48 protein-coding genes (3 of these 48 running past the window's edge) are annotated in these 57,671 nt (G+C 34.8%); 22 read left to right on the plus strand and 26 right to left on the minus strand.

Features of this window, described 5'->3' with window-relative positions; translation table 11 throughout:
• A protein-coding gene (gene lpxC / locus AC0L5Q_RS18030; protein WP_473612593.1) for a UDP-3-O-acyl-N-acetylglucosamine deacetylase crosses the window boundary here: on the plus strand, nucleotides 1-40 show its end. Its footprint begins 878 nt before the window's first position; the window shows 40 of its 918 coding nt (coding positions 879-918); its start codon lies beyond the left edge, outside the window; it ends in the stop codon at nucleotides 38-40.
• 140 nt (nucleotides 41-180) lie between these two features.
• Here lpxC and AC0L5Q_RS18035 read toward each other — a convergent pair whose 3' ends face one another.
• Nucleotides 181-654: a DUF721 domain-containing protein gene (locus tag AC0L5Q_RS18035; RefSeq protein WP_473612596.1), complete on the minus strand. Its 474-nt coding sequence runs from the start codon at nucleotides 652-654 to the stop codon at nucleotides 181-183.
• 78 nt (nucleotides 655-732) lie between these two features.
• Here AC0L5Q_RS18035 and AC0L5Q_RS18040 point away from each other — a divergent pair, with 78 nt between their 5' ends.
• The 3 genes from AC0L5Q_RS18040 to mutT all read left to right on the plus strand — a co-directional run bounded on the left by AC0L5Q_RS18040 (nucleotide 733) and on the right by mutT (nucleotide 4,853).
• Nucleotides 733-1,590: a M23 family metallopeptidase gene (locus AC0L5Q_RS18040; protein WP_473612601.1), complete on the plus strand. Its 858-nt coding sequence runs from the start codon at nucleotides 733-735 to the stop codon at nucleotides 1,588-1,590.
• Between the two features lie 97 nt (nucleotides 1,591-1,687).
• Complete coding sequence (secA, locus tag AC0L5Q_RS18045) at nucleotides 1,688-4,369, plus strand: preprotein translocase subunit SecA (RefSeq protein WP_473612603.1); 2,682 nt, start codon at nucleotides 1,688-1,690, stop codon at nucleotides 4,367-4,369.
• An 82-nt stretch (nucleotides 4,370-4,451) separates the two neighbouring features.
• Nucleotides 4,452-4,853, plus strand: coding sequence for an 8-oxo-dGTP diphosphatase MutT (mutT, locus tag AC0L5Q_RS18050; RefSeq protein ID WP_473612607.1), 402 nt, complete (start codon nucleotides 4,452-4,454; stop codon nucleotides 4,851-4,853).
• Nucleotides 4,854-4,886: 33 nt separating this feature from the next.
• On the opposite strand, the gene yacG is transcribed toward mutT, so the two are convergent.
• The 9 genes from yacG to AC0L5Q_RS18095 all read right to left on the minus strand — a co-directional run bounded on the left by yacG (nucleotide 4,887) and on the right by AC0L5Q_RS18095 (nucleotide 13,164).
• Nucleotides 4,887-5,123 (minus strand): DNA gyrase inhibitor YacG, encoded by a 237-nt coding sequence (gene yacG / locus AC0L5Q_RS18055; protein ID WP_473612610.1) that lies wholly within the window; start codon nucleotides 5,121-5,123, stop codon nucleotides 4,887-4,889.
• Nucleotides 5,124-5,179: 56 nt separating this feature from the next.
• Nucleotides 5,180-5,926: a cell division protein ZapD gene (zapD, locus tag AC0L5Q_RS18060; protein ID WP_473612615.1), complete on the minus strand. Its 747-nt coding sequence runs from the start codon at nucleotides 5,924-5,926 to the stop codon at nucleotides 5,180-5,182.
• A gap of 152 nt (nucleotides 5,927-6,078) precedes the next feature.
• A complete protein-coding gene (gene coaE / locus AC0L5Q_RS18065) occupies nucleotides 6,079-6,687 on the minus strand; it encodes a dephospho-CoA kinase (RefSeq protein ID WP_473612619.1) in 609 nt (202 codons plus the stop codon).
• Between the two features lie 33 nt (nucleotides 6,688-6,720).
• Nucleotides 6,721-7,626 carry a prepilin peptidase gene (locus tag AC0L5Q_RS18070; RefSeq protein WP_473612623.1) on the minus strand — a complete coding sequence of 302 codons (906 nt, stop codon included), beginning with the start codon at nucleotides 7,624-7,626 and terminating at the stop codon, nucleotides 6,721-6,723.
• Nucleotides 7,627-7,745: 119 nt separating this feature from the next.
• On the minus strand, nucleotides 7,746-8,996 hold the full coding sequence (locus tag AC0L5Q_RS18075; RefSeq protein WP_473612627.1) for a type II secretion system F family protein: 1,251 nt from the start codon (nucleotides 8,994-8,996) through the stop codon (nucleotides 7,746-7,748).
• Nucleotides 8,997-9,062: 66 nt separating this feature from the next.
• Nucleotides 9,063-10,694, minus strand: a complete 1,632-nt coding sequence (gene pilB, locus AC0L5Q_RS18080) for a type IV-A pilus assembly ATPase PilB (protein ID WP_473618334.1) — start codon at nucleotides 10,692-10,694, stop codon at nucleotides 9,063-9,065.
• Between the two features lie 215 nt (nucleotides 10,695-10,909).
• Nucleotides 10,910-11,356: a pilin gene (locus AC0L5Q_RS18085; protein WP_473612630.1), complete on the minus strand. Its 447-nt coding sequence runs from the start codon at nucleotides 11,354-11,356 to the stop codon at nucleotides 10,910-10,912.
• A gap of 308 nt (nucleotides 11,357-11,664) precedes the next feature.
• Complete coding sequence (gene nadC / locus AC0L5Q_RS18090) at nucleotides 11,665-12,642, minus strand: carboxylating nicotinate-nucleotide diphosphorylase (protein WP_473612634.1); 978 nt, start codon at nucleotides 12,640-12,642, stop codon at nucleotides 11,665-11,667.
• On the minus strand, nucleotides 12,643-13,164 hold the full coding sequence (locus AC0L5Q_RS18095) for a retropepsin-like aspartic protease family protein (RefSeq protein ID WP_473612638.1): 522 nt from the start codon (nucleotides 13,162-13,164) through the stop codon (nucleotides 12,643-12,645).
• A gap of 47 nt (nucleotides 13,165-13,211) precedes the next feature.
• On the opposite strand from AC0L5Q_RS18095, the gene ampD reads away from it, so the two are divergent.
• From ampD to AC0L5Q_RS18145, 10 genes are all read left to right on the plus strand, one after another.
• Entirely contained in the window at nucleotides 13,212-13,844 is a 633-nt protein-coding gene (ampD, locus tag AC0L5Q_RS18100; protein WP_473612642.1) for a 1,6-anhydro-N-acetylmuramyl-L-alanine amidase AmpD, read from the plus strand.
• A 54-nt stretch (nucleotides 13,845-13,898) separates the two neighbouring features.
• Entirely contained in the window at nucleotides 13,899-14,735 is an 837-nt protein-coding gene (ampE, locus tag AC0L5Q_RS18105) for a beta-lactamase regulator AmpE (protein ID WP_473612646.1), read from the plus strand.
• Nucleotides 14,736-15,053: 318 nt separating this feature from the next.
• Nucleotides 15,054-15,827, plus strand: a complete 774-nt coding sequence (gene pdhR, locus AC0L5Q_RS18110) for a pyruvate dehydrogenase complex transcriptional repressor PdhR (RefSeq protein ID WP_473612650.1) — start codon at nucleotides 15,054-15,056, stop codon at nucleotides 15,825-15,827.
• A 139-nt stretch (nucleotides 15,828-15,966) separates the two neighbouring features.
• Nucleotides 15,967-18,651, plus strand: coding sequence for a pyruvate dehydrogenase (acetyl-transferring), homodimeric type (gene aceE, locus AC0L5Q_RS18115; protein ID WP_473612654.1), 2,685 nt, complete (start codon nucleotides 15,967-15,969; stop codon nucleotides 18,649-18,651).
• Nucleotides 18,652-18,677: 26 nt separating this feature from the next.
• Nucleotides 18,678-20,606, plus strand: coding sequence for a pyruvate dehydrogenase complex dihydrolipoyllysine-residue acetyltransferase (gene aceF / locus AC0L5Q_RS18120; protein ID WP_473612658.1), 1,929 nt, complete (start codon nucleotides 18,678-18,680; stop codon nucleotides 20,604-20,606).
• A 209-nt stretch (nucleotides 20,607-20,815) separates the two neighbouring features.
• Complete coding sequence (gene lpdA, locus AC0L5Q_RS18125; protein WP_473612662.1) at nucleotides 20,816-22,249, plus strand: dihydrolipoyl dehydrogenase; 1,434 nt, start codon at nucleotides 20,816-20,818, stop codon at nucleotides 22,247-22,249.
• A gap of 107 nt (nucleotides 22,250-22,356) precedes the next feature.
• Nucleotides 22,357-24,615 carry a leucine-rich repeat domain-containing protein gene (locus AC0L5Q_RS18130; protein ID WP_473612665.1) on the plus strand — a complete coding sequence of 753 codons (2,259 nt, stop codon included), beginning with the start codon at nucleotides 22,357-22,359 and terminating at the stop codon, nucleotides 24,613-24,615.
• 117 nt (nucleotides 24,616-24,732) lie between these two features.
• Nucleotides 24,733-25,209 (plus strand): YHS domain-containing (seleno)protein, encoded by a 477-nt coding sequence (locus AC0L5Q_RS18135; protein WP_473612669.1) that lies wholly within the window; start codon nucleotides 24,733-24,735, stop codon nucleotides 25,207-25,209.
• A gap of 401 nt (nucleotides 25,210-25,610) precedes the next feature.
• A complete protein-coding gene (gene pepN / locus AC0L5Q_RS18140) occupies nucleotides 25,611-28,265 on the plus strand; it encodes an aminopeptidase N (protein ID WP_473612674.1) in 2,655 nt (884 codons plus the stop codon).
• Between the two features lie 120 nt (nucleotides 28,266-28,385).
• The gene (locus AC0L5Q_RS18145; RefSeq protein ID WP_473612677.1) at nucleotides 28,386-28,745 is read left to right on the plus strand and encodes a hypothetical protein; all 360 of its coding nucleotides are present in this window, start codon (nucleotides 28,386-28,388) and stop codon (nucleotides 28,743-28,745) included.
• A 191-nt stretch (nucleotides 28,746-28,936) separates the two neighbouring features.
• Here the strand turns inward: AC0L5Q_RS18145 and AC0L5Q_RS18150 are convergent, their stop codons facing one another.
• The gene (locus AC0L5Q_RS18150) at nucleotides 28,937-31,732 is read right to left on the minus strand and encodes a bifunctional aconitate hydratase 2/2-methylisocitrate dehydratase (protein WP_473612680.1); all 2,796 of its coding nucleotides are present in this window, start codon (nucleotides 31,730-31,732) and stop codon (nucleotides 28,937-28,939) included.
• A 368-nt stretch (nucleotides 31,733-32,100) separates the two neighbouring features.
• Between AC0L5Q_RS18150 and AC0L5Q_RS18155 the strand changes: the two genes are divergently transcribed.
• Nucleotides 32,101-32,475: a YacL family protein gene (locus AC0L5Q_RS18155; RefSeq protein WP_473612685.1), complete on the plus strand. Its 375-nt coding sequence runs from the start codon at nucleotides 32,101-32,103 to the stop codon at nucleotides 32,473-32,475.
• 20 nt (nucleotides 32,476-32,495) lie between these two features.
• On the opposite strand, the gene AC0L5Q_RS18160 is transcribed toward AC0L5Q_RS18155, so the two are convergent.
• On the minus strand, nucleotides 32,496-33,338 hold the full coding sequence (locus AC0L5Q_RS18160) for an HDOD domain-containing protein (RefSeq protein ID WP_473612688.1): 843 nt from the start codon (nucleotides 33,336-33,338) through the stop codon (nucleotides 32,496-32,498).
• Nucleotides 33,339-33,518: 180 nt separating this feature from the next.
• Here AC0L5Q_RS18160 and AC0L5Q_RS18165 point away from each other — a divergent pair, with 180 nt between their 5' ends.
• Nucleotides 33,519-34,646 (plus strand): WD40/YVTN/BNR-like repeat-containing protein, encoded by a 1,128-nt coding sequence (locus AC0L5Q_RS18165; RefSeq protein ID WP_473612692.1) that lies wholly within the window; start codon nucleotides 33,519-33,521, stop codon nucleotides 34,644-34,646.
• A gap of 80 nt (nucleotides 34,647-34,726) precedes the next feature.
• Here AC0L5Q_RS18165 and AC0L5Q_RS18170 read toward each other — a convergent pair whose 3' ends face one another.
• The 3 genes from AC0L5Q_RS18170 to lgt form a co-directional block, all read right to left on the minus strand.
• The gene (locus AC0L5Q_RS18170) at nucleotides 34,727-35,839 is read right to left on the minus strand and encodes an NF038122 family metalloprotease (protein WP_473612696.1); all 1,113 of its coding nucleotides are present in this window, start codon (nucleotides 35,837-35,839) and stop codon (nucleotides 34,727-34,729) included.
• Between the two features lie 173 nt (nucleotides 35,840-36,012).
• On the minus strand, nucleotides 36,013-36,798 hold the full coding sequence (locus tag AC0L5Q_RS18175; protein WP_473612700.1) for a ribonuclease H family protein: 786 nt from the start codon (nucleotides 36,796-36,798) through the stop codon (nucleotides 36,013-36,015).
• Nucleotides 36,799-36,804: 6 nt separating this feature from the next.
• Nucleotides 36,805-37,611, minus strand: a complete 807-nt coding sequence (gene lgt, locus AC0L5Q_RS18180; protein ID WP_473612703.1) for a prolipoprotein diacylglyceryl transferase — start codon at nucleotides 37,609-37,611, stop codon at nucleotides 36,805-36,807.
• Nucleotides 37,612-38,157: 546 nt separating this feature from the next.
• On the opposite strand from lgt, the gene AC0L5Q_RS18185 reads away from it, so the two are divergent.
• The gene (locus tag AC0L5Q_RS18185) at nucleotides 38,158-40,482 is read left to right on the plus strand and encodes a putative bifunctional diguanylate cyclase/phosphodiesterase (RefSeq protein WP_473612707.1); all 2,325 of its coding nucleotides are present in this window, start codon (nucleotides 38,158-38,160) and stop codon (nucleotides 40,480-40,482) included.
• Nucleotides 40,483-40,491: 9 nt separating this feature from the next.
• On the opposite strand, the gene AC0L5Q_RS18190 is transcribed toward AC0L5Q_RS18185, so the two are convergent.
• On the minus strand, nucleotides 40,492-40,923 hold the full coding sequence (locus AC0L5Q_RS18190; RefSeq protein ID WP_473612711.1) for a DUF3859 domain-containing protein: 432 nt from the start codon (nucleotides 40,921-40,923) through the stop codon (nucleotides 40,492-40,494).
• 78 nt (nucleotides 40,924-41,001) lie between these two features.
• On the minus strand, nucleotides 41,002-43,194 hold the full coding sequence (malQ, locus tag AC0L5Q_RS18195; protein WP_473612715.1) for a 4-alpha-glucanotransferase: 2,193 nt from the start codon (nucleotides 43,192-43,194) through the stop codon (nucleotides 41,002-41,004).
• Nucleotides 43,195-43,500: 306 nt separating this feature from the next.
• On the opposite strand from malQ, the gene AC0L5Q_RS18200 reads away from it, so the two are divergent.
• Genes AC0L5Q_RS18200 through AC0L5Q_RS18210 form a run of 3 tightly spaced genes read left to right on the plus strand, consistent with a single transcriptional unit; the run spans nucleotide 43,501 to nucleotide 45,376 of the window.
• Nucleotides 43,501-44,166, plus strand: coding sequence for an SDR family NAD(P)-dependent oxidoreductase (locus tag AC0L5Q_RS18200; protein WP_473612719.1), 666 nt, complete (start codon nucleotides 43,501-43,503; stop codon nucleotides 44,164-44,166).
• Nucleotides 44,160-44,546, plus strand: coding sequence for an MGMT family protein (locus AC0L5Q_RS18205; protein WP_473612722.1), 387 nt, complete (start codon nucleotides 44,160-44,162; stop codon nucleotides 44,544-44,546). Before AC0L5Q_RS18200 ends, AC0L5Q_RS18205 begins: the two co-directional genes overlap by 7 nt.
• Before the next feature lie 50 nt (nucleotides 44,547-44,596).
• On the plus strand, nucleotides 44,597-45,376 hold the full coding sequence (locus tag AC0L5Q_RS18210; protein ID WP_473612726.1) for an alpha/beta fold hydrolase: 780 nt from the start codon (nucleotides 44,597-44,599) through the stop codon (nucleotides 45,374-45,376).
• Nucleotides 45,377-45,451: 75 nt separating this feature from the next.
• Here the strand turns inward: AC0L5Q_RS18210 and AC0L5Q_RS18215 are convergent, their stop codons facing one another.
• Both AC0L5Q_RS18215 and tpx read right to left on the minus strand, forming a co-directional pair.
• A complete protein-coding gene (locus AC0L5Q_RS18215; RefSeq protein ID WP_473612730.1) occupies nucleotides 45,452-45,931 on the minus strand; it encodes an Hsp20 family protein in 480 nt (159 codons plus the stop codon).
• Nucleotides 45,932-46,254: 323 nt separating this feature from the next.
• Nucleotides 46,255-46,851, minus strand: coding sequence for a thiol peroxidase (gene tpx, locus AC0L5Q_RS18220; RefSeq protein WP_473612734.1), 597 nt, complete (start codon nucleotides 46,849-46,851; stop codon nucleotides 46,255-46,257).
• Between the two features lie 185 nt (nucleotides 46,852-47,036).
• Between tpx and AC0L5Q_RS18225 the strand changes: the two genes are divergently transcribed.
• Both AC0L5Q_RS18225 and AC0L5Q_RS18230 read left to right on the plus strand, forming a co-directional pair.
• Nucleotides 47,037-48,131, plus strand: coding sequence for a response regulator (locus tag AC0L5Q_RS18225; protein WP_473612738.1), 1,095 nt, complete (start codon nucleotides 47,037-47,039; stop codon nucleotides 48,129-48,131).
• Nucleotides 48,132-48,133: 2 nt separating this feature from the next.
• Complete coding sequence (locus tag AC0L5Q_RS18230; protein WP_473612741.1) at nucleotides 48,134-49,099, plus strand: sensor domain-containing diguanylate cyclase; 966 nt, start codon at nucleotides 48,134-48,136, stop codon at nucleotides 49,097-49,099.
• Nucleotides 49,100-49,153: 54 nt separating this feature from the next.
• Here AC0L5Q_RS18230 and lnt read toward each other — a convergent pair whose 3' ends face one another.
• Nucleotides 49,154-50,710, minus strand: a complete 1,557-nt coding sequence (gene lnt, locus AC0L5Q_RS18235; RefSeq protein ID WP_473612746.1) for an apolipoprotein N-acyltransferase — start codon at nucleotides 50,708-50,710, stop codon at nucleotides 49,154-49,156.
• 20 nt (nucleotides 50,711-50,730) lie between these two features.
• The gene (locus tag AC0L5Q_RS18240) at nucleotides 50,731-51,609 is read right to left on the minus strand and encodes an HlyC/CorC family transporter (RefSeq protein ID WP_473612750.1); all 879 of its coding nucleotides are present in this window, start codon (nucleotides 51,607-51,609) and stop codon (nucleotides 50,731-50,733) included.
• A 41-nt stretch (nucleotides 51,610-51,650) separates the two neighbouring features.
• Nucleotides 51,651-52,106, minus strand: a complete 456-nt coding sequence (gene ybeY / locus AC0L5Q_RS18245) for an rRNA maturation RNase YbeY (RefSeq protein WP_473612754.1) — start codon at nucleotides 52,104-52,106, stop codon at nucleotides 51,651-51,653.
• Nucleotides 52,106-53,161: a PhoH family protein gene (locus AC0L5Q_RS18250; protein WP_473612757.1), complete on the minus strand. Its 1,056-nt coding sequence runs from the start codon at nucleotides 53,159-53,161 to the stop codon at nucleotides 52,106-52,108. Before AC0L5Q_RS18250 ends, ybeY begins: the two co-directional genes overlap by 1 nt.
• A gap of 57 nt (nucleotides 53,162-53,218) precedes the next feature.
• Complete coding sequence (miaB, locus tag AC0L5Q_RS18255) at nucleotides 53,219-54,661, minus strand: tRNA (N6-isopentenyl adenosine(37)-C2)-methylthiotransferase MiaB (RefSeq protein ID WP_473612761.1); 1,443 nt, start codon at nucleotides 54,659-54,661, stop codon at nucleotides 53,219-53,221.
• 202 nt (nucleotides 54,662-54,863) lie between these two features.
• On the minus strand, nucleotides 54,864-57,671 hold the 3' portion of the coding sequence (locus AC0L5Q_RS18260) for a ligand-binding sensor domain-containing protein (protein WP_473612766.1). The gene runs 51 nt beyond the window's last position; the window shows 2,808 of its 2,859 coding nt (coding positions 52-2,859); its start codon lies beyond the right edge, outside the window; it ends in the stop codon at nucleotides 54,864-54,866.
• Nucleotides 57,643-57,671, minus strand: partial view of a hypothetical protein gene (locus AC0L5Q_RS18265; RefSeq protein WP_473612770.1) — the end only. It continues 418 nt past the right edge of the window; 29 of the gene's 447 nt are visible here — the last part of the coding sequence; the start codon falls outside the window, past its right edge — the gene reads right to left on this strand; it ends in the stop codon at nucleotides 57,643-57,645. The genes AC0L5Q_RS18260 and AC0L5Q_RS18265 overlap by 80 nt, the downstream gene beginning before the upstream one ends.

Genomic DNA, 57,671 nt, shown 5'->3' on the forward strand with positions numbered 1-57,671 from the left:
GCCTATTGAATATCAAGAACTGAATACTTCAATTTTTTAATACTTATGTATTAGTTAATATTTAAAACCAGCCTTTAGCTGGTTTTTTGTTTTAGAAAGATCACTCAAATTTGTACATAGATTGATTATTTATTCTTCGTATTAAATAGGTCAATTCATTATTGCGTTTGTTATAAAGTGTTACTTTTTTACGTGTTGGGCGAGTTTTTCTAGTTTTTCTTTTAGTCCTTTAGGTGCATTTTGGGCAATGCTACGCAATTCAGAGGCTGTTTTTTCTGAGATTGTAGATGATGTTATAACTGTTTTTTTATTCGCTTGAGGATGTGTTGGCCTTAAAATATTACGATTGGGTGATACTTTAATTTCAATTTGAGAATACTTACCTTGGGTTGCTTCAACGAGCTTTTGGTTTATTTTCATTCGTTCAAATTGAAGTCTTTGACCCCAAACGGAAGAATTAACGTTAATAACAACACTTTTATTACTAAAATTTGCGATATGCCACACCTCTTGTGGAAGGTCAGGGCAAGTTTGTCGTACAATATCTGTTAATATAGTTAAAGAGTTGGTTTTTTCAGTGATGTATGCCAAAGTGCCTCTGTTTGAATTAATCAGCGACGACATATCAGATGGGCTTTTTGATTTTCGAGCCATTTGAAAAACCTAAATAGAGATAAACCAAGAACAATGAGTTTAACACTACTATACCGTGGAAAAAATGTAAGTTTTCTAATGAAGCTAAAAAAGCTTCATTGGGTATCATTGCTTATTGTGTTTTTTTTAATATCAGGGGGAATAATTCACCTTATTTTTTCGGGTAATGCTATTCCAGAACAACCACTTTATAGTATGGCAAGTGAGCTAGAAACTCCTCACAACATACAACACACTAACCCACAGCAGCTTACTGCTTTAACTATGAAGTTAGCCGAGCTACAAAGCCAAGTATTACGTATTAATGCATTAGGTGAACGCTTAGCTGAAGCGTCAAATATTCCTGAAAAAGAGTTTAACTTTAATGAGCTTCCACCCAGCGGTGGTCCGTCTATCGAATATGAAGATATCACAGCAAAGTCTATAGCAGAATTATCAAAAGACATTTCATCTTTAGAAGATTTAATGCTTTATGAAGAAAAACAACTTAATATGCTTGAATCTTTAATGTTGGGTCACCATATTGAAAGTATGAGCTATTTATCTGGTCGGCCAATTAGAAAAGGGTGGCTTTCATCTTATTTCGGCACCAGAAAAGATCCATTTAATGGGCGACCTGCAATGCATAAAGGTGTAGACTTTGCGGGTAAAGAAAATGCAGATATTATAGCTACTGCCGCAGGCGTAGTTAGCTGGGCTGGAGAGCGCAGTGGATATGGTCATTTGATCGAATTAGATCATGGACAAGGTATGAAGACACGTTATGGTCATAATAAAGTGTTATTAGTGTCAGCAGGGGATGTAGTAACGAAAGGACAAGTGATAGCTCGAATGGGAAGTACGGGTCGTTCAACAGGGCCACATGTGCATTACGAAATATTACGTAATAACCAGCAAATAAATCCAATCAAGTTTATTTACAGAAAAGCTAAATAATAGCTCTAAGTTCTACATATTATTGAGTATATAGTTAGTAGTTTACTAATTATATTAATTTTAGGCGGAAGATTTCTTCCATAAGTGGTTTAACAAGATGTTTGTAAAGTTAATAACAAAGCTGTTTGGTAGTCGTAATGATCGATTATTAAAACAAATGAGAAAAGAAGTAGCGAAAATTAATGCATTAGAGCCGGCAATTGAAGCATTAACCGATGAAGAATTAAAAAATAAAACAGCTGAGTTTAAAGAACGTCTTGCTAATGAAGAAACCTTAGATAGCCTTTTACCAGAAGCTTTTGCTGTTGTTCGTGAAGCCAGTAAACGTGTTTTTGGTATGCGCCATTTTGACGTTCAAATGATCGGTGGTATGGTGCTTAATCAAGGTAAGATTGCCGAGATGAGAACAGGTGAGGGTAAAACCTTAACTGCAACACTACCTACTTATTTAAATGCGCTTACAGGAAAAGGCGTTCACGTAATTACTGTAAACGACTATCTTGCAAGTCGTGATGCTGATTGGAGTCGACCTTTATTTGAATTTTTAGGGATGACAGTTGGTTGTAACATTCCAGGTTTAATGCCTCAAGAAAAACAAGCGGCATACCAATCAGATGTTACTTACGGTACAAACAACGAATTTGGTTTTGATTATCTTCGCGATAACATGGCTTTTTCACCAGAAGAACGTGCTCAAAAGCCGTTACATTTTGCTATTATCGATGAAGTTGATTCCATCCTTATTGATGAAGCACGAACTCCCCTTATTATTTCTGGTCAAGCGGAAGATAATGCCGAGTTATATAAAATTATCAATACTGTAGTGCCTACCCTAGAGCAACAAGCAGAAGAAGATAAAGAAAACGAAGCAAGTACTGGCGATTTCACTATTGATGAAAAAGCTAAGCAAATTTATTTAACAGAACGTGGTCAAATACGTATTGAAGAAATTATGCAAGAAAAAGGGTTGATCCAAGAAGGTGACTCTTTATTCTCTGCAAGTAATATTACTTTGTTGCATCATGTAATGGCTGCACTTCGTGCTCATAAACTTTTCCAAAAAGATGTAGATTACATTGTTAAAGAAGGCGAAATTGTTATTGTTGACGAACATACAGGTCGTACAATGGAAGGTCGTCGTTGGTCAGAAGGTTTACATCAAGCGGTAGAAGCTAAAGAAGGTGTAGACATTCAAAATGAAAACCAAACATTAGCATCAATTACTTTCCAAAATTTCTTTAGATTATATGACAAGCTATCGGGTATGACAGGTACAGCTGATACCGAAGCTTTTGAATTTAATCATATCTATGGTCTTGAAACCGTTATTATTCCAACGAATCAGCCAATGATACGTGATGATCGTTCAGATTTAATTTATCTAACAGCAGAAGAAAAATTTGAAGCTATTTTAGAAGATATTAAAGGTTGTGTAGAACGAGGACAACCTGTACTTGTTGGTACTATTAGTATCGAAACCTCAGAGTTTTTATCAAATTTTCTTAAAAAAGCAAAAATAAAACACAAAGTTCTAAATGCTAAATTTCACGAACAAGAAGCAGAAATTGTTGCGGATGCAGGCAAAATTGGCGCAGTAACTATTGCAACTAACATGGCTGGTCGCGGTACTGATATTGTTTTAGGTGGTAACTTAAATGCCATTATTGCAAAACTAAATAATCCATCAGAAGAAGCTATTGCTAAAGCTAAAGCTGAGTGGCAAGAACAACACGAAAAAGTGTTAGCTATAGGTGGTTTACATATTATAGCAACAGAACGTCATGAATCTCGTCGTATTGATAATCAATTACGTGGTCGTGCAGGTCGTCAGGGTGATGCTGGTTCAACGCGCTTCTATCTATCAATGGAAGATGGCTTAATGCGTATTTTTGCCTCTGAGCGAATTGGTAACATGATGCGTAAGTTAGGTATGGAACATGGCGAAGCCATAGAACATCCTTGGGTTACAAAAAGTATTGAAAATGCTCAACGTAAAGTTGAAGGCAGAAACTTTGATATGCGTAAGCAGCTGTTAGAGTTTGATGATGTCGCTAACGATCAACGTAAAGTTATTTACGAACAACGTAATGAACTGATGGACGAAGCTGAAATTTCTGACGTTATTAGCGCTATTCGTGCCGATGTTGTTAATGGATTAATTGATCAGCATATACCACCACAATCCTTAGAAGAAATGTGGGATGTGGAAGGCTTAGAAGAACGTTTGAAAGGTGACTTAGCACTTGAATTGCCTATTGCACAATGGCTTAAAGAGGATAGTAAATTACACGAAGAAACCTTACGTGAAAAAATACTAGAAACTGCAAATACCGTTTATGCAGAAAAAGAAGCGGTTGTTGGCAGCGATGTTATTCGTCAATTTGAAAAAGCCGTTATGCTGCAAAGCTTAGATTCACATTGGAAAGAGCATTTAGCTGCAATGGATCATTTACGTCAAGGCATTCATTTACGTGGTTATGCACAAAAGAACCCTAAACAAGAATATAAGCGTGAATCGTTTGAGCTATTTTCAGAGCTTTTAGAGAACTTAAAATATGATGTAATAGGTATTTTAAGTAAAGTTAAAATTCAAGCTGAATCTGATGTTGAAGCGGTAGAAGAACAACACCGTAAAGCAGAAGAAACACCTAAAGAATTTACTCACGAATCTTCTAGTTCAGCTACTGAACCTCAAGAAACAAGACGAGTAGGTAGAAATGAAGCTTGTCCTTGTGGATCCGGTAAAAAATATAAACAATGTCACGGTAAATTAACTTAAGCATTGTATATAACATAAACTTAAAGCCAGTCAATAGACTGGCTTTTTTATAATATTTTTTAATTCCAAAAGAAGAATAAAAATGAAGAAAATTGTAGAAGTTGCTGTTGGTGTTATCAAACGTAATGAGCTTTATTTTATGACAAAACGTTTAGAGCACGTACACCAAGGTGGTAAATGGGAATTCCCTGGTGGGAAAGTTGAAACCAATGAATTACCAGAATATGCATTAAATCGAGAGCTTAAAGAAGAGGTCAATATTGATGTGCTCAGTAGTTGCCCATTAATCACCATCAATCATGATTATGGCGATAAGGCTGTGTCGTTAATTGTTTATCTTGTTGAAGACTTTTCAAATGAGCCTAAAGCATTAGAAGGGCAACAAGAGGGATGGTTTACTTTTGAAGAATTACTTAGTTTAGATTTACCTGAAGCAAATAAAGGGATTTTAGATGCGTTAAAAAGTATAGATCAATCTAAATAATGATAATTCTATAAGTGGTTAATTAACTTAGTATTACTCAGGTTCGACAAAAAATTTGTTATGTTGTAAAAACTCATCTTCTAAAGCATCTAACATTTCTTCAGTGATTTCTTGGTTAGGATCAATGTTTTGAGCTATTTTATGGCCTTCATCAGCCCATTCACCTAAATCAATGAGTTGACAACGTTTACTACAAAATGGTCTGTATGTGCTTTCTGGCTGCCAAATTACATCATCTTTACAGGTAGGGCATGAAACTTTAAGGGGCATAAGGAAACTCTTTAAATAAATAACTTGAGTATTATAAAATTAAATAACGCTAAGTGCTAACACTTTGCTAACTCAAAGTTCGTTGGTTGATTTAAATAGCGTCTGCCCATTTCATTACAGGGCACCACAAAACGAATGGAATACCTGAATTTGTTACCGCTTACCGTGGGATAAAAATTGGCGTTATTAGGTGTTTTTATTCTAAGAAGAAGTATATTTTCACCATTGTCTTGATAAAAACCATTATCTGTTTTTATGCATTCAAATTCACCTCTTAATCGGATGAATTTTAAAATAAGACACAAACTGTGAGTTATTGACGAAAATAAGTTGATCCACGAATTCATTTCTTCAAAAAGTAGCGATTCGTCACGACTAAGCCAAAAGTGTAATTGAGGCAAATCAAAAACACAGGTTCCGCCTTGCATAGCAAATCTTTGTTTAAGTCCCGTCAGAAATTTAATTTCTCTATAATCTAACCATTGTTGTTTAGTTTTTTTTAATTCACACAGTAAAGCAATTGTTTGTTTTAGATTATCTTCTAAAAGAGAGGTATCAATATCAGGTGCTTGCGACCAAACAACTAAATTTTGCTCAAGCTTTTCCAGTTCTTTAATGAGATCACCACGTATATCATTTCTTTCAAGCGTATCTATTATTGAAAATAGTGCATTGAAATAAGTAATATGTGAAGAACTTATATTACTAGATGAGCTCATATTTAAATGCTTGAACAATTGCTCAAGTTTTAAATAATTGCGAATACGCTCGTTTAATGGGTGTTCAAATAATACAAATGACATAACAATTAACTAGGCCTTAGAATGTCACCATCTTAGCGCTGCAAAGTTAAAATGGCTAATGTATTTCATAAAATCTTACACTTTACTGTGTTAATTGGTGCTTACGATGAAGAAAGTTATTATTTCGAGTTTAATCTATTAATACTATTGCTTTACTGTAACTTTGCTAAGTTTAAATAAGAGTTATGCAGGTGTTTAACTTGTAGGTGAACTGAGTTTAAATCAGTATTGGAATTATCAATTATATCGTCAGCCAGCTCTAGTCTTTCATTACGAGAAATTTGGCTGGCTATAATTTTTTCAATTGTAATTTTATTGCTATTATCGCGTTTTATGGTTCTTTCTATTTGTGTTGATTCATTCACATCAATAACCAAAGTACGATTTACGTATTGAGTGAGTTTGTTCTCTAATAATAAGGGAGCTACTAAAATACAGTATTCACCTTTAGTTTCTGTAATCTTAGTTAATATAGATTCACGAATAAGAGGGTGTAATAAACTATTAAGCCATTGTTTATCATTTTCAGAGCTAAAGATCTTATGGCGTAATTTTGTTCTGTCTAAAGAGCCGTCAGGTAATATGAAGTCGACACCAAAATACTCCTTTATTTTTGCTAACGCAGGTGTATTAGGTTCTACTACTTCACGTGCTATTATGTCTGCATCAATTAGTTCAACACCTAACTCATTAAACATATTAGCGATAGTGGTTTTTCCGCTACCTATACCGCCCGTTAAGCCAACAACAAATTTTTTCATAGTTTAAATCTTTATATATTGGAAAATATTTACCTATACAAGCCTACTTAAATACCAGCCCCAAATACTATTTCCCCATATCATGGTAATCCAGCCTGCAATGGCTAAATAGGGGCCAAACGGGATAGCTTGTTCGCGTTGATGGTTTTTAAATACCATTAAACTAATGCCGATAATAGCGCCAACAGCTGAAGCCATTAATATCAATAAAGGAAGTAATTGCCAGCCGAGCCAAGCACCAAATAAAGCCACTAGTTTAAAATCGCCATAACCCATACCTTCCTTACCTGTTAATAGTTTAAACAGCCAAAATACACAGTATAGACTCATATAACCGGCAACAGCACCAAGCACAGCATCCTGTAATGGCACAATTGCACCATTGATATTTACGAGTATACCTAACCAGAGAAAAGGTAGGGTAATTTGATCAGGTAGTAACATGTGATCAAAATCTATCATGGTTAAACAAATTAACGCATAAGTTAATAAAATAATGAATAATGCGGTACTGGTAACGCCATAATGAACAGCGATAACCGTACCTAAAAATGCAGTTACCAACTCAATAATGGGATATCGAGCAGATATTTTATTTTTACATTGGCTACACTTTCCCTTTAAAAGTAACCAACTTATTACGGGAATATTCTCGTAAAAACGAATTAAATGACCACAGTTAGGGCAGGTTGAATTGGGCTTAGACAGCGTTATTTCTTCTATCGCTGTTTCTTTTGTATCTGACTTATTTTCTTTTGTTTTAGGTAACTCATCTGCTAAAAATTCTCGACACTCTTTATACCATCCTTGCTCCATGATTTTAGGCAAACGATAGATAACCACATTGAGGAAGCTACCAATTAACAATGAAAATAAAGCAACAACCGCATAAAAAATCATTAAGTTATTTTCAAAAGCAAAAATTAAATCCGTAAACATTAATAACCTCAAATTAAAAATATTGTTCTAAAGTATTCTTCTAAAAAATTAAGCCATTCAAAAGAATGGCTTAAAATAAAAATTATGGGTATATGTAAGTTATTGCTAATAATTTAAAATTAAACAACCATACCTATTTGGAAAATAGGCAAGTACATCGCAATAATTAAGCCACCAATAACCACACCTAATACAGCCATAATCATAGGCTCTAATAATGCGGTTAAGTTATCTACTGCATCATCCACTTCACGTTCATATACAGTGGCTACTTTCGATAGCATATCATCAACAGCGCCAGACTCTTCGCCAATCGCCACCATTTGAATAACTAAATCAGGGAATATACTACAGTTACGCATGGCTAAATTCATTTGCATACCTGAAGTAACTTCAGAACGAATATCTAAAATTGCATCACGAAACACTGCATTACCTGAAGCTCCAGCTGCTGATTGAAGCGCGTCTGGTAAAGGCACACCTGCAGCAAAAGTAGTCGATAAAGTACGTGCATAACGGGCAACAGCGGCTTTTTTTAACATGTCACCTATTACAGGTAGTTTAAGTATTTTTTTATCAACACTATCTCTTAACTTTTGACTGTTTCTATGGGCACGTTTAAATAAGAAACCCGCTAAAAATAAAGCCCCCAAGCCAATGTACCAATAGGCTTGCATAAATTCTGATATACCAACAACAAATAAGGTAAAGGCAGGTAACTCAGCCCCGAAACTTGCAAAAATTTCCTGAAACACTGGTACAACAAAAATAAGTAAAATTGATGTAACAACTGCCGCTATTACTAAAACAGCAATAGGATAGGTCATGGCCTTTTTAATTTTAGCTTTTAAAATTTCAGCTTTTTCTTTGTAAGTTGCTATGCGATCGTAAATAGCTTCTAACGCACCTGATTGTTCACCTGAATTAACTAAATCACAATATAAACCATCAAAATATAATGGGTGTTCGCGTAAACAATCAGATAAGGGTAAACCTGATTGTAATTTGTTGCCAATATCCGCTAAAAGTTTTTGCATTTTTGCATTGCTATGGCCAGTACCGATCATTTCAATGGTTTGAACTAAAGGTACGCCTGCACCTAACATAGTGGCAATTTGTCGGGTTATAGCAGCAATATCTCCTTGCGTAATAGCTTTTTCACCACTCATGCCAAACAAAGGCTTAGGTTTTTTCTTAACTCTACCAGGAGTAATACCTTGTTTGCGTAATTGAGCTTTTAATGCCATTAAACTGGGGGCGGATAATTCGCCAGATATTTTTTTCCCTTTGCGATTAACTCCTTGCCAAATAAATACATCTAAGGCTTTTGGGGTAACCATTTTAGCTTGTTTGGTGTTTGATACTGCCATGTAAAATTACCTAATTATTTTTATGTTAAAACTGTTTTTATATTTGTTATTTATTCTATTGCTTTTTTAAGAGCTTGTGACTCGATTTATTTCTTCTAAACTGGTTATGCCATTCATGGCTTTTACTAAGCCTGACTGCCGTAGGTTATTAAAGCCTTCTTTTTGACATTGCTCTGCCACTTCTAAAGAGTTGCCACCTTCCATAATAATAGTTGCAATACTTTCTGTGATTTTAATGACTTCATATATGCCAACTCGGCCTTTATAACCACCTGTACAATGCTCACACCCTACAGCTTTGTATATTTTTACCTTAGGGAGTTGATCGGGTAAAAAACCTTGTTGTAGTAGTTCATTTTCTGGTATACGTTCTTCTACTTTACATTGTGTACATAATCGTCGAGCTAATCGTTGGGCAATAATAATACTGACAGAACTGGCAACGTTATAGGCAGGAACGCCCATGTTTAATAAACGGTTTAATGTTTCTGCAGCTGAGTTGGTATGTAATGTTGATAATACCAAATGCCCTGTTTGTGCTGCTTTTATTGCAATTTCAGCCGTCTCTAAATCACGGATCTCGCCCACCATAACAATATCGGGATCTTGACGTAAAAAAGATCGTAAAGCTCCAGGAAAGGTTAAGCCCGCTCTAACGTTAATTTGTACTTGGTTAATACCTTCTAAATTTATCTCTACTGGATCTTCTGCTGTGGAAATATTACGCTCTGGGGTATTCAATATATTTAAGCCGGTATAAAGAGAAACTGTTTTACCTGAACCGGTAGGCCCTGTAACTAAAATCATACCTTGTGGTTGGCCCAGCGCATCCATATATATTTTCTTTTGCTCATCTTCATAGCCGAGCATTTCAATGCCTAACATAGCGCTTGAAGAGTCTAAAATACGCATTACTATTTTTTCTCCCCACATAGTAGGAAGAGTACTTACACGGAAATCGATAGACTTTTTCTTAGATAAGGCTATTTTGATACGGCCATCTTGTGGTACTCGACGCTCAGCAATATCTAATTTCGACATAACTTTTAAGCGTGCAGCCATACGAGACGCGAGTTTAATACTAGGGCGAGAAACTTCTGACAAAATACCATCAATACGAAAACGAATTCTGTAAGACTTTTCGTAAGGTTCAAAATGTAAATCTGAAGCGCCTTTTTTAATCGCATCTAATAATATTTTATTAATATAAACAACGATAGGCGCATCTTCTTTATCGTTGGTTACAGGTGCATCTTCGGCATCATCTTGCACGTCCATATTAGCTAGTTCTTCAGCATCAATGTCTGATATATCTAAGCTGTCGCTTTCATCTTCTAAAACTTTATCTATACATTCATGTAAGGTGATTTCGTCTGTTAAAACAAGCTCTGTGGTATAACCCGTATTAAATTGAATTTCTTCTAAAGCATCTAAGTTAGTGGGGTCAGACATCGCAATAAATAATACTTTACCACGTAAAAATAAAGGCAAAGCATTGTGTTTTTTGATGAGGTTTTCATTACGTACACCTTCTGGAACTAAAGTAGTGTCAAAGGTTTTAAGGTCTATTAAAGGGTAACCAAAGGTACGAGAAAGTATACTGGCTATACTTTTAGCGTCGTATTGCTTATCTTCAACTAGAAAACGAATAAAAGGTTTATTTTGTTTTTCAAAATCAGTGTTAATACTTTCAACCATATTAGGAGGAACAATATCGAATTTTGATAATGCGGAAAGTAAACTGGATTGTTTATGACTACCTTTCATATGCCTTTATGTACATCAATGAGTAATATACTGAGTGTACTTATTTTTGATGTAGAAAACAAAGGATAGGTTTGAATTTAATAGTGAAATATATTAAAGATATAAAAAAAGCTCCGGAGAGGAGCTTTAAGTTTATAAATTATATATTAGCAAAGACCCTGTGCTAAACAAGTAGATGTTGATTTAACTGCCCAAGTAGTACCGCCAGCTGCTGTTATAGTAGCTTCTAATTGATAATCTGCAGTAGTACCTAAGTTTGTAGTAATAGTTATTACACCATCAGTCATGGTAGCAGCAGTAACATATTGTCCTGAAAGTGCTCCAGGATCATCAGCTGCAGGAATACCATTAGTGCCTGCATCTAAGTCAGCTACAGCAGTAATTCCTTTTGTTTGAACCGCCAAGTCAGCAGCACCTTTATAGATAGATGTTGCTAATACCGCCTCAGAGAACTTAGCCCTATCTGAGTAAGTTTTATAAGCAGGCAATGCAACTGCTGCCAAAATACCGATAATCGCTACAACGATCATCAATTCAATAAGAGTAAAACCCTTTGCTTTGTTTACGTTATTAATTTTATTTAAAGTTTTCATAGTAAAAGTTTCCATTTATTTTACGGGGTTGTTGAGCATATACTGCGACAAATTTTTACAGATGTAAAACATTCTTATTCATTTTTTTGCATTTTTTTTGTTTTTTGTTTTAATTTAGCAATTTTTTTACATTTTTTTAAAAAAGCTACTTTAATTTAACAACTTATCTCGGTAATTTATGCTAAATACAATTATATTGTATACAAGAATTCTTGTTTTTTGTTTAATAATTAAACAAAACTGTATCTGAATGTTACTTTTGTTTGTTTTTATCTCTTACTTAATTCAATAATAGTCAGTGAATACAATTATGAAAATCGCATTGATAAATCTATTGCATTAACTTGTTTAGTGAGTGCTCCTACCGAGATGAAGTCGATTCCTGATTTTGCGTAATCAGTCAGTGTGCTAAGTGTCATGTTGCCTGATACTTCTAATAGTGTTCTTTTTGCTTCCCTTTTAGTTTTCGGCGTTTCTATTCCTGAAGTGTTTAATACTGAGTTTTTCGCTGCTTGGTTACGTAATACAACAGCTTCTTCAATCATGGCATGGCTGAAGTTGTCTAACATAATAATATCGGCTTGTGCGGCTAGTGCTTGATTTAACTCGTTTATTGATTCTACTTCTACTTCTACCTTTTTATCAGGGTGGTTTTGCTGTGCTCTATTAATTGCTTGAGTGATCCCGCCACAAGCCGCTACGTGGTTTTCTTTTATTAAGAAGGCATCGAATAAACCAATACGATGGTTGTAGCCACCACCACAAGTAACCGCATATTTTTGAGCATTACGTAATCCAGGTATAGTTTTACGTGTATCTAATAATTTAGTACTGGTATTTTTTAATGCTTTTACGTATTCACTTGTGATAGTTGCTGTACCTGATAGGGTTTGTACAAAGTTTAAAGCGGTACGTTCACCTGTTAATAATGTACGAGCATAACCTGATAACTCAAATAAGGTGGTATTGGCTGATACGTGTTGTCCGTCATTTACAAACCATGTAATTGTCGTAGGTATAAATGTTAGGTTTGACTGGCTTTTAGCTAATTGTTGAGAAACAAGAGCATCTAATTGTTTAAAGACTTCGTTTACCCATGCAACACCACAAAATATACATTCTTCTCGTGTGATCACAGTCGCATGTGCTGTATCAGTTTCTGGAATTAATTCAGCGGTAATGTCTGTGCCATTATTTAAGTCTTCTTTAAGAGCAAAGGCGATCGTTTCTTTAATGTCGTTTAGAAGTTGTGGGGTTATGTTTGTTGATAATTGAGATGCTTGCATTTATTTTTGTTCTCGTAATATTAGTGTTTTGCCACTTTGATGAAGTTCTAGCTGTTTTAATGCGCTCATGCCTAAAAGGATTTCATCACTGTTAAATGAAGGGTTAATATTAGCTTCTACATTATATAAGCTAATATCACCAATATTTAACTCGTTAATTTTTGAACGGTACACTTGCGTATTACCATTAGCCGTAGATACTTGATAGCTATTATAACGTGGTAAGTTTAATTTTTCTGCTATATGTTCAGGAATAGAGACGTCAGTTGCTCCCGTATCAAGTAAAAAAATAACAGATTGTTGATTTATTTTACCTACTGTTAAGTAATGTCCTTGTTTATTTCTTTTAAGATGAACTTCGTTTAAGCCATTATCTAATAAATAACTGTCGGGTGAACTATTCGGATTTTGTTGCTTTTCGAGTATTTCTTGAAATAAAAACACAAGTAAACCAATGGCTATTACCCATGCAATCCAACCAAAATATTTTCCTATTTTGTTTGTTGTATCTTCTTCAGTCATAATACTCAATATTGTTTTAGTATATTTTACATAGAGACAGATATTGTATGACTAATGATTCGGTTAGCCAATTAAATGAAGGATCTTTTCTTAATAAAAGAGATAAAAAGATTATTATAGATAATGGATGGTTTAACCGTGAGGTTAATGGTATCAATCATTTTCCTTCTCCACACTTTACTCCGAGAGAAGATAACTGTGCTGTAAGCTTGTTGGTAGTGCATAATATTTCTTTACCGCCTAATCAGTTTGGTGGAGATTACATAACGGATTTTTTTCTTGGTAAATTAGATAAAAATGCTCATCCTTATTTTGAAACTATTTATGAAATGAAAGTTTCTGCTCATTGTTTAATTAAAAGAGACGGGAGTTTAGTACAATACGTTTCTTTTTTAGATAAGGCATGGCATGCAGGAATTTCTTCTTATAAAGGAAGAGAAAAGTGTAATGACTATTCTATTGGAATTGAGCTAGAAGGTGCAGATGATATTATTTATACTGAGCAACAATATCAAACACTAGCATTAGCGTGTTTTTCAATTCAACAAGAATACCCTGAAATTAATGATAATATAGCTGGGCACAATCAAATAGCACCAGACAGAAAAACAGATCCAGGCGAAGCATTTAATTGGAAGCATTTTTTTCGTTGTTTAAAAGTGTATAGTGATGCCAATTAATCCCCATTCTATTTAAATTATAAAAATAGTTAATTAACAAAAAAGGTTGATTGTATGAGTTTAATCAGTTTATTAATTGCGTTGTTGTCTGAACGCTACTTATCAAACAAGTGGTGGCAATTTAATACCTATTATAAGCGCTACAGCAAACTTGCTTTAAATGAAACAGGGGCTGATTCAAAAGATAAGTCTCCCATTGCTTTATTGTTGTTTTTATTGGTACCTACTGTGCTTTGTTATATAGCATTAGATCAATTGAATAATGATTTTTTATATTTAATCGCTTCAACCGCTATTTTAATTATTTGTTTTGGTTGTTTAGATACTCGTTCTATATATAAGCGTTATTTGGTGGCTGCTTTTCGTGGTGAAACAACAACGTGTGATCTTATTCATAAAGAGTTACTACAAAATAAACAGTTACCAGAAATGGGCTTTGGACAAGCTTTGGTTTGGCTAAATTATCGATACTTTATAGCCATAATGCTCTTTTTTGTTATTTTTGGAGCACCAGGCGCTTTGTTCTATCGACTATTAACGAGCATAAATGAGCGTTGCGTTACCGTAAATGATGAGCAAGAAGAACCCAACGTGTGTGTATCTAATCAATTACTTTTTATTATTGATTGGCTACCCGTAAGAATAATCGCCTTAGGTTATATGTTAGTAGGGCACTTTTCTAAAGCGATACCTATATGGTTAGGAAATTTGTTTGATCTTAAAATGCCATCGTATGAAGTATTAGTTTCAGTAGCTCAAAAATCTGAAGACTTTATGGTTGATTCTCAAGATTGTACAGCTGAGCCTTGTACTTTAGTGAGGCTAGCCAAAAGAACCTTGTTATTATGTTTAGCTTTTATTTCTATTTTAATATTAACGGGAGTGCTTTAGTGGTTGTTGTTTTATTACATTTGCTATCCATCCTTGATAATTAAAGCAGAATAAAATATCTATTAAGTTTATAAAGCTTATAGATACTTATGCTTCATAAGTTGTTGTTATATTTATTTTTGTTTAATAAAGTTGATTGATTTTAAACAAGCGTTTTAAGTTTTGACTCTAAAGTTTTCCTTGGAAAATGAGATAAATTAAACTATGTTACGTTTACAAAACTTCAAGGTTTTGTTATTTTTACAACAAAATTCTATTGGTAATACCAATTTACCAAGCTTGATTTGAAGTTTGTTTAGGTTGTAGGGGTAATGAAAAATGTCGTTTGGCAGCGTAAAAAAAGCAGTTAAGCAGCCGAAGTTATCAGATGTTATTCAAGAGCAATTGGAAACAATGATCCTTGAAGGAAGTTTACAGCCTGGTGAGAAGTTGTTACCTGAACGTGAACTCGCTAAGCAATTTGATGTATCGCGTCCTTCATTAAGAGAGGCGATACAAAAGCTAGAGGCAAAAAAATTAGTTACAAGAAAACAAGGGGGCGGAACCTTTGTTAGTCATACTATTTTGTCTGGCTTGTCAGACCCATTGTTTGAGCTAATGTCACAAAGTAATGAGTCGCAATTTGATTTGTTAGAGTTTAGGCATGGTATAGAGGGAATGGCTGCATATTATGCTGCAATGCGTGGAACACAAGCTGATTTTGATGAAATTCAAAGAAAGCATGACAATATTGGCAATATTCAGCTAGAAGATAGTTACTATCTTGAAGCTAACGCAGTATTTGATTTTTATATGGCAATTTGTGCAGCTTCTCATAATGCAATTATTTTGCATTTAGCTAGAAGCATGAGAGCTTTGCTGGTTGATAATATAGAACAGAATTTAACAATGATGGCTAAGCGGCCAGATGTTTTTTCTCAGATAACGGATTACCGAAAAAACTTGTTAGAGGCTATTATGAGTGGAAAGCCCCAACGTGCTTGGGGAGCTAGTCATAGCCATTTAGCGTTTATTGAAGAAGTTTTATTGAAACTGACACAGGAAAATAGTCGGGTTGAACGTTCAATGAGACGAATGCAACGCAAAATATAGATGTAACATCTATACATTATTATTAAAGGTTAACTACCTTTAATTGTTTAGGTAATTTTTAAGTAAATTTTAATATTTAACTTTAATCCCAAAGCCACATTATAAAGTGGCTTTAATAACATTTGGAGACAAAGTAATTATGTCTGAGCTCCCGAAAATTGATATTGATTCGTCAGAAACGCAAGAATGGTTAGAATCAATGGAGTCTGTTTTAGAAAATGAAGGGCCAGAGCGTGCTCATTTTCTATTAGAAAAATTAATTGATAGTGCACGCCGTAGCGGTACACATTTACCATTTGATGCTAAAACAGCATACGTAAACACTATTCCTCCAGGCCAAGAGCCTCATATGCCTGCAGACCAAACCATTGAGTCGCGTATTCGTGCAGCAATTCGTTGGAATGCTTTAGTACTGGTATTACGTGCTTCAAAGAAAGATTTAGACTTAGGTGGTCATATCGGTAGTTTTGCTTCTTCAGCAACACTTTACGATGTAGGTTTTAACCACTTTTTTAAAGCCGCTTCAGAAAAAGACGGTGGCGATTTTATTTTTGCTCAAGGTCATATTTCTCCAGGTATATACAGCCGTGCATTTTTAGAAGGTCGTTTAACTGAGAAACAAATGAATAACTTCCGTCAAGAATGTGATGGCGAAGGTTTATCATCTTACCCTCATCCTCATTTGATGAAAGATTTCTGGCAGTTCCCTACAGTTTCTATGGGCTTAGGTCCATTACAAGCTATCTATACTGCACGTTTCTTAAAATATCTTACTGATCGTGGAATTAAAGATTGTTCAGGCCAACGTGTTTATTGTTACTTAGGTGACGGTGAAACTGATGAGCCAGAATCATTAGGTGCTATTGGTTTAGCGTCTCGTGAAGGTTTAGATAACTTATGTTTCGTTATCAACTGTAATTTACAGCGTTTAGACGGACCAGTACGCGGTAACGGAAAAATCATTCAAGAACTTGAAGGTACATTCCGTGGCGCAGGTTGGGAAGTTGTTAAAGTTATTTGGGGTTCATACTGGGATGCATTAATCGCCCGTGATACTTCAGGTAAACTTTTACAATTGATGAGTGAAACAGTAGATGGTGAATACCAAAACTGTAAAGCGAAAGGTGGTAAGTACACTCGCGAAAACTTCTTCAATAAATACCCAGAAACAGCAGCATTAGTAGCTAATATGTCTGATGCTGATATTTACCGCTTAAACCGTGGTGGACATGATCCTGTTAAAGTTTACGCAGCTTACAAAAAAGCAATGGAAACTAAAGGTCGTCCCACTGTTATTCTTGCTAAAACTGTTAAAGGTTTTGGTTTAGGTGCATCAGGTGAAGCGCAAAACGTTGCACATAACGTTAAGAAAATGGATGTTGAATCTATTAAGAGATATCGCGATCGTTTCAATATGCCTATCGCTGATGATCAAATTGAAGATTTACCATTCTACAAATTCCCAGAAGATAGCCCTGAATACTTGTACATGAAAGCGCGTCGTGAAGCCTTAGGTGGTTCATTACCTGCACGTCGTGAACAAGCTGAAGAACAATTAGAAATGCCTGGATTGAAAATATTCGACGCTATTTTAAAAGGTTCTGGTGAACGTGAAGTTTCATCAACAATGACGTTTGTTCGCGTATTAAATGCTGTTTTAAAAGATAAGAAGATTGGTAAGCGCGTTGTTCCAATTATACCTGATGAAGCACGTACTTTCGGTATGGAAGGTTTATTCCGCCAAGTGGGTATTTACGCAAATGAAGGACAAAAATATGTTCCTCAAGATGCTGATCAAGTTGCTTATTACCGTGAAGACAAGAAAGGCCAAGTATTACAAGAAGGTATCAACGAACTAGGTGCTATGGCATCTTGGGTTGCTTCTGGTACGTCTTACTCTACTTGTAACGCGACAACTATTCCGTTTTATATCTACTACTCAATGTTTGGTTTCCAACGTGTTGGTGATTTAGCATGGGCAGCTGGCGATAGCCAAGCACGTGGTTTCTTATTAGGTGCTACTGCTGGTCGTACAACCCTTAACGGTGAAGGTCTACAGCATCAAGATGGACATTCACATGTTCAAGCTAACTTGATTCCTAACTGTGTTACTTACGATCCAACATACGGTTATGAAGTTGCTGTTATTGTTCAAGACGGTTTACGTCGCATGTATGGTGAAAACGAGAATGTTTTCTACTACATGACATTAATGAATGAAAACTATCAACATCCAGCAATGCCTGAAGGTGCTGAGGGCGAGCAAGTTGCAAAAGATATCATTAAAGGTATTTATAAATTAGAAACCGTTGCTGCTAAAAAATCTGCCGCAAACGTTCAATTATTAGGTTCGGGTACTATTTTATTACAAGTGCGTGAAGCTGCTCAAATTCTTGCTAAAGACTATAACGTTTCGAGTGATGTGTATTCAGTGACATCTTTCAACGAATTAGCTCGTGAAGGTCAAGAAGTTACACGTTGGAATATGCTTAACCCTGAAGCAGTACAAAAAACTGCTCACATTGGTACTGTAATCACTAAAGCCGCAGGTCCTGCTATTGCTGCAACCGATTATGTTAAATCATATTCAGATCAAATTCGTGCCTTTATCGATACAGATTACCGCTGTTTAGGTACTGATGGTTTTGGTCGTTCAGACAGCCGTGCTAACTTACGTACTCACTTTGAAGTGAATGCTGGTTATGTTGTTGTTGCTTCATTATATGAATTAGCTAACCGTGGTGAAGTTGAGAAGAGTGTTGTTACTGAAGCGATTAAACGCTTTAACATTAACACAGATAAACTTAACCCACTTTACGCTTAATTTAGACTAGAGAAGGAATCAAAGATATGTCTGATATTCAAAAAATTCTAGTCCCTGATGTTGGTGGCGAAGAAGTTGAAATTATCGAGATTTGTGTTGCTGTTGGCGACACATTAGAAGCTGATGAAGGTATTGTAACGGTTGAAACTGATAAAGCTTCAATGGATATTCCAGCACCTTTTGCTGGAGTACTATCAAGTCTTTCAGTATCAGTTGGCGACAAAATTAAAGAAGGCGATGTAATTGGTGAATTAAAAGCGTCAGGTGCAGAGGCTTCGGCTGAAGCTCCTGTTGCTTCAAGCGCAAGTGAAGTTATTGATGTAGCCGTACCTGATATTGGTGAAGATGGTGAAGTTGATGTTATTGACGTACTTGTCGCTGTTGGCGATGTAATTGAAGCTGAAGATGGTTTAATTACTTTAGAAACTGATAAAGCAACAATGGACGTACCGTCAACACATGCGGGTACAGTTAAAGAAGTTTACATTTCCAATGGCGACAAAGTTAAACAAGGTACGCTTGTTATTAAACTAGAAACTTCTGGTGGTTCTGTTGTTGCTGAAACTGCACCTGTAGCTGAAGCAGCGCCTGTTGCATCGGCTCCAGTAGCACAAGCTGCTGCACCGGTTGCCACTGAAAGCGCAATTATTGATATTGTTGTGCCAGATATTGGTGAAGATGGTGAAGTAGACATTATTGATGTACTTGTTGCTGTTGGGGATGAAATCAATGAAGAAGATGGCTTAATTACATTAGAAACAGATAAAGCAACAATGGACGTACCTTCATCACATGCAGGTACGGTTAAAGAAGTTTTAGTTGCTGTTGGCGGTAAGGTTAAAAAAGGCTCTTTAGTTATCAAGCTAGAAACTAGCAGTGGAGCACCAATTGCTTCAGCTGAAGCCTCACCAGCTGAAGCTCCTGCAGTAACAAGTGCTGTAGTTCAAGCGCCTGTTGAAGCTCCTGCTGCTACTAAGTCAGCACCTGTTCCACATCATCCTCAAGCTGGCACATATAAAGCGACAGGGGCAATTTATACGTCACCTTCAATTCGCCGTGTTGCTCGTGAATTTGGTGTTGATTTAACATTAGTTAAAGGGACTGGTCGTAAAGGGCGCATTCTTAAAGAAGATGTTCAATCGTATGTTAAATATGAATTGTCTCGTCCTAAAGCGAATGCTGGTAGCTCTGTTGCAAGTGGTGAAGGTGGTTTACAAGTTGTTAGTGCTAAAACTATTGATTTCTCTAAATTTGGTGAAATTGAAACAAAAGCCTTAACACGTATTCAGAAAATTTCTGGACCATTCTTACATCGTAACTGGGTAACCATTCCGCATGTTACTCAATTTGATGAAGCTGATATTACAAATGTTGAAGCATTCCGCAAAGAACAAAATGTTGTTTGTGAAAAGCAAAAGCTTGGTTTTAAAATTACACCACTTGTGTTTATTTTAAAAGCGGCAGCAGATGCTTTACGTGCCTACCCAACATTTAACTCTAGCTTAAGTGAAGATGGCGAAAGCTTAATTCTTAAGAAATACATCCACATTGGTGTTGCTGTAGATACGCCAAACGGATTGGTAGTTCCTGTTGTTCGTGATGTTGATAAAAAAGGTATTTACGAATTATCTCGTGAGCTTTTAGAAATCAGTGTTAAAGCACGTGAAGGTAAACTTAAAGCAGCAGACATGCAGGGCGGTTGTTTTACTATTTCTAGTTTAGGTGGTATTGGCGGTACAGCATTTACTCCAATTGTTAATGCACCAGAAGTCGCTATTTTAGGTGTTTCTAAATCAGAAATGAAACCTAAGTGGAACGGAAAAGACTTTGAGCCTAAGTTAATGTTGCCATTGTCTATGTCTTATGACCATCGCGTAATTGACGGTGCTCTTGCTGCAAGATTCACTGTGCATTTAGCAGGTGTAATGTCAGACATTAGAAAGCTTGTTTTATAAGTAATACACTCTATTGTTGATTTGGTTCGGCAACATAACTTAACAGTAATACCCACTGAAAGTTTTTATGTTGCCGACATTATCAGTATAAAAGATAGAGATTTTGGTCAAGTTTAAGTAGACTTCTTGCCAGAATAATAAAAAACATTCTTGATTGTGCTTGTTTATTAATTAGCACAATGAATATTCATACGTAAATTGAGGTTAGCATGAGCAACGAAATTAAAACTCAAGTAGTAGTTTTAGGAGCAGGCCCTGGTGGTTATTCAGCAGCATTCCGCGCTGCCGATTTAGGTTTAGATGTAGTATTAGTTGAAAGTCGTGAAACACTTGGCGGTGTTTGTTTGAATGTTGGTTGTATTCCATCAAAAGCATTATTACACGTAGCTAAAGTTATTGATGATGCTGCAGCAATGGCATCTCACGGTGTAACTTTTGGCAAACCAGAAATTGATTTAGATAAAATTCGCGGTTGGAAAGAAAGCGTAATCGGCCAATTAACAGGTGGTTTAGGCGGAATGGCTAAAGCACGTAAAGTAAATACTGTTTACGGTTACGGTAAATTTACAAGTGATAAAACTATCGCTGTTGAAGGCTCTGACGGCAAAGTAACAACAATTACATTCGACAATGCAATTATTGCTGCGGGTTCTTCAGTGGTTGACTTACCTTTTATACCGACAGAAGATCCTCGTGTTATCGATTCTACAGGCGCTTTAGAACTTAAAGATGTGCCAGAAGAGTTGTTAGTATTAGGTGGTGGTATTATCGGTTTAGAAATGGGTACAGTATATAAAGCGTTAGGTTCTAACGTTTCTGTAGTTGAATTTGCAGACCAACTTGTACCTGCTGCTGATAAAGACATCGTTAAAATTTACACTAACTACAACAAAGCTAAATTCAACATTATGTTGTCTACTAAAGTTGTTGCAGTTGATGCGAAAGACGATGGCTTATATGTAACATTTGAAGGTAAGAACGCTCCTGAAGGTCAGGTTCGTTACGACAAAATTTTAGTTGCTGTTGGCCGTAAGCCAAATGGCCACTTAGTTGATGCTGATAAAGCTGGTGTAAATGTTGATGAGCGTGGTTTTATCAATGTAACTAACGAATTACGTACTAACGTAAATCACATCTTCGCAATTGGTGACGTAGTTGGTCAACCTATGCTTGCTCACAAAGCTGTTCATGAAGCACATTGTGCAGCTGAAGTTATATCAGGTAAAAAACACACGTTCGAACCTCGTTGTATCCCTTCAATCGCTTATACTGACCCAGAAATGGCTTGGGTTGGCGTTACTGAGCGTGAAGCTAAAGAACAAGGTTTAAACATTGAAGTGGCTAACTTTCCTTGGGCCGCTTCTGGTCGTGCAATAGCTTCTGCACGTACTGAAGGTAAAACTAAGATGATCTTTGAAAAAGAAACAGGTCGTGTTCTTGGTGGTGCTATTGTAGGTATTAACGCTGGCGAAATGCTAGGTGAAGTTTGTTTAGCGGTTGAAATGGGCGCTGATGCTGAAGATGTTGGTTTAACTATTCATGCTCACCCAACGTTAAACGAATCAATTGGTTTAGCGGCTGAAATCTTTGAAGGTTCAATCACAGATTTACCTAATGCAAAAGCTGTAAAGAAAAAGAAATAATTACTCTTAATTAATAACTTTTTTAAATTAAAGCCCACTATTATGTGGGCTTTATTATTATCTAACCCCCTACTATTTATAAATCACTTTAAAAGGAATTTAAACAAATGCTGCTGATAGAAAAGTTTCCTCGTCTATATTTTATTTTTTTGTTCTCAATATTTATCACTGCATGTGGTGGTGGTTCAACGCCAGTATCAACGGCTCCTCCAATATCACCTATTACGCCAGAGCTTTCAGTAGATCCCATACCTGTACTGGCAGACGAGCGTTTGAATACCTGTATTACTGAAACAGCTAAGAATGAAGGATGGACATCTGTTGATCAAGTAAAGCATTTAAATTGTTCTGGCAGGCAGATCGCTTCGTTAATGGGTATTGGAAATTTGTATAATTTAGAAACTTTTATTATTGGTTCTGGTTATAATCAGCTGAATGGCTATAAAGAAAAATGGAGTGTTGATTTAACTGAGCGCCCACAAAGATTACCAAATATTAATGATACAAATAGTAAGTACATAATCGATTTATCGCCATTAACCTCACTACCTAAACTCAGTCACTTTGAGTTACTGTACAATGGTGATGATAATAAAGTTTATGATTATTCACCTATAAGTCAATTAACCAAGTTAAATACTTTAGTTTTAGATGGTGTTTTGGTCTATATAGATAATGATGATTATAGTGACGTGGTGAATGTAGATTTAAGCAAACTAGTAAACCTCAAAAATCTAGTATTTAAGCCGAGTAATATATACTCCTTCGACACTCCTACCACATATAGTAATTTACCTGATTCACTTGAGTTTTTTAAGACTAGGGGCTTGTCTGAACGTTTTCAGCCACCTGATACATTAAAACACTTAGTATTAACAGAAGGAAATAATGACGCGGGATATAATCTATCTACTATCATAGATTATTCTTTAAAATCCTTTGAAATAAACTTATGGGATATTCCACAAACCAATGTAGATGATATTAGAGCTTTTATATCTAAGCAAACGGGATTACAGCGATTAATCTTGCAAGGTGTTTATTGGAATTTAGGGGATGATTTAGAAGAGCTGACTAACCTTGAATCACTTGATCTAAGAGATGTATCCAGTGATACACTAGATTTTAGTGCATTAAATACGTTAACTTCATTATATATTGAGCCAATTTCTTCATCAGAGCAGGAAAGAGTAGTAAAGTTACCTAAACAATCAATGAATATTATTCATTTGGTGATAAGTGGATTTGACCATGAGATGGGATTTGATAGCTATGATTTTTCACTTTATTCAAGTATTGAAGAACTTAGGATTGATTCAACCCCTGCTTTAGTTGAAGAACTCGTATTACCCCAATCAAATAAATTAAAATCTTTAAAAATAACCAACATAAAAATTAAAAGTGGGGTTATTCCTAACTACCCTGTACTAGAACATTTAAGCTTGAATTTAAATTCATTTATCTATCCAGATGAAGAAATAACTTTACCTCAGGCTAATAATTTAATTTCGTTGTTTATCAATGGTGCAAAGATTAAAGATGGTTATGTACCGAATTACCCAAAACTTGAGTCTTTATCGCTTTATAGTGATTCGGATACATTGTCTTTTGAAAACTTAGCTTTTCTAGAAAATATGCACAATTTAAAAGGGCTAGGAATTTCAGTAAATGGCGACATTGATGAACAATACTTTTCTCCAATCGCTAATTTAGGCGAATTAAAAGAGCTTAGCCTTGAATACATAGATAACGCACCAGTAGATACTTTTAATTTTTTGAGTGAATTAACTCGTTTAGAATACTTAAACTTTAACGCTGTAGACATTAACTCTTTAACACCGCTTGCAAATTTAACATCTTTAACAAACCTGACCATTAATGATGGTTCAAAAATGCTAGCATATGCACGATATATTCGTTCTGGTAGCCCTCAAGGAAATGTTAGTGATTTATCACCGCTGGCAGGGTTAATCAATTTAAAAGTTTTAAATTTAATAAATAATCAAATTAGTGATTTAACACCGCTAGTTGGTTTAACTAACTTAGTTCATCTTGGTTTATCACAAAATGAAATTAGTGATTTAACCCCGTTAACAGAATTAACTAACTTATCTCTACTTTGGTTAGCAAGTAATTCGATTTCCGATTTTTCAGTACTGGCTGATTTGGATTCTTTAGAAATACTTTATTTGCCAGATAATCAAATTAGTCAACTAGGAGGAATTATAAAAAACTTTACCGCTAATCCAAAAGTTTATCTGGAAAATAACCCTATTGAAGGTTGCTCTGAAAAATCTCTTGTAATGCTTTTACCGTACTTAGGCTGGAATATTGATAGGTTACAAAGAGACTGTCCGATAGAATAATTACATAGTTACCTTTATATTTTATATCGACCGTCTTTAATAATTAAATTATTGCGAAATAAAAGCTATCTATAGCCTATCCTATTAAGTAGTTGTTTATTTATTAGGAAACAAAATATGTTTTTAGGTAAAAAGTTAATTAAAGCGGTTACTTTTGTTTTGATGTTTTTTAGTTTGCCTGCTTTTGCCGTTGATGATGCGGTTAACACCGGGCGCTTTAATAATATTGCGATTGATGGTTACGATACCGTTGCTTACTTTACTCAAAATAAAGCTATTGAAGGTGATAAAGCTTTTCAGGTTAAATGGCATAATGCTTACTGGTATTTTGATAATAAAGAAAATAAAGCTTTGTTTGAAGCTAATCCAGAAAAATATGCGCCGCAATATGGTGGTTGGTGTGCTTATGCAATGGCAAACGAAGGCGATACGGTACGTATAGATCCGGAAGCTTTTCATATTCATGATAATAAGCTTTATTTGAATTACAGTGAAGGTGTTCAAAAAAGGTGGCTTGAAGATAAGCTGATGAAAATTGAAGATGCAGATCATTACTACCCACTAGAAACTAATGTAAACAGTTTTATTAAATAACCTGAGTTCGGTTTAAGAAGTAGTTAACTAATTGAAAAATAAGTATTTAAATACTACCTCGCTTCTAGCTTGATACTTTTACTTAATTCAAGGCAAATTTACGCGTCAATAGCTGGCCTATTGCAAGTGGATTTAACGCCGAAGTGAGTAAAAATAGCTGCTAGAATAACATTTATTAAGCCGATCTTAGGTTAATAATTTTTTAGCATTTCTGTATTAAAGCACTTTTTAGGGGCTTTTTTGTTAGTGCTATACCAAGCTAGGCTCGATAATAAATTGTTATTCGATAAAACTTCCTATCTTATTTGCTCGTTTGTTTATCGATAGTCTCTTTTAACTCATCCCCGTCTCTTTTATAGTGAGCGTTACATAATATAAATATATTTTATAAGGACTTATAAATGAATTTGTTTCGACCTGTAGCTTATTCTTTTTTTGTTTTATTGTTATCGGCTTGTCAATCAAGTTATAACTCCAAAAGTGAAAAAACAACGACTGTTCCACCAAGAGCTGAAAATGCGTATTTATCGCAAGAACAAGCTTATTTACGTTCGTCGCGCGTGTCAGATGTTCATTACAACCTGCAATTTACTTTGTCTGAAAGTAGTCAGTTTTCAGCAACTTCTGTTATCGATTTTTCATTAAAAGATAATTCAACACCTTTAACGGTCGATTTAAACGATGCAGAAATTAATGCATTAATGGTAAACGGAAAGTCAGTTAAACCAACATATAATAAATGGTTTATTACTTTACCAGCAAAGTCATTAAATAAAGGTAAGAACGTAGTAAGTATTAGCTTTACACGTGAGCATAGTACTGATGGGGAAGGGCTACACCGCTTTAAAGATCCTGTTGATGGCAAAGTTTATTTATACTCGCATTTTGAACCAGCGGCGGCACAGCAAATGTTTGCTTTGTTTGATCAGCCTGACTTAAAAGCTACTTATACTATGTCGGTTTCTGCTCCTGCTGATTGGTCTGTTATTACCGCAATGAAGGAAAGCCGAGTTGAAGAAAAAGGTCAACTTAAGGTATGGCACTTTGATGAAACGCCAAAGCTGAGCCCGTATAATTTTTCTCTTCATGCTGGGCCATATAAAGTATGGGAAGACAATAATGCTAAATACCCATTACGCTTATTTGTACGTCAATCAGTCGCTAAGCAAATTAAACCCAGCGATTGGTTTAAATATACGACACAAGGCTTAACTTTTTTCGAAAATTATTACGGTGTTGATTACCCATTTACTAAATATGATCAAGTACTCGTGCCTGACTTTTTGTACGGTGCGATGGAAAATGCGGCTGCAATCACTTTTGCTGAAGGTAGCTTTTTAACAAATGGTGAAATGAGCAAAAGCAAACGTGAAAGATTAGCTAACGTTATTATGCATGAAATGGCTCACCAGTGGTTTGGTAACTTAGTTACCATGAAATGGTGGAACGGACTTTGGTTAAATGAAAGTTTTGCTGCTTTCATGGCAACTTTAGCTACAGCAGAAGCTACAGAATTTACCGCAGCATGGCGCTCATTTTATACGGGTGGTAAACAGGCGGCTTATCGTGCAGATCAAAGTGTAACAACGCATCCTATAGAAGTTGCTATTCCATCAACAGCTAATGCTTTCGATAATATTGACGCGATCACTTATTCAAAAGGGGCTTCAGCTTTAAATCAATTACGTCACTTATTAGGTAAAGATACTTTTAGAAAGGGGATTCATCAATACCTTAGTGAAAATGCTTATAAAAATGCTGTTTTAGATGACTTCATTGCAAGCTTAGCTAAAGCGAGTAACCGTAGTTTAGATACATGGAAAGATCAGTGGTTATACAAAGCAGGTGTTAATACCATTAATGTGAATTTTGAATGTGTAAATAATGTGATTAGCTCGTTTGAAATACAACAATCTGCAGATATTAAGTTTCCAACTTTACGTGAGCAAAAAATTCAACTTGCGCTATTTAATATTAAAGGTGACAAACTTAAGCAAACAAAAGCACTACCTTATATTTATAAGGGAAAAACTACTCAAGTTAATGAATTAAAAGGTGTTCAATGTCCTGATCTTGTTTACCCAAATTATGAAGATTGGGGATTTGTTAAAGTTCAATTAGACAAAGCTTCTTTTAAAACAGCTAAACAACATGTGAATAAAGTAGAAGATCCACTTTTACGTTCAATGTTATGGCAAAGTTTGTGGGACAGTGTTCGTGACGGACAGTTACCACTTAATGAATATTTAGATGTTGCCATTAACAACATCTCTGCCGAAAACGATTATACCATTTTGGGGCAAGTGATTAGCCAGCTTGAAACAAGTAAAACTTATTTAAATAAAATGTATGGTTTAAATAACGCTTATGCGAAAGAGATGACACAAAAGTTAGAAGAGCTTGCATGGGCTAATACTATAAAGAGTTCTGGCAGTAATATGCGTAGATGGTTTGAAGCTTACAGAACCATAACCAGTTCAGCATCAAGTTTAAGTAACTTATACGCTGTATTGAAAGGTGATGAGGTTATTGACGGGCTTGTTGTTAATCAAGATTTACGTTGGGATATTATTGCGCAGCTAAATCGCTATCAATACCCTAATGCAGATAAGTTAATAACAGCCGAGTTAGAAAAGGATAGTTCTGATACGGGATTGAAGTCAGCTATTTATGCTGAAGTTATTACACCAGATGAATCAACTAAAACGCGTTGGTTAGCTAAAATACAGCAGAATGATTCAGAGCTACCGTTTTCAAAATTACGCTCAGCTATGACCGCTTTATATACATCTGATCAAAACAGTTTAGATGAAAAAACGGCAGATCAGCGTATAAACAGTTTAGCAAGTATCGATGCGGCTAATGATCACACCTTTATGAGAAGTTATGGTCGTTATCTTATTCCTGCAAACTGTTCGTCACAAAGTGTTAAGCGTTTACAAAAAGCCGCAGATACGTTAACTGATTTATCTTCAGGAACTAAACGCTCATTGTTGGTTGCTTTACAAAATGATGAACGTTGTTTAATGATCAAGAATAAAATGGCTATTAAATAGCTAGATAAGCGCTAAACAATACATATTCAGTATTGATAGTGTGTTAAAACTCGTTGTGTTGTATTCTTACGTATATCGTGATTATCCAATACCACGAGTTTTTTATTTTTAGGAGATTAAATGAAATCGATACTTATTGTTTTTATGTTATGTATGACAGGGTGTGCTCATATTTTAGAGGGAGAGTCAGAAGTATCGGAAGGTAAAGCTTGGGATTTTGATCATCAAGTTCAGTTTGAGCAACATAAAATAAGTGATAACAACTATAGCTTAATTGTTCGTTCTACCAATAGAACGCGATTTTCAACACTTTCGGCTTTTTTAGTTCGTCAATCTTTTCAGATTTGTAAAGCCTATGGTTTTAAAATTGAAATTGTTGATGGTATTGAAACCTACAATGATGAAAAATATATCAAGAGTTTTATTCCTGCTTCGTTACAAGCGAATATTGAATGTAAGCCAAGTTTGAACAAAGGTTAAATCTTTATCATACAGCTTAGTTAATATTCATTTTTGTTGTCTGTTCTTCCTTTACAGAAATAAAAAAGGGTGATTATTTTAGTTATTCGCAAGTGTTAACTCGCTCAACTAAAATGGTCACCCTTTTTTTGTTTTATTTCTAATTAAGTACCTTACCTATCTTCCAAATAAAGTACTTAGCTTAGTAATATTTATACCATTTTAATAGGTACGTATTTAGTGCTCATCTCTTCTGTAGGAGGAGCAAATCGAGTTAAGTCGATACCTTCTACCGCAGCTTTGTATTCTTCGATTGAAGGGAAACGACCCAGTACAGATGAAAGTACAACTAGCGGTGTAGAACCTAGTAATGATTCACCTTTTTTCTCAGCACTATCCGCAACAACTCGGCCTTGGAATAAACGAGTTGAAGTAGCAATAACTGTATCACCAGGTTCAGCTTTCTCTTGGTTACCCATACATAAGTTACAGCCAGGACGTTCTAAATACATGATGTTTTCGTATTTAGTACGTGCTGCACCTTTCGGGTTTGCATCATCAAATTCAAAACCAGAGTACTTACGTAAGATGTCCCAATCGCCTTCCGCTTTAAGTTCATCAACAATGTTGTAAGTTGGTGGAGCTACAACTAATGGCGCTTTAAATTCTACTTTGCCGTTTTGTTTTTCAATATTACGTAACATTTGAGCGATGATTTGCATGTCACCTTTGTGAACCATACAAGAGCCAACAAACGCTAAATCTACAGGCTTGCCATCGTAGTATGAAACAGGGCGAATAACATCATGGGTGTAGCGCTTAGATGCATCTTCGTTGTTCACATCAGGGTCAGCAATCATTGGTTGATCGATAACATCTAAATCAATAACAACTTCTGCGTAGTATTTGGCGTTGTCGTCTGGTGATAATGCTGGAGTAGTTCCTGATTTAACTTCTTCAATGCGTTTGTCAGCTAAAGCAATTAAACCGTTAAGTGTACCCGCTTCGTTTTCCATACCTTTATCAATCATGATTTGGATACGGCTCTTAGCAAGCTCAATTGATTGAATTAAAGTTTCATCATTTGAAATACAGATTGAAGCTTTTGCTTTCATTTCTGCAGACCAATCGGTGAAAGTGAACGCTTGGTCAGCTAATAAAGTACCAATGTGTACTTCGATTATACGACCTTGGAATACGTTTTCACCGCCAAACTGTTTAAGCATTTGTGCTTGAGTAGCATGTACAACATCACGGAAATCCATGTGACCTTGCATTTTGCCTTTAAATGTTACTTTTACAGACTCTGGAATTGGCATAGCCGCTTCACCTGTCGCAAGAGCTATTGCAACAGTACCTGAATCGGCACCAAATGCTACGCCTTTAGACATACGAGTATGCGAGTCACCACCAATAATGATAGCGCGATCATCGACGGTAATATCATTTAGTACTTTATGAATTACGTCAGTCATTGCGTGGTAAACGCCTTTAGGATCACGCGCTGTAATTAAACCGAACTTGTTCATAAAGCTCATTAATTTAGGGATGTTTGCTTTAGCTTTGCTGTCCCATACTGATGCTGTGTGACAACCAGACTGATATGCGCCATCAACTAATGGAGAAATAGTTGATGCGGCCATCGCTTCTAGCTCTTGGCATGTCATAGGGCCAGTAGTATCTTGTGAACCTACAATGTTAACTCTAACGCGAACATCAGATCCTGCGTGAAGATCAGTTTCAGAAGCAACGCCTACAGCATTTCTGTTAAATATTTTTTCAACGGCTGTTAAGCCTTGACCTGCATGAGAGATTTCTTTAGAAGGTGCATAAACTTGAGGTATTTCAATTCCTAGTACTTCAGCTGCAATAGTTTGTAGCTTCTTACCAAAGGTAACCGCGTAAGAACCACCCGCTTTCATGAATTCCATTTTTTGTGGAGTGAAAGCAGAAGAGATATCAACTAGTTCTTTATCACCGTTTAATAATTTTTTAGCTTTAGTATCAATAGTTAATACAGTACCAGTAGCAACTGAGTAAGCTTCTTCTAAAACAACATCGCCATTTTCATCAACAACATTATTGCCGTTCGCATCTACTTTCTTAACCCAGTTTTTAAGATCAAGACCAATACCACCAGTTACATCAACAGTCGTTAAGAATATTGGAGAAATACCATTTGTACCAGCAACAACAGGAGCTATGTTAATAAATGGAACGTATGGACTTGCTTGTTTACCAGCCCAAAGTGCAACGTTATTCACACCCGACATACGTGAAGAACCAACACCCATAGTACCTTTTTCAGCGATAAGCATTACTTTTGCGTTAGGGTGCTTAGCTTGTAAAGCTTGGATCTCGTCTTGAGCTTCTGGAGATATCATACATTTACCGTGTAATTCACGGTCAGCACGTGAGTGTGCTTGGTTACCAGGAGAAAGTAAATCAGTTGAGATATCACCTTCACCAGCGATATAAGTTACTACTTCAATTTTTTCTTCAATGTCTGGTAGCTTGGTAAAGAATTCAGCGTTAGCGTAGCTTTCTAAGATGTCTTTAGCAACGGCATTGCCTGCTTTGTAAGCCGCTTCAAGACGCGCTGTATCTGCATCGTATAAAAATACTTGTGTTTTTAATACCGCGGTTGCTGGCGTTGATAAGGCAACATCATCGCTTAATGCTAGGTCGAGTAGCACGCCAATAGATGCGCCACCTTTCATGTGTGATAGTAATTCGTAAGCAAATTCAGGTGTAATTTCTGCTACTGTTTCTTCACCTAAAATAATTTGTTTTAAGAATTTTGCTTTTTCACTAGCTGCACTTGTAGTACCAGGCAGAGTATTGTAAATGAAAAAGTTAAGAGAATCTGCGCGATATTCATTCCCTTGATCTTTGATTTGTTCGATGATTTCAGCTAATAATTCAGCGCTATCAATAGGCTTTGGCGCTAAACCAAGCTCCTTTTTACGACTTTCAATTTCTGCTATATACTCTAAATACAGACTCATTTGATACTCTCTCTAGCTATAAAATGCTAATAACAGGGTCATTAGCCAGGACAAAATTTGTCCCTATTTTACCTGATTTTTTATCTACTATGAATCATTTGATAAAATAAAGACTATTCATGAAAAATATACCTGATAGAAGCGTTAGTTATTTTGAATTATGTGACTGTTGAAAATCAAGATGTATTTTTTAATCTTCTAGCTAATAATGACGGTATGAACCAGTATAGATATGATGAATTCTTTTTTATTATATTACTTATATTAAAAATACGTTTTATTTAATGTGTTTTTTTAAGGTTAAATAATTTATCAAAAGAGAGGTGGGGAAGTTTGATATAATCGGTATATTTAATTATGAGGAATTTATGGAATACGAATTTATTCATGATTCATTTACGGGATCAGCTAGCGCTAGATTTTCTATGGAACATGAAATTATGGGGCCTTGGCTAGAAGTTGAGGTTGGTAAAAATATTGAAAAAATAAGCATCCTATTAGATGCGATCGCCAATGTTAAGGATCGAAAACAAAGCGACATTACAATAATAGGCATGGAATACACACTTATTTTTAGTGAAGATTCTGTAAAAATTATTGCCAATAGTCAGTTTGAACATTTTGATAAAGATAATGGTGCTGAGTTTGAAGAAGACTTAAATACTGACTACGATAGCTCTGCTGAATGCGGTATTGAAGACTTCAAAGCGTTTTTAGATAACTGGTCAAATTTTATTAAATAACAGCTGAAGATAAGTTAGCGCTAGATTGTTATTTCTTCAAAACTATTGAATAACGTTAGATATTCATCTTCATTTAATACGAGTATTTTTAAGACTCTTTCTTTTAGAAAAGTCCAATCAGGCGTGTCAGTGTTATATCTTTTTTGATGGACAATATTTTCAGCCATTTTTAAAATAGAAAAATAAAATTTTTGAAGGCGGCTGAATGGGTTATCTAAAAAATCTCTTTCATGATGAGCTAAAATCAATTGGCAAATATCTTTAGGTAATCGCCACGAGGTGGCAACATAATAGCCTATAGTTGCGTGATTTGCTTTGTAAGTAGTATCTTCAATTGATGTTATTGAAACGTCAGGAGTTTCCAAGGCATGTTGAAATGTTTGATGATATTCAGAGTATTTCATTGCCATAATAGGAATACCACAATCATGGAAAAGTCCTAAAGAAAATAAAATATCTTTAGAGATAGCTTGTTTTAGTGAGTTACCTATATGTACACAAACATTCGCTATATTGGTTGAATTTATCCAAAAATCTTCTAATGCGATTGAGCAGTCTTCCTGTTTAAAGACTTGTTTTAGTAAACTGCTTGTGACTAAGATTATTATGCCTTCTAAACCAATATAACGAACTGATTTGGGTATGTCAGAAACTGTTCTAGATAAACCATAAACAGGCGAATTGATGGTTTTTAATATAGTGGAAGATACAGCTGCATCTTGCGCTATAGTACGAGCGATAAGATTTAACTCAGGCTCTTTTTGCGCAATTAATCCTTGAAGTTTTTTAAGTAATTTGGGTTGGGCGGGAATGGAAAAGCCACGCTCTATATCTTCAATTACTTTTTGATCAATATGTAACATAAGTTTTAATTATAATTTATTGCTAAGTTACAGCTCATATATAAATATGACATTATTAGTCCTTTACTATGCTATAACTATCACTCAATTTTAATTAATTTACAACAGCTTATTAAATTTTAACTTCTGTTAATCTTAGTTTATTTTTATCTAAATTGTTATTTTTTAAAGGTTAATGTTATGGATGTTAATTCAAATATATTTTTTCTAAAGGAATCAAAGGATAACTTAAAAATATCCTGTGCGATTTGTATTATCTTTTTATTACTCTCTTTGGGCGCTAAAGCTACTCAAATGACCATTGACTTACCTCAATGGAAAATGAGCACAATAGATAATACACCCTCTTTAAGAGCAAGTGGTATATATAAAAATTCGTTATGGGTTGCCGGTACAAATAACTCTATTTTTGTTAGCCATAATGGCGGAACTTCTTGGCAAAATCGTTCGATATCTAGTGAAATATTATATGACTTTAGAGACATTGAAGTCTTTGATGAAAATACAGCAATAGTTATGGGAGCGGGAAGTGGAAAAAAATCAGTGTTGTTTATTACACAAGATGGGGGGAATCATTGGAAATTATTAAATCAAAACCAAGAAGAGAAGGGGTTTTATAATTCGATAGGGTTTTGGAACAAAAAAAATGGTTTGCTTTTAGGAGATCCTCTTGATGGCTATTATGTAATAAAACGTACTGTAGACGGTGGGAAAACATGGAGTCGTGTTGAAAAAAATAACTTACCTGCAATATTAGATAACGAATCTGCTTTTGCTGCAAGCGGTAACACTTTAATTGTTGGTGAAAATGGTAAGGCTTGGTTTACCACGGGAGGTAAGCAGGCATCATTATATATAAGTTCTAATTATGGCGAGAATTGGCAAAGGATTAAACTTCCTTTGTTTGATGAAACATTAACAGCTGGGGGGTATGGTTTATACCAATATCAAGGTAATGCTTTTGTGCTTGGGGGGGATTATAAAAATAGAAGTGGGAAGTATAAAAATTTATCTTTGGTTAAAGGAGATGAAGTTTTTTCACTTAGGAGTGGTAATAGGGGGTTACGTACAGCAATGTCTTGTATTAAAAGTATTTGTATTATTACGGGTAAGTTATCGAGCGACGTATCATTTAATTATGGAATGACGTGGCAACCATTAAAAAACAATAAAAATGATATTGGTTTTTATACTATAGCAAGTAATAACGAATTGTTTTTAGGTGCGGGTAGCGATGGTAAAGTGGGAGTGTTTTCTCTCAAACGCAAAGAAAACTCTCCTGTTGGTAATTCTCGGTTAAGAATGTAATTAACCGCTTTAGCTAAAGAAGAAAAAAGCGCAAGATGCGCTTTTTTGTATGAAAATAGATCCAAGTAATCAAACTAATATTATTTAGCTTTTCTGTTACGACGGAAAAACATCCCAAATGAAGTTAAACCAAATAAAGCTAGCGTAGTTGGCTCAGGCACTCCAGTTACAGATTTAAGATCCCAGCCTATAACATCAAATGCTAATAAATCGAAAGGGGTTACATCTACAAATTCACCCGGTGCTGCAGTAGGATCAAGAGCTCCTATATTTAAGTTGTCTTTCCAATGACTTGCTTGTTGACCATCACCATTGGTTCTACCTGTTGAAAAAGGTGCTATGTTAGTTTTACCACCATCTATTGAAAAGTAGCTGTCTCCACCTGGCCTAAAATCTTTGAGGCCTAGTGCTGCACTTTCAGTAGAAAAACGAAATAGATCCATTGTGGCGGCAACTCCACCTACATTATCTAAATCAAGGGTGTTATCATCATAAAAATCATAAAAATCTACACCACTTACAAAACCTAATGAATGGCCTATTTCATGAATAGCCACGCCAATAAAGTCCCATTTATCGATATCAACACCATCACTTGAATCAAAATCAAATGCAAAATCACTACTAAATGTTAGTGCCGCATCCGAAGCTGAAAAAGCATTACCGTAAACATCTGATGAGAACCCTAAAGCTTTTGCGTTAGCTTGTGTCATGTAAACCATATGGTTATCATCTTGACCATTAGCTGATCCATCATTGTCTATTTCTGTATAGTCAAATCCGTTAATGTCTTGTTCAGTATCTAAAAAGCTCATACCACAATAAGCTTGACCTAAATTACTACACTCTAAATTATTTACTGAAACAACATCTGCTGCTGAAGTTGCATCTGTGAATAAAGCGTTGGCTACATTGTGATATAAAAGATCAACCCTAGTGGAACCTGCTTGCGCTAGAACACCTGCACCAAGAGAGCCAAAGCCTATATTTAGGTTAATTTGAACATTATCGGTAAACTGGTTTTCCCAAAAGTTAGCTGCTTTTTTAAAACCTTCTAATGCCAACGCGCCTTTTGCTGTTGCAAAATCACTAGAATTATAACTGAGGTTTATTGTTGTTGCTGATGCGCTTGATAGAATAGCGGTAGATAATAGAAAAGCTGATGATAATTGAACTAAATTTTTTTTAAGCATAACATTTCCTTATTGAAATTATTTATTTTCCATAGAAACTTAAGCACAGATCATACCTGTGAAATTTAGTTCATTATTTTCAAGTGATTAGACATTATTTATTTCTTTGATACTTACTAACTGTAAAAAAAACTGACAAAAATTCCGGTGTACTTTATTTGAAAATCAACTATTTAACCTGACGCCATAGCTAATATTTCTTTAATATCAATAGACTGTGTATATTTAACAAAGTCCTTTTCAGCATTAATACGTGCAAAAACAGCCATTCTATCAGAGAGTTCGTTACCTTCTATATTGGCATGTCCTTTTACGTGAGTGATGGTTAAATGACTTTTAAGTGTTTCATAAAGAGAAAAACAGCCTTGTATTATTTCCAAGTTTTTTATTTCTTCTCCTTTGCCTCTTGTCCAACCTTTATTTTTCCATCCTTTCGCCCACTTTGTTATACAGTCAATTGAGTATTTTGAATCTGATAAGATTTGAACGTTTTGACTTTTTTTAATATGAACTGCAGCAATCTTTAAAGCTTCATGAAGCGCATTTAATTCGGCTGTATTGTTTGTGCCGTTTTTATCATATAGACCATACCAAAGTTGTATGAGTTGCTCTTTTTGATAAATTGCTATACCTGAACCTGATTTCCCTGGATTAGGTGAACACGCACCATCACAGTATATGTTAATATCTGCAAAGTTTAGCGTTGAACTTTTGTTTTGTAGTGGGACTTTTTTAGCTGATGTAGTTGTTTTTGAAGGCGTACTTTTACCAGTTGATAAAGAACGTTTCATTAAGGCTTTAGTATATGATTCTTTAAAAGCTTCTTCTGCTTCGGCTTTAGAAGGAAAGCCCATATATTGAGCATTGTTCATGCCTGCAACTAGCGATTGTACGGTACTCCAAGTATCAAAAACTCCAGTTTTTTGACCTTTCCAAATGACATAATGCTTCTTACTCATGCTAGTCTACTTCTTATTTGTATTGGTTGATGGAGTCTTTAGTTGTTTGCACGCAAACATAACTAGCATAATCCCAGCAATAAAGAATGGAATACTAAGCATTTGCCCTGTATTTAAAATAAACTCTGAAGAGTAGGCCGCTTGTTTTTGTTTTACAGATTCAATTAAAAATCTAGCGGTAAAGGTAAGAATTAAAAAGGTACCTAGTAATAATCCTTTTGGTGAATGACTTTTAAACTTTTTATATAAGCCAAGTAAAATGATGAATATAAATAAGTAGGAAATAGCTTCGTAAAGCTGTGCAGGATGTCTTGGTAAATTATCGATTCTTGCAAAAACAACAGCCCATGGCACATTACTTGTAACACCAAGTATCTCAGAGTTAATAAAATTTGCACAACGTACAAAAACACCAAATAAAGCAGTAGCAATTGCAAGTCTATCTAAAATCCATAAATAACTGACTTTATATTTTTTAACGTACAAACCGATAGCTAATATAACACCTAAGCCGCCACCATGGCTGGCTAATCCACCTTCCCATATTGCTAATATTTTCATTGGGTTTGCGAAGTAATAACTAGGATCATAGAAAAAACAATGGCCTAATCGTGCGCCTATAATAATTCCAAAAACAACATAACCTAATAAGGTGTCTAAAGATTCTTGGTTAATATTTTCTGTTTTATAAATCCATTTCATTACCTGCAAACCAGAGAGTATGGCAGAGGCAAATAAAACACCGTACCAATGGATTTTTACAGCGCCAAAAGAGATTAATACGGGGTCAATATTCCAAATTAAATGTTCCAAGGAGAATACCTGTAAAGAGAATAAGTAACGATAAAGTAAAATTTACTTCATCAGAGAAAGGATTTACAGCCATCATAAATTTGAAGGACGATACTTTCAAGCTGAAGTTACCTATTCACTCATTTTTTATGTAACAAAAATTAGGGGCTGTTGATCTTTGCGATATATTTTTTAGCCTACAATAGCTCGTTTGGCCTTTATGCAAGGATTTGTTTTGATATGTAATTATTCTACTAAGAAAATAATAACGCAGCAGACATGCAACTAGCATTGCTTTACAGTTTCATTCAAACGAAATTTATACCCAAAAGGTAAACATGCTCTAGTTTTTAATGTGTTATTCCAACTGTTGAATAAAGTTGATTTAATCGTAATTACTTGGCTAAATTAACGTTTAGGACTATTATGTATACATTGTGAACGTTTTATAGACTATCTTTGCTTACGTTTTTAATAAGGTGTAAGCGTTGTTGTTGAGGAAGTAAATTTCTTACTATACAAATAAAAAAGGATTTTATGTTTTGAAAGCGCAACAGGTATTCGATAATGAGTAAACGTTCAATTAAAGAGTATCTACTCCTTTCTAGTTCCTCTTCTGGGATTATAGTTATTACCCTCTTTATGTTGATTCGTATTTACCAGCAAGAATGGGTACATGCTTTGCTGGATGCTGTGATTGTTCTCGCATTATCGAGTACTTTTTATTACGTTTATAAAACCAGAAATACAGAAAAAGTCAGTGTTTTTTTAGGCATATCTTCTATGTTAGGAGTAGTGTTAATTATTTGGCTGAAGGGGGTTAGTCAAATTTACTGGGAATATCCAGTAATTATTGCTTCTTATTATCTATTCCGAATTAATTTAGCACTGGTTCTTAGTGCTGTACTCATGATTGTTGTGAGTATTTTAACCTTTAATCAAACCTCTTTAATCAGTTTTAGTACCATCATCGTTACCTTACTTATGGCAAATATTTTTGCTTACTTTTCGGCTCGTAATATAAGCCAGCAACATATGTCCTTAATTAAAAGTGAGCGACTAGAGCGTCTTCGTAATAAAACATTAGAGCTTATTGTGGGGTCTCATAAACTGCCTGTTGTTTTAGAGTTTATTACTAAAAGTGTCGAACAAGAAAGTTCCGATGTTATATGTAGTATATCCCTCCTCGATAAATCTAAAAAATTCCTTATAACGGGTGCTGCGCCTAGTTTACCTAAAGCTATGTTAGAAAAAACTCATATGATGGAAATTGGCCCTGAAGGAGGGCCTTGCGGAGCTGCAGCTTTTTATGAAAAAAGAATTGTTGTTGCAAACATTAGTACAGACCATCGTTGGACTTTACTTGCTGAATTGGCTGAAAAATCAGGCTTAAATGCATGCTGGGCTGAACCTATTGTAAGTTCGGAAGGAGAGGTTATTGGTGTATTTAGTCTTTACCATAGTGCTCAATATATACCTACCTCGCAGGATTTTTTACTCATAGAACAGTTTGCACATTTAGCGAGTATATCTATTGAGAGGGAGAAAAATCACTTATTAATATGGCAACAAGCAAACTTTGATAATCTGACTGGATTACCCAATAGAAATATGATGCGTAGCCATTTAACACAATTGATTGCCAGAGCTGAACGAGATAATGAAAAAATAGCATTAGCTTTTTTAGATTTAGATCATTTTAAGGATGTAAATGATACTTTAGGTCATCATATTGGCGATGCTTTATTAAAAGAAACCGCTAAACGTATAAAGCAAAGTATTCGTAAAAACGATATTGTAGCAAGGTTGGGGGGGGATGAGTTTGTTATTATTATGTCTAACCTTAAAGACTTTAAAGGCGTAGAAGTTGTTGCAGAACAACTAAGAAAATCTATCTCTTTACCTTATTATCTTTTTAGTGAAGTGGTACATAGTGCTGTGAGCATTGGTCTTACTATTTATCCAGATGATGCCGTAGATATAGATGATTTACTAAAAAATGCAGACCAAGCAATGTACGGAGCTAAAAGTTTAGGACGAAATAACTATCATTATTTTACTCAGTCAATGAGAGAGCAAGCCGTAGAAAGAATGCAACTAATTCAGGATTTACGTCACGCGATAAATAATAAGGAGTTTTTTGTTGTTTACCAGCCTATTGTTAACTTACAAACTAATATTATTTATAAAGCTGAAGCGTTGGTTAGGTGGCAGCACCCTAAACGTGGAACGGTAAACCCATTAGATTTTATTCCGCTTGCAGAAGAAACCGGGTTAATTATTGAAATTAGTGATTTTGTTTTTCATCAGGTGCTATTAGACGTAAAAGAATGGCGTGAAAGTATTAATGCTAATTTTCAAATCAGTATTAATACCTCTCCAATTCAGTATAAAAAGAACTCAGGAAATATAATTTCTTGGATGGATTTATTAAAAAAGGAAAAAGAAAGCTTAGGCTCAATTGCTTTTGAAATAACAGAAAACCTTTTAATGGAAAATAAAAAAGGTGTTACTGATATGTTAACTCTAGTGAAAGAATCAGGGATCCCCATTTCTATTGATGATTTCGGTACAGGATACTCTTCACTTTCTTATTTAAAAAATTATGAAACAGATTACTTAAAAATAGATAAAAGTTTTGTTCAAAAAATGACTGACGATAGTAAAGATTTAGCGTTATGCGAAGCTATGGTGGTTATGGCTAAAAAACTGAATATTAAAGTGATAGCTGAAGGCATAGAAACAAAAGAACAAAGAGATATATTAAGGGATATAGGCTGTGATTACGGACAAGGCTATTATTTTTCTAAACCGGTTAAAAAGAGCGACTTTGAACAGTTTTTAATAGATAACGCCGCAGCAGATGAATTATTCACTTTATCCGAGAGCTAAAGCGTAGTGTTAGTATCCTGCTCTTTTCCAGAATGATGCTTCTAAAAGCTCATTGGGCTCGTCAACTATAAATGTTTTATCAGCAATAATTTTATTGTCACACGTAATAGTCATACGCCAATCGCCTAGTTTATTATCAATAGGAGCCCATATTGTATCACCTAAATAAAAATTCCAGTTATTATCCCTAATATACATGTCACCTGTAAAAGGTGGCATTACAGTGCCATCGTCATCAGGAATGTTGGGATGATAAATACAATAAGTTATTTTTTTACCTTTTCCTTTTTTTATGTTGATAATAAAACCAAATTCGATATCTATTTTAGCGGGTACACTAACGGTAAATTCTTTAATTTTAGGAAGTGATTTACTGGTGTCTTCCCATTTGTCGTATATACCAAAACTAGTAATAGAATGTTGGATGATTGATTTGGCCATAGATTTTAGTGTGAGGATTAATTATTTATTTGTATTTTAAACGGGAATTTTAACTAATCCCTGTTTAAAATACTTCCTTTATTTAGGTCGAATCTCATTCATAAGTGACGCGATATTTAAGATTGAAGGTATACTCCATAGTTCGTCTAATATGATCGGAAGTTTTTGACGCCAGTTAGGGTGCTCATCAATCGTGCCAGGAATATTAACTTGTTCTAATAACTCTAGAGCGTCTTCTAAAGGAATTAACTGTATATGGCTTTTTGATAACCCAATATATTTTTGAACAGCTATATTAAGATGTGAGTTGGTTATTTCTAATGTTTCACTATTAACATCATCAGCAGATAAGGTACCAACGTCTTTTAATGCATCGATTAGGCAATGACGATCTTTAATACGGTCAATTTGTTCTTGATCTTTTAGTTCATCATTTGGATATAAATTTAGCTTTCTTCGCCATGTTAAATCGCGGCTAGCCCACCAACCCACCAATGTAGGAACATCGTGAGTAGAAACAGTCGCAATTGACTGACTTGGGTATAATTCAGGGCGTTTAAATAAACCTGTTTCCCACCAACGTTCAAAATAAAGCACTTTATAAGACAATAAACCCGACTTAGCTATTATTTCACCAAAACCTTCAGGAACGGTTCCTAAATCTTCACCAATAACAACACAGCGAGAACGACGTGATTCTAAAGCAATAATACTTAAAATATCATCTAGCGGGAAAGTGATATAAATACCTTCATGTGCACCCATTTCAGGAGCAATCCAATATTGACGCATTAATCCTAATATGTGGTCTATTCGTAAGGCTCCGGCGTATTGCATATTGCAGCGTAAAGCTTTAATTAATGGTTGGTAGCCTTGTTCTTTTAAAGCAACAGGGTTCATTGGTGTTAAGCCCCAATTTTGACCTAGTGTATTCATAGCATCAGGCGGAGCACCTATAGCAGCACCAGATACATAAACCTCTTGGTTTGACCAAACATCAACGCCTGAACCATCACAACCAACAGCTAAGTCTAAATATAATCCAATTGGCATATCATGAGTCTGTGTTAGGTTTGCCGCATTCGTTAATTGTTCGTGGGCTAACCACTGCAAATACATAAAGTATTGAATACGTGTTGCATGTAACTCTTGAAATATTTTTACCGCTTGAGTGTTAGGCGACTGGTATTCTTTTGGCCATGCTTTCCAGTCATAAATTGAAGGATCCAATTCTCTAAAGTGTTCATAAAGTGCTTCAAAAGTGGCTAGTGTAAATAAATCTTCCCCTTGCTCTTGAGTAAAACAAATAAAATCTTGTCTTATAGAATCATTTATTTCTTGCGGAGAAATAATAAAGTCATCAAATAGAATTTCTAATAATTCAAACTTTAACTCTGCAACCGCAGGGTAGTCTATTAACTGACTTGATCGTGCTGAGGCTAGTTTTGTTTGGAAGTCTTCGTTATTAAATTTTTCTTGGGCAAGTTGACATGTTGAAAAATTAGGAACATTTTGTACATTAATATATAAAGTATTTATAAAACAGCGGCTCGTTGGTGAATAAGGGCTGATGTGTGCTGGATTATTTTGATATAAAGGGTGTAATGGATTAAGCCCCACAGTTGAGGCTCCTTGTTTAGAAGCGCCTATAATTAATTTATTTAAATCTTCGAAGTCTCCCATACCAAAATTTTGTTCGCTTCGTATAGAGTATAGTTGAGCTGTATATCCCCATACTTTATTTTTATGAGCTTCTTCCGCACTAAAACATGTTTCGGGTACTACAATTAAATGACAATTGGATTGTTGTTCTCCACACTTTATTGATAATTTGTGATAACCCTCTTCTATCTGAGGAATAGGTAACTGATATTTGGAAAAAGTGCTTTCGTTTAACTTTGTTGTGTCTATTAATTCTAAGTTTGAAGTATCAAGGTGTTGATTAAATAAATCGCCATTTTCAGTTGTTATTGTCCAGCTTATTGTTTGCTGAACTCCCGAATTATGTATGCTAATAGGAATAAAAGGCGTTTTATTCGTACTTTTTATGATATGAGTAGTTGGTAAAATATTCCGCCATTGCTTTTCTTGTAATGTCTGTATTTGTTCAGCGAGTACTTGTTCACTGGTTAAGTTAAACCCCATTGCATTTAATAATGATGCTAGTGCTTCTTTTTTTGGTGTTTGTTTGATCCCAAAACTATTAACGTAATTTTTATGGAATCCAACAAGCTCTGCCAATTTTTCTACAGATGGGGAGGCTTTATTCATACTTACTCTCTATATTCAGGAAAATACTTTGAATTTTTACGGAAATAACACAAGTTGAAGTTTATTTAGTAAGTTGCGCCTTAGTCGAGCGAAAAAGATAAGTACATTATTTATAGCATACTCTTACTAAGTTTTTGTACTGTAAAATACAAAAGTTTTAAATTTTCGTTATTTATTAAAATAAATATTTATTTTTATTATTTGCTTATAAATTTGTTTGTTTGCAATAAAGGTTACTTATATTATGGCGCTCATAGTGTAATAAAGTTTTTAATGTACTGCTTATAAATAGGCTAAGGAAATATTATGAAGAAAACGATTGTAATAACTGGCGCTAATCGTGGTATTGGTTTAGCAATGACTGAGGTTTTTAAATCACAGGGCCATCTTGTATATGCTTTGTGTAGAAACTCTTCAGAAGAGCTAAATAATTTAGGTGTGCATGTTATTACAGATATTGATGTAGCTACCACTCAAGGTATTAAGAATATGAAGAAAGCTTTGAGTGGTATAGGCATTGATATACTGGTTTGTAATGCTGGAATTCTTAGGGATGAAAGTTTAGCAGATATAAATCTCGACACGATTAGAGAGCAATTTGAAGTGAACGCTTTAGCACCATTAAATATTGTTGATACGTTACAGTGTAATTTAAATTTAGATGGTAAAGTGGCGATGATCACCTCACGCATGGGCTCTATTGCCGATAATGAATCTGGCGGGCGTTATGGTTACCGTATGTCTAAAGCCGCGTTAAATGCTGCAGCTATGTCGTTAAGTAAAGATTTATATTCTCAAGATGTTGCGGTAGGTATTTATCACCCAGGTTATGTTCAAACCGAGATGGTAAATAATAATGGTGATATTTCAGCAAATGAAGCTGCGGTAAAAATTGTTGATTTAATTCATGGACTCACTTTAAAAGAAACCGGTGTTTTTAAACATTCTACTGGTCAAGTATTACCATGGTAATTACATCGCAAGATGTGAATAAACAGCCTGTTAACAAACAATATGTAAAAATATGGAAAACGGTACAGGCTATTCCTTTTGGTTGTGTAGCTAGTTACGGGCAGGTTGCTGATTTATCAGGATTACCGGGCCGCGCACGATTAGTTGGAAAAGCCTTAGGTGAGGTGCCCAATAATGGCTGGAATAATCAAAAGGTTCCTTGGTTTCGAGTGATAAACTCACAAGGGAAAATTTCTTTTCCTACGGGAAGTGAGTTATTTATTAAACAGAAAAATTTATTACAAGATGAACAAGTTGTTGTTCTTGGAAATAAAATAAAGATGACTGAGTATCAATGGTCTCCTGATCTAGGAGAACTACTATTTAAATTAGAGTTTTAATGAAAACTTTGTTTAGTTTTTCATTTCAGTTATATAAAAGTAGGTATTAAATGATTGATTTACCCCGAGGAATACATGTTTCAGGGCAGGGGCCGGCCGTTATTTTATTGCATAGTTCTTTGAGTAGTTCAAAGCAGTGGTTGGCTTTAGTGGAATGTTTAAAAAATAGTTTTCAAGTGATTAATATAGATATTTTGGGATATGGATCTGCTGAAGGTGTTAAAGATCCAAAGGTTTATAATTTTTCTATTGAGATACAACGTATCCAACAAGCTTTACAACAAATTATTCCAAATGAGGCTTATCATATTGTAGGGCATTCTTGTGGTGGTGCGCTTGGTTTAAAGTTAGCGGTTGAAAATCCTAGCAAGGTATTATCACTATCTTTATACGAGCCTGTCGCTTTTCATTTATTGCCTCAAGGAAGTGAAGCAAGAATAGCGGCTAATAAGTTTGCTCAAGAAGTTAATATTGATGATCTTTATTTAGCGGCTGAAAAATTTACTGACTTTTGGAATGCAAAAGGCTTTTTCAGAAGCCTACCAGAACGAATGCAGCAATTAATGGCTAAAGATATGGAAAAAGTGAATTTAGATTTTATCGGTTTAACTGTTGAAACATACGGGCCTGACGATATAAGTAAAATTAAATCTCCTGTTATGATGATGACAGGAAATCAAAGCCCACAATTAAGTAAAACATTAGCAAAACTGATTGTTGCTAGCTTAGATAACGTTAAAGAAGTGAGTTTTGAAGCTGGACATATGGGACCAATAAGTCATGCCAGTATAATACAGCCGAAAATAGCTGAGTTTATTAGAGATTGTTAAATAATTTTTAGGCGTAAAAAAACCCAGCTAAAAGCTGGGCAAAAATAAATAAGGGGAAACACTTGTCATATCATATTAAGAAGCGGCAGCCTCCTGAATATTAGATACTGTTTTTTGTAATGGATTTTTACCATTAATGGCTATTTTTCTTGGTTTAAGTGCTTCTGGTATTTCTCTTTCTAAATCAATATGTAAAAGACCATGCTCCATAGAAGCGCCTGTTACTTTTACATGATCGCCGAGTTGAAATTTTCTTTCAAAGTTACGCTCAGCAATACCTTGATGTAAGAATTTTTGTTCGCCTTTGTTATTACTGCCTGTTTTTATGCCAGTAACAATTAATGTGTTTTGTTTTGATTCAATTTCTAACTCATCTTCGGCAAATCCCGCGATTGCCATAGTCACTCTGTATTGATCTTCTGCAAGCAGTTCAACATTATATGGAGGGTAAGATGATTGTTTATCAGCTCTAGAGGCTTTATCTATCAAACCCGCTAAGTGGTCAAAACCAATAAATGAACGGTAAAGTGGGCTAAAATCTGTAGATGTACGCATAATATTCATATCCTATATTTAGTTAGCAATATGCTATATCCGTTAAATATCATTATTTTTGTTAAAATCAATAGAAGTAAAATCTATATAGTTAAAGCCAATTAAATTGCGAATTAACGATTTTTAAATAATTTATTATCAGGATAAATGTGCCTTTCAATTTGAACAGGCGGTTAATGTAGACCCTATCGGCGACTACACTATAATAGATGGTATTGAAGTGATTTTTTTCAAGAATAAAAACCAAATAAATTTCTATTTTATTTGGTTTTTATTTTAAGTTGTTGATTAGTAACTATAAATGTTTTATTCTTTTTGCTGTTTTATAATGGTTTATTTAATAAAGAGATTTTTTCAAAAGCTTTTTCATAATTTGGGTGATCTGAAATATTGGAAACCAACTCTTTATAAACAATTTTCTGTTCAGAATTAATAATAAAAATAGACCGCGTTAATAATCCCATATCTTTTATTAAAAGACCGTATTTTTTACCGAAGTCTCTCCAAACAGAGTCAGATAAAACTTGAATACCGTTAATGCTTTCAGTTGTGCAAAAACGTTTTTGTGCAAAGGGTAAATCATTACTTATAGTTAGAAATATTGTGTTTGCAGGCAGAGATGCAACTTTTTCGTTAAATTTTTTCGTTTGAATTGAACACACACCTGTGTCTAAACTAGGGACTACAGATATTAAAATATTTTTACCTTTAAAAGATTTAAGCGTTACTGGAGAAAAGCTTTCGTTTACCACTTTAAAATTAGGTGCGCTATCACCCACGTTAATTTGTTGGCCTATTAGCGTTACAAATTTTCCTCCAGCTTTTACTAATGAGCTGTTTTCAGGAAGTGTATTATCATGCGCTGATGAAAAAGGAGGTAAAGTGATAAAAATAAAGGTAATTAATGTAAAAAATTTCATTGTATAATAAGGTCAATCAGATTTGGTTGAAGACAGTTTACCGTATTTTATTTAATTTTTTTAAAAAATTATCTGCAGTCTTCGTTATTATTATCTATTGTTAACAAGTAACCTTGTTATTAGTAATATTGTTTTTTATATTCTTCTTTTTATCAGTTTTGAGTCAATTAGGGAAATAAGCGTGTATGTCAACTCCGTTATTAATTTGTGATGATTCAAATATGGCGCGTAAACAAGTAGCGCGTTCTTTGCCAGACGGCTGGGATGTCGATATAAGTTTTGCAACCAATGGATTTGAAGGTATTGAAGCCATTAAAGCAGGAAAAGGTGATGTTCTTCTTTTAGATTTAAACATGCCAGGAATGGATGGATACGAAGTTCTTCAAGCTATTGTTGAACAAGATCTCCCTACACTTGTTATCGTTATTTCGGGAGATATTCAGCCAGAAGCGCATCAAAGAGTTACTAGTTTAGGTGCTTTAGACTTTATTCAAAAACCAGTAAGTAAAGAAAAACTCACTGAAATCCTTTCTGCTTATGGTGTTTATACTGCTTCAGCTGAGTCAGTAGACACACAAGATCCACTTGTTATTGCAGAAGAATCAACATCTAAAATTAATTTACCACCGGTAACTACAGCTAAGATTGAAGATACCCCTACAGTTAACAAGCCTGAAATTGATTTTTTAGAATCTGATTTAAGAGATTGCTATCAAGAAATTGCGAACGTTGCTATGGGGCGTGCAGGTGACTTATTAGCACGATTATTAGATGTATTTGTTGTTTTGCCTATTCCTAATGTTAATTTGATTGAAGTCAGCGAATTGAGTATGGCTTTATCAGCAGTTGAAGTGAATGAAAGTACTTCAGGTATTTGCCAAGGCTTCATAGGTGCAGGTGTGTCAGGAGAAGCCCTATTAATACTTAATGACTCCAGTTTTAAAGATATTGCTACCTTGATGAACTATCAGCAAATATTAGATGAAAATTCAGAGTTAGAACTACTCATGGACATGGCAAATGTTTTAATTGGTGCTTGTTTAAGTGGTGTTTCAGAGCAACTTGATATGAACTTTAGTCAAGGGCACCCTGTTGTTCTAGGGCAGCACAGAAAAATTTCTGAACTTATCGCAACTAACTCAACTCGCTGGAGGCGAACCCTAGCAATTGAAATAAGCTATAGCATTGAAAATTACCCGATAAAATGTGACTTGTTATTATTATTCACAGAAGAATCGATGAAAACACTTAACAATAAAATTTCTTACTTATTGGATTAACTATGTCGCATGAAACTGAAGAAATGAATGAATTACATTGGCTGATGGAAATGCTCCACACTATTGATGTGGGTTTAGTTGTTCTTGATCGCCAATATAAAATTCAAATATGGAATGGTTTTATGGAAAACCATAGTGGTTTGTTACCACGAGAAGTAAAAGGCAAAGAGATTTTTTCTTTATTCGATGAAATTCCCCAAGATTGGTTTAAACGTAAAGCTGAATCTGTTTTTTTACTTAAAAACAAAGCGTTTACCATTTGGGAACAAAGGCCTTATTTGTTTAAGTTTCAAAATTATCGTCCAATTACAGGTTCTGCAGAATATATGTATCAGAATACGACGTTTATTCCTTTGATGTCGTCTACGGGTTTGGTAACCCATTTATGTTTACTTATTTATGATGTAACTGATAACGCAATAAATAAAAATGACCTTGAAAGAGTTAATACTGAACTAGCTGTTTTAAGCCAAACAGACGGTTTAACAAAGCTGTTTAATAGAAGTCACTGGGAAAGTTGTTTGAATGCTGAATTTAAACGCTGGTGTCGAAGTAGAAGTGCAAGCAGTTTAGTTATATTAGATATAGATCACTTTAAGCATGTAAATGACACATACGGCCATACTGTTGGGGATGATGTTATCCGCCATTTATCTGGATTAATTAGACAACACGTACGCGAAACTGATATTTCAGGGCGCTATGGTGGTGAAGAATTTGTTATTTTGTTGGCCGATACTCCTTTAGAAAACGCTCAAATATTTGCTGAAAGATTACGTAAGGAAGTTGCTCAGTCTATTGTTAAGCATAATGATATTGATCTCTCTTATACTATAAGTTTAGGGATTGCTGAAGTGGAGCCTAGTATTAAAACTTATGAAGCATGGATTGAACATGCTGATGAAGCCTTATATCGTTCAAAAGAAAGTGGCCGAAACAAAGTGAGTTTACACCCTAAAAGCTCGTAAATTTATTGAGTAAATGATGAAAAAAGCTTTATATTTAGTAAATATAAAGCTTTTTTATTTTGTTTTACGTTGAAATAACAACGCGTTAAATAGATAAGTTAGTAAGGTAAGTAATGGAATTAACCACTGAATGAACTGCCCCCACTTAGCATAAGGTGTTGTTCCCTTGACTAAGTTGATTTCTGCTCTGAGTACACTTTCAGTAAATTGTGGAACAGTGCCTATGATACTACCTGTATGATCTATTGCGGCTGTTACACCATTGTTAGTCGAGCGAAGCAAGGGACGTCCAAACTCTGCGGCTCGCATTCTTGCAATGTCTAAATGCTGGTGAGGACCATGGGAGTTACCGAACCAAGAGTCATTACTAACCGTTAATAATAGATCGGTTGTTGGTTGGAAATTTGCTCTTAATTGCGCCGGAAAAGCTATTTCAAAGCATATAAGTGGTAATATGTTAATGTCTTTGGCAACAAGGTTTGGCTGTTTATATTCACCAGAAGAAAAGGACGACTGCGGTAAATTAAATAATGGAGCAATAGGTCTTAACCATTCTTGAAAAGGAACAAATTCACCTATAGGTAATAAATGATATTTTGAATACCTATTTGTGTGATCGTATTCGTAGCTTCCTTCACTATCACTTTCGTGTTTTTTACCCAAGGTGATTAAACTATTAAAGTATTCTCTTGCTTCATAGTTATAATTTAATATTCCGGTTATTATTGCGCTGTTTTGTAAGGCCGAAGATTTATTTACTAGTGTTAAAAAGTCTTGGGCCCTAGGTTCAAGTGCTGTAATTGCTGACTCAGGCCAAATAATGATATCAGCATCATAATTTACACGTGTTAAATCTAAATATTTCAGCATGGTAGGCCATTCTTGCTCAGGAGCCCATTTTATTTCTTGTTTTATATTGCCTTGTACTAATGCAACTTTTATAGATTTACCGGTTGGAGTCACCCAAGTTGTCTGGCTAAAATAGCCTGCTGCGATGGCGGTAGATAAAAGTATACTAACTGATATGTATCTATTTTTACGCTTAACAAATTGAAGGATTGAAACACAAGTAAGTAAGACTATTGAAGTGACACCAACCTCACCAAAAACAGGTATCAAGGAAGCTAAAGGGCTATCTATTTGCGTATAACCTAAAGATAACCATGGAAACCCCGTTAATAATACACCACGTAGGTATTCAGTCATTAACCAAAATGCAGAAAATAGCCATACATTAAATTGTTTATTAGTTGAAAGTTTGGCAGCTAAATAACTTGCTAATGCGGGGAATACCGCTAAGTAAAGAGAGAGAAGAACCATCAATAAAATAGATACAGCAAGTGGTAATCCGCCAAATTGATCTATAGCAACATGGACCCAACTTATACCGCTGGCGAACCAACCAAAACCAAAAATAAAACCCTGTTTAGTTGCTTCTTTAGGCGTATTATTGTTGATTAGAGTAAGCCAAAGCACAATCGTAATAAATGGAAGCCACCATAAGGAAAATGGTGCATAAGCGAAAACTAAACTAAGCCCAGCAATAAAGCTAAGCCAGTTTTTAGGCGCGCTAAAAAATACTTTGAGAGATTTGATTAACGTTGAAAACATGAATATCCAAATGAGTAATGCTAATCAACGTTTTTACCGTTAACTTCGTGGTCTTTAGGAACGGTAACTTGTATTGTTTGAATTCGGCGGTTATTGGCAGCAGTAATTTTAAACTCAAATTCATTAATGCTAACAATTTCACCTTTTTTAGGCATATGCCCAAACTGATGGAGTATAATACCGCTAATTGTATCGGCGTTTTCTTCATTGAAACTGGTGTTAAAGTATTCGTTAAAATCGGCTAATTCAGTCAGGGCTTTAACTTGATACACTTGGCCTGCAAGGTACTTAATATCTTCTTCGATTGCATCGTCAGTTTCATCTTCAATTTCACCAACGATAAGCTCTAAAATATCTTCAATAGTAACAACACCTGAAACGCCACCATACTCATCTACAACAACAGCCATATGATAACGCTGCGATCTAAATTCTTTTAATAGGGGTTCAACTTTTTTACTTTCAGGTACCATAATCGAAGGTCTGATAACCTTTGCTATAGTACATTCTTCATCTTGTTGCTGGAAAGCGTAGGCAAGGAGGTCTTTAGCTAAAAGTATCCCTTCAATTTTATCTATATCTTCATTAATAACGGGGAATCGAGAGTGTCCAGATTCAACAATTTTAGGAAGTGACTTTTCAAGAGGGTCATTAATATCGAGGGTAACCATTTGTGATCTTGGTATCATGATATCTCTTACTCGCATATCAGATACTTCTAAAACACCTTTGATCATTAATTTTGTTTCTGGTCGTATTAGTTCTCGATCTTCAGCATCGTTTAAGACATCAACTAACTCATCTTTACTTTTCGGTTCTCCTGTAAATACTTGTGTAACTTTCGTCCAAAGTGATTTGTTTGAAGAACCGCTGCTAGAGTGTGGGTTATCATCGCCCATGGGGTATTATATTTCCTATAATTAATGTTTAAATATGAAATCTATACTTCTTGGTAAGGGTTGTCTATACCAAGGATTGATAATAGTCTTATTTCTATTGATTCCATCTCAATAGCTTCATCTTCTTTTATATGGTCATATCCAAGTAAATGCAAGCATCCATGGATAACTAAATGAGCCCAATGATCTTCACTCTTTTTGTTTTGCTCTTGTGCTTCTTGAATAACCACGTCAGCACATATAATAAGGTCACCTAATAGGTTAATATCAATACCTTCAGGTACTTCAAAGGGAAAAGATAAAACATTCGTTGGCTTGTCTTTTTGACGATATTGATGATTAAGTTGTTGGCTTTCTTTTGTTTCAACGAGTCGAATGGTTAATTCAGGATCGTTTTCAATAGTGGATAATGCTGTTTCAGCCCACAATTGTAACTGTTCTACTGATGGTAAGGTTTTATTTTCACAAGCAATTTGAACATCTAATTGTACTGCCATTACTCTTGAGCCTTCGCTTTATTTTCTATTGCGGCAGCACTTTGCTCTGCTTTAATACGATTTGTTTTCTTTTCGTGTGTTTCATAGGCTTCAATTATCCTTGCAACCACAGGATGACGAACAACATCTTTTGATTCGAAAAAGTTAAAGCTAACGCCTGGAATATCTTCAAGCACTTCTATTGCATGGCGTAAACCAGATTTTTGTCCACGAGGTAAGTCTACTTGAGTAATGTCTCCGGTAATTACTGCTCTTGCATTAAAGCCTATACGCGTTAAAAACATTTTCATTTGTTCAACGGTCGTGTTTTGACTTTCATCTAAAATAATAAAGGCATCGTTTAAGGTACGGCCTCTCATATATGCAAGTGGGGCTACTTCAATTACATTACGTTCAATCAGTTTTTCTACCTTTTCAAAACCCAGCATTTCAAATAATGCATCGTAAAGAGGGCGTAGGTAAGGGTCAACTTTTTGTGAGAGATCACCGGGTAAAAAACCGAGTTTCTCACCAGCTTCTACTGCTGGGCGTGTTAATAAAATACGTCTAACTTCCTGCCTTTCTAATGCTTCAACCGCGCAAGCCACGGCTAAATAAGTTTTACCTGTACCGGCAACACCCACACCAAAGCTAATGTCGTTAGTTATTACGTTGTGTACATAACTTTGTTGATTTTCATTTCGTGGTTTAATAACACCACGTTTTGTTTTAATTGTAATTAACTTATCAAAATTTACATCAAGATTACTTTTACTTGGTTCTTGTTCTAAAACATTTGCGCTAATAATAGCGAGATGAACCATTTCATCGGTAATATTTTGATGCTGATTTTTAACGGTACTGGTTTCTACATATAAGTCTTTTAATATTTTACTAACGGCTAAACAATTGTTTTCTTTACCCACAATTTTAATTTGATTACCACGATAACTTATTTCAACGCCTAAACGTTTTTCAATTGTTTTTAAGTTATCGTCCATTGGGCCATATAAAGAGGCTTGTCGTGAATTATCTTCAGGTTCTAATGTTAATATGTGGTTGCTGTTTTTACTCAAAGTAACTATCCAAAAGAGTCATATTTGTTATTTTAATAACTTATGACGTTTATTAAATTAAGGGGTGAAAGTACTTACACCGATTTCGTTTGCGCCATGTTTTGCTTGTTGGTGGTGATTGTTTGCAAGAATGTCGGCAGGAGAATGTGAAACACGTAATCCCATATCTTTCTCTTCTCTTATTAATTCACCACGCAGAGAGTTAGAATAAACATCGGTAACTTTTACATCAACAAATTGGCCAATAACATGATGAGGCGCTTCAAAATTTACAATTCTGTTGTTTTCTGTACGGCCACGAAGTTCCATTGGGTTTTTCTTAGAAGGGCCTTCAACTAAAATACGTTGTTCTGTACCTAACATTTGACGTGCAATACGTAATGCTTGATTACTAATAGTGTCTTGTAATATTTGTAAACGGTCTTTTTTAGTTTGGTCTGAAACATCATCAGGTAAGTCTGCTGCTGGTGTTCCTGGACGAGCACTATAAATAAAGCTAAAACTTAAATCAAAATCAATGTCTGTGATCAGTTTCATTGTTGCTTTAAAGTCATCGTCAGTTTCGCCGGGGAAGCCAATAATAAAGTCTGAAGACATACAAATATCTGGACGCGCTTTTTTTAATTTACGTATTTGAGACTTATATTCTAATGCAGTATGTCCACGCTTCATTTGTACCAAAATTCGGTCGCTACCGCTTTGTACTGGTAAATGTAGATGGCTAACTAGTTCAGGAACGTCTTTATAAACTTCAATAATGTCATCTGTAAATTCTATAGGGTGAGAGGTGGTATAACGAATTCTATCAATACCATCAATCGTAGCGATTAAGCGTAATAGTTCAGAAAAACGACAAATGCTACCGTCATGAGATTCACCTCGGTAACCATTTACGTTTTGGCCTAATAAATTAACTTCACGTACGCCTTGCTCTGCGAGTTGGGCAACTTCGTATAATACATCGTCAAGCGGACGACTTACTTCTTCGCCACGCGTATAAGGAACTACACAGAAAGTACAATATTTACTACAACCTTCCATTACAGAAACAAAGGCGGTAGGTCCATCAGCTTTAGGTTCTGGTAAGCGGTCAAATTTTTCAATTTCAGGGAAGCTTACATCAACAACAGGACTTCTATCACCCGTAACTTGTTGTATCATTTCTGGCAATCTATGCAAAGTTTGAGGGCCAAAAACCATATCAACATAAGGCGCTCTTTGACGAATGGCATCACCTTCTTGTGATGCTACACAGCCACCAACACCAATAACTAGATCGGGGTTGGTTATTTTTAGATTTTTCCAACGGCCGAGTTGATGAAATACTTTTTCTTGAGCTTTTTCACGTATCGAACAAGTATTTAATAAAATAACATCAGCATCTTCAGCTTCGTCTGCTAACTCATAGCCATGAGTTGAATCTAGAAGTTCAGCCATTTTCTGCGAGTCGTACTCGTTCATTTGGCAGCCCCATGTTTTTATGTAAAGCTTTTTACTCATTAATACTTGCCTAATAATTCAATAGTGATTTTAAAAAAGGAGTCGTATTTTACTCTTTCTTTAGAAGAGACGCCAGTTTAGTTGACGCAGGTAAGTAAATTATAATGTTTCAATTAATGAATTAACGTATTTAATACAAGAAAAAATAGGTCACTTTTAACTAACTAGTTGTTATAGCTATTAAATAGTATTGTTAAGAATATTAAGAAATATCCATTAGTGGGATGCTAATGATGAGTTGGCTGCCTGAATTTTCTTTATCGAAAACGTTGAATGAAGCGTTGTATTTACTTGCTATTTGTCGAATGTAATACATTGATATATCAAAATTTATTTTATTTTTAAATTTTGAAAAGCCATTTTCATCATTTGAAATAGTTAGCCATATTTTTTGTTTAAATTCTTGTATCGTTATCTCGAAGTTGCTTCCATTTCCATTCATTATTGTTGAAACAATAGTCTCGTATATTATTTTATACATATCAGCCTGCATTTCATGGCTAAGTCTAGATTCAGAAATATCAATCTGTAAATTAATATTTGAATGATACTTTTCGTGTATATAGTTTACAAAATAAGGTAGAGCAACTTCTAGTGATTTACCTCTAATAGTATTAGGTTCAACATCTTGGTCGTTTTCAGATAAAGATTCGATACATTTGTTCACTATTTGTGATATTTGATGTAAACGCGCGGGAGTAAAACTTTCAAAATCATTAGATAATAGTTCTTTCGCTTGCTTAAGGTTTCTTTCAACATTAAAGGATATTTTACCATGCATTCTTATATCGTTAGAAAGAATGGAATGAATATGGCGAATGGATCTAAACCTAAGATATAATAACCAAGCAGCTACAATCAGAATAAGGCATATGATAAATAGATAAAGGTTCTTGATTTTGGGCGTTAAATACCAAGGATAAGCCACATTGATTTCTGCAAATGCTTGAATATCACTCCATTGACCTAAACTATTTGTGCCTTTTATCGTTAATTTGTAAGTACCTGATTGTAAACCTGTTAGTGTTAATTGATTACCGTATATGCTGTTCCAATCGCTATTGTTAATTTGATATTGGAATTCTTTAGGCTTACCTGAACGAAAATCTAAACTCGCTAAATTAAAAGATATAACATCGTTTTCGGAGTTAACGTTAATATTCTTATTCATTAAGAATTTTTGCCCAGAAACAGTAATTTCACTAATAGATATCAGCGAGTTATATTTCTTTATCTGTGTTAATGGTACTTCAAGCATGCCTCCATAATGAGGAATATAGACATTGTCGTTATGTTTTATTGGACTATCAGTAAAGGTGTACTGTTCAGTATTTGGAACCAGCGCAATGGTGTTATCTTTTGTATTTATACGGTATAAACCTTGCTGAGCCGGAGCCCAAATTTCATCATGTATTACCGATATCATAGAAAAATCAATACCTATACCTATTCGAGATAAAACATCGCCGTGAAAATTTAATACAAACAAACCATCACCTTTTGTTGCGGCGTACACTTTGTTATTGAATACAGCAAATGATATGACCTTGCTCTTACCAGGTAAGTTAATATGCTGAGTCACCTTTGTATAACGATTATATATATCTATACCTTTTGATGTTGCTAACCATATTTTATGATTATCAAGGGTCATTATATCTATAATTTCTGAACTGCTTATTCCATTATCTACATCTATATGGTCAATAATATGTTTCGTTAATAAATTGTATATATAGAAACCGTTATAATTAGTTGCTATATAAAGTAAATTTTGATTTTTAGTGAGTTTGAGTAAAAGTTTATTATTGTGTATAAAATCAACTTTTTTGACTTCTTTATCTAAAAAGTTATATACCCATAACCCATCAAAAGTTGCTATGTATAGATCATTGTCAATAGGTAATAAATCCATTGTTTTTTTAGCTAATGTGGTTAGAAATGGATTTATTTCTGATGATAATGTTGTTCGGTTATTGTTAAAAACATGAATGCCGTCGCCGTAACTGCCGACAAGGATATTGTTTTTGAATAAGGCTGTTTCATTAGCATTAGTGGCAACATTGTAGATTTTTGGATGATTTTTTATGGGAGATGGCGATATGTTTTTTATACCTTTATTACTGCTGATCCATAAAGTATTAGATGAGTCTAGCATCATATCTTTTGCGATCAAGGGTTCAATATCAGGATAATTATGCTCAATTTTAGTTAAGTTTTTAGCTAACAGCTTTACAATGTTGCCAGCTTTATTAAGTAGGAGAAAATTACCATCGTTAGACTGAGTACTTAGTATTAACTCTTCAGTATTAGGTATTGTCGGGCGATTACCATTATCATCAATGAAGATAATGTTCTTTTGAGTGATAACTAAAATGCCGTTATCGTTGGTGCTTATATGGTAAATATTTTCATTAATTAGGGGGGTAAAAGTGTTGTTTTTGTATTTAAACAACCCGCCTCGACCTGCTGCATATAAATTTTTGTTCGTTTTCTTGAAAAAAGAAATATCTACGCTTTCTGCAATAAGGGTCGTTGATTTAGTTGATGGAGTATATTGGTAAATATTTTTTGGAATATTTAAATAATATTTTCCTTTAAAAACAATAGCATTGTAGATGGTTTTTGAAGGAAGATTGATTTCTATTTGAGATGTTTTTCTTGTTAGAGGGTTAAACTTCCATAATTGCTGAGATTCAGTAGAAACAATAAAATCATCGCCTTCGAGGGCTATATCATGTATCCAAGTAAAGGGGATATTCCATTGGGCACTTTGGCTTGAAAAACTAATAATATTAACACCATCAAAACGAGAGAGTCCTGTTTGCCCCCCAAACCAAATATAACCATGATTGTCTTGAACTATATTTTGAGGTTTTACATAAGACGATAGAGGAGTTGCGGGTGAAGCTGATATATTTGTGGAAGTAAATGTTAGGAATATAAGCGGCAATAATACATGCCACTTAGTTACAGATGATTTATAAGATATTTTTTGCTGAGCTAGATA

The organism is Pseudocolwellia sp. G5-9, from assembly GCF_055808995.1.

Excerpts from the sequence above, each read along its gene's own strand:
- AC0L5Q_RS18035 (WP_473612596.1), bottom strand. The coding sequence starts at position 654 with ATGGCTCGAAAATCAAAAAGCCCATCTGATATGTCGTCGCTGATTAAT.
- AC0L5Q_RS18040 (WP_473612601.1), top strand. The coding sequence starts at position 733 with ATGAAGCTAAAAAAGCTTCATTGGGTATCATTGCTTATTGTGTTTTTT.
- secA (WP_473612603.1), top strand. The coding sequence starts at position 1,688 with ATGTTTGTAAAGTTAATAACAAAGCTGTTTGGTAGTCGTAATGATCGA.
- mutT (WP_473612607.1), top strand. The coding sequence starts at position 4,452 with ATGAAGAAAATTGTAGAAGTTGCTGTTGGTGTTATCAAACGTAATGAG.
- yacG (WP_473612610.1), bottom strand. The coding sequence starts at position 5,123 with ATGCCCCTTAAAGTTTCATGCCCTACCTGTAAAGATGATGTAATTTGG.
- zapD (WP_473612615.1), bottom strand. The coding sequence starts at position 5,926 with ATGTCATTTGTATTATTTGAACACCCATTAAACGAGCGTATTCGCAAT.
- coaE (WP_473612619.1), bottom strand. The coding sequence starts at position 6,687 with ATGAAAAAATTTGTTGTTGGCTTAACGGGCGGTATAGGTAGCGGAAAA.
- AC0L5Q_RS18070 (WP_473612623.1), bottom strand. The coding sequence starts at position 7,626 with ATGTTTACGGATTTAATTTTTGCTTTTGAAAATAACTTAATGATTTTT.
- AC0L5Q_RS18075 (WP_473612627.1), bottom strand. The coding sequence starts at position 8,996 with ATGGCAGTATCAAACACCAAACAAGCTAAAATGGTTACCCCAAAAGCC.
- pilB (WP_473618334.1), bottom strand. The coding sequence starts at position 10,694 with ATGGTTGAAAGTATTAACACTGATTTTGAAAAACAAAATAAACCTTTT.
- AC0L5Q_RS18085 (WP_473612630.1), bottom strand. The coding sequence starts at position 11,356 with ATGAAAACTTTAAATAAAATTAATAACGTAAACAAAGCAAAGGGTTTT.
- nadC (WP_473612634.1), bottom strand. The coding sequence starts at position 12,642 with ATGCAAGCATCTCAATTATCAACAAACATAACCCCACAACTTCTAAAC.
- AC0L5Q_RS18095 (WP_473612638.1), bottom strand. The coding sequence starts at position 13,164 with ATGACTGAAGAAGATACAACAAACAAAATAGGAAAATATTTTGGTTGG.
- ampD (WP_473612642.1), top strand. The coding sequence starts at position 13,212 with ATGACTAATGATTCGGTTAGCCAATTAAATGAAGGATCTTTTCTTAAT.
- ampE (WP_473612646.1), top strand. The coding sequence starts at position 13,899 with ATGAGTTTAATCAGTTTATTAATTGCGTTGTTGTCTGAACGCTACTTA.
- pdhR (WP_473612650.1), top strand. The coding sequence starts at position 15,054 with ATGTCGTTTGGCAGCGTAAAAAAAGCAGTTAAGCAGCCGAAGTTATCA.
- aceE (WP_473612654.1), top strand. The coding sequence starts at position 15,967 with ATGTCTGAGCTCCCGAAAATTGATATTGATTCGTCAGAAACGCAAGAA.
- aceF (WP_473612658.1), top strand. The coding sequence starts at position 18,678 with ATGTCTGATATTCAAAAAATTCTAGTCCCTGATGTTGGTGGCGAAGAA.
- lpdA (WP_473612662.1), top strand. The coding sequence starts at position 20,816 with ATGAGCAACGAAATTAAAACTCAAGTAGTAGTTTTAGGAGCAGGCCCT.
- AC0L5Q_RS18130 (WP_473612665.1), top strand. The coding sequence starts at position 22,357 with ATGCTGCTGATAGAAAAGTTTCCTCGTCTATATTTTATTTTTTTGTTC.
- AC0L5Q_RS18135 (WP_473612669.1), top strand. The coding sequence starts at position 24,733 with ATGTTTTTAGGTAAAAAGTTAATTAAAGCGGTTACTTTTGTTTTGATG.
- pepN (WP_473612674.1), top strand. The coding sequence starts at position 25,611 with ATGAATTTGTTTCGACCTGTAGCTTATTCTTTTTTTGTTTTATTGTTA.
- AC0L5Q_RS18145 (WP_473612677.1), top strand. The coding sequence starts at position 28,386 with ATGAAATCGATACTTATTGTTTTTATGTTATGTATGACAGGGTGTGCT.
- AC0L5Q_RS18150 (WP_473612680.1), bottom strand. The coding sequence starts at position 31,732 with ATGAGTCTGTATTTAGAGTATATAGCAGAAATTGAAAGTCGTAAAAAG.
- AC0L5Q_RS18155 (WP_473612685.1), top strand. The coding sequence starts at position 32,101 with ATGGAATACGAATTTATTCATGATTCATTTACGGGATCAGCTAGCGCT.
- AC0L5Q_RS18160 (WP_473612688.1), bottom strand. The coding sequence starts at position 33,338 with ATGTTACATATTGATCAAAAAGTAATTGAAGATATAGAGCGTGGCTTT.
- AC0L5Q_RS18165 (WP_473612692.1), top strand. The coding sequence starts at position 33,519 with ATGGATGTTAATTCAAATATATTTTTTCTAAAGGAATCAAAGGATAAC.
- AC0L5Q_RS18170 (WP_473612696.1), bottom strand. The coding sequence starts at position 35,839 with ATGCTTAAAAAAAATTTAGTTCAATTATCATCAGCTTTTCTATTATCT.
- AC0L5Q_RS18175 (WP_473612700.1), bottom strand. The coding sequence starts at position 36,798 with ATGAGTAAGAAGCATTATGTCATTTGGAAAGGTCAAAAAACTGGAGTT.
- AC0L5Q_RS18185 (WP_473612707.1), top strand. The coding sequence starts at position 38,158 with ATGAGTAAACGTTCAATTAAAGAGTATCTACTCCTTTCTAGTTCCTCT.
- AC0L5Q_RS18190 (WP_473612711.1), bottom strand. The coding sequence starts at position 40,923 with ATGGCCAAATCAATCATCCAACATTCTATTACTAGTTTTGGTATATAC.
- malQ (WP_473612715.1), bottom strand. The coding sequence starts at position 43,194 with ATGAATAAAGCCTCCCCATCTGTAGAAAAATTGGCAGAGCTTGTTGGA.
- AC0L5Q_RS18200 (WP_473612719.1), top strand. The coding sequence starts at position 43,501 with ATGAAGAAAACGATTGTAATAACTGGCGCTAATCGTGGTATTGGTTTA.
- AC0L5Q_RS18205 (WP_473612722.1), top strand. The coding sequence starts at position 44,160 with ATGGTAATTACATCGCAAGATGTGAATAAACAGCCTGTTAACAAACAA.
- AC0L5Q_RS18210 (WP_473612726.1), top strand. The coding sequence starts at position 44,597 with ATGATTGATTTACCCCGAGGAATACATGTTTCAGGGCAGGGGCCGGCC.
- AC0L5Q_RS18215 (WP_473612730.1), bottom strand. The coding sequence starts at position 45,931 with ATGCGTACATCTACAGATTTTAGCCCACTTTACCGTTCATTTATTGGT.
- tpx (WP_473612734.1), bottom strand. The coding sequence starts at position 46,851 with ATGAAATTTTTTACATTAATTACCTTTATTTTTATCACTTTACCTCCT.
- AC0L5Q_RS18225 (WP_473612738.1), top strand. The coding sequence starts at position 47,037 with ATGTCAACTCCGTTATTAATTTGTGATGATTCAAATATGGCGCGTAAA.
- AC0L5Q_RS18230 (WP_473612741.1), top strand. The coding sequence starts at position 48,134 with ATGTCGCATGAAACTGAAGAAATGAATGAATTACATTGGCTGATGGAA.
- lnt (WP_473612746.1), bottom strand. The coding sequence starts at position 50,710 with ATGTTTTCAACGTTAATCAAATCTCTCAAAGTATTTTTTAGCGCGCCT.
- AC0L5Q_RS18240 (WP_473612750.1), bottom strand. The coding sequence starts at position 51,609 with ATGGGCGATGATAACCCACACTCTAGCAGCGGTTCTTCAAACAAATCA.
- ybeY (WP_473612754.1), bottom strand. The coding sequence starts at position 52,106 with ATGGCAGTACAATTAGATGTTCAAATTGCTTGTGAAAATAAAACCTTA.
- miaB (WP_473612761.1), bottom strand. The coding sequence starts at position 54,661 with ATGAGTAAAAAGCTTTACATAAAAACATGGGGCTGCCAAATGAACGAG.